The organism is Saccharococcus sp. Marseille-Q5394 (assembly GCF_946901335.1).
Classification (GTDB): domain Bacteria; phylum Bacillota; class Bacilli; order Bacillales_A; family Planococcaceae; genus Sporosarcina; species Sporosarcina luteola_C.
The window spans coordinates 1383472-1441142 of the sequence record NZ_CAMPPQ010000001.1 but is presented as its reverse complement, the minus strand read 5'-3'; the positions used below and the strand labels follow the sequence as shown (position 1 = coordinate 1441142).

The 57671-nt window shown below is 46.9% G+C and carries 54 protein-coding genes (1 of these 54 running past the window's edge); 40 read left to right on the top strand and 14 right to left on the bottom strand.

Features of this window, described 5'->3' with window-relative positions:
* The 6 genes from OC538_RS07150 to OC538_RS07125 form a co-directional block, all read left to right on the top strand.
* Positions 1-2: a 2-nt sliver of an endonuclease gene (locus OC538_RS07150; protein ID WP_262173952.1), read on the top strand. 4531 nt of this gene lie to the left of the window's left edge; just 2 of its 4533 coding nucleotides fall inside the window; the start codon falls outside the window, past its left edge; only part of the stop codon is in view: it crosses the left edge, with 2 bases visible at positions 1-2.
* A 473-nt stretch (positions 3-475) separates the two neighbouring features.
* Positions 476-1888 carry a vWA domain-containing protein gene (locus OC538_RS07145; protein ID WP_262173949.1) on the top strand — a complete coding sequence of 471 codons (1413 nt, stop codon included), beginning with the start codon at positions 476-478 and terminating at the stop codon, positions 1886-1888.
* A 181-nt stretch (positions 1889-2069) separates the two neighbouring features.
* A complete protein-coding gene (locus OC538_RS07140; protein WP_262173948.1) occupies positions 2070-2351 on the top strand; it encodes a hypothetical protein in 282 nt (93 codons plus the stop codon).
* 63 nt (positions 2352-2414) lie between these two features.
* Positions 2415-2660, top strand: a complete 246-nt coding sequence (locus tag OC538_RS07135; protein WP_262173947.1) for a hypothetical protein — start codon at positions 2415-2417, stop codon at positions 2658-2660.
* Between the two features lie 318 nt (positions 2661-2978).
* Entirely contained in the window at positions 2979-3398 is a 420-nt protein-coding gene (locus OC538_RS07130) for a hypothetical protein (RefSeq protein WP_251693790.1), read from the top strand.
* Positions 3399-3482: 84 nt separating this feature from the next.
* The gene (locus OC538_RS07125; protein ID WP_262173944.1) at positions 3483-4067 is read left to right on the top strand and encodes a hypothetical protein; all 585 of its coding nucleotides are present in this window, start codon (positions 3483-3485) and stop codon (positions 4065-4067) included.
* A gap of 146 nt (positions 4068-4213) precedes the next feature.
* Here OC538_RS07125 and OC538_RS07120 read toward each other — a convergent pair whose 3' ends face one another.
* Entirely contained in the window at positions 4214-5446 is a 1233-nt protein-coding gene (locus OC538_RS07120; RefSeq protein ID WP_262173942.1) for a cytochrome P450, read from the bottom strand.
* Between the two features lie 84 nt (positions 5447-5530).
* Complete coding sequence (locus OC538_RS07115) at positions 5531-6463, bottom strand: LCP family protein (RefSeq protein WP_262173941.1); 933 nt, start codon at positions 6461-6463, stop codon at positions 5531-5533.
* 175 nt (positions 6464-6638) lie between these two features.
* On the opposite strand from OC538_RS07115, the gene OC538_RS07110 reads away from it, so the two are divergent.
* Complete coding sequence (locus OC538_RS07110) at positions 6639-8135, top strand: class I adenylate-forming enzyme family protein (RefSeq protein ID WP_262173939.1); 1497 nt, start codon at positions 6639-6641, stop codon at positions 8133-8135.
* 155 nt (positions 8136-8290) lie between these two features.
* On the top strand, positions 8291-9679 hold the full coding sequence (locus tag OC538_RS07105; protein ID WP_262173938.1) for a S41 family peptidase: 1389 nt from the start codon (positions 8291-8293) through the stop codon (positions 9677-9679).
* Between the two features lie 21 nt (positions 9680-9700).
* Here OC538_RS07105 and sda read toward each other — a convergent pair whose 3' ends face one another.
* On the bottom strand, positions 9701-9898 hold the full coding sequence (gene sda / locus OC538_RS07100; RefSeq protein WP_316044280.1) for a sporulation histidine kinase inhibitor Sda: 198 nt from the start codon (positions 9896-9898) through the stop codon (positions 9701-9703).
* Between the two features lie 301 nt (positions 9899-10199).
* On the opposite strand from sda, the gene OC538_RS07095 reads away from it, so the two are divergent.
* The 21 genes from OC538_RS07095 (at position 10200) to leuD (ending at position 34117) form a co-directional block, all read left to right on the top strand.
* Positions 10200-11303, top strand: a complete 1104-nt coding sequence (locus tag OC538_RS07095; RefSeq protein WP_251693797.1) for a CdaR family transcriptional regulator — start codon at positions 10200-10202, stop codon at positions 11301-11303.
* Between the two features lie 196 nt (positions 11304-11499).
* The gene (locus OC538_RS07090) at positions 11500-12912 is read left to right on the top strand and encodes an FAD-linked oxidase C-terminal domain-containing protein (protein WP_262173937.1); all 1413 of its coding nucleotides are present in this window, start codon (positions 11500-11502) and stop codon (positions 12910-12912) included.
* Entirely contained in the window at positions 12905-14233 is a 1329-nt protein-coding gene (locus tag OC538_RS07085; RefSeq protein WP_262173935.1) for a (Fe-S)-binding protein, read from the top strand. The genes OC538_RS07090 and OC538_RS07085 overlap by 8 nt, the downstream gene beginning before the upstream one ends.
* Position 14234: 1 nt before the next feature.
* On the top strand, positions 14235-15254 hold the full coding sequence (locus tag OC538_RS07080; protein ID WP_262173933.1) for a DctP family TRAP transporter solute-binding subunit: 1020 nt from the start codon (positions 14235-14237) through the stop codon (positions 15252-15254).
* Positions 15255-15269: 15 nt separating this feature from the next.
* Positions 15270-15755, top strand: a complete 486-nt coding sequence (locus OC538_RS07075) for a TRAP transporter small permease (RefSeq protein WP_262173931.1) — start codon at positions 15270-15272, stop codon at positions 15753-15755.
* Complete coding sequence (locus OC538_RS07070; protein ID WP_262173928.1) at positions 15752-17071, top strand: TRAP transporter large permease; 1320 nt, start codon at positions 15752-15754, stop codon at positions 17069-17071. Before OC538_RS07075 ends, OC538_RS07070 begins: the two co-directional genes overlap by 4 nt.
* Positions 17072-17083: 12 nt before the next feature.
* Complete coding sequence (locus OC538_RS07065; protein ID WP_251693803.1) at positions 17084-17842, top strand: SDR family NAD(P)-dependent oxidoreductase; 759 nt, start codon at positions 17084-17086, stop codon at positions 17840-17842.
* Entirely contained in the window at positions 17835-18308 is a 474-nt protein-coding gene (locus OC538_RS07060) for a PPC domain-containing DNA-binding protein (RefSeq protein ID WP_262173924.1), read from the top strand. The genes OC538_RS07065 and OC538_RS07060 overlap by 8 nt, the downstream gene beginning before the upstream one ends.
* 5 nt (positions 18309-18313) lie before the next feature.
* Positions 18314-19795, top strand: a complete 1482-nt coding sequence (locus OC538_RS07055) for a class I adenylate-forming enzyme family protein (RefSeq protein WP_262173921.1) — start codon at positions 18314-18316, stop codon at positions 19793-19795.
* Positions 19792-20925: a thiolase C-terminal domain-containing protein gene (locus OC538_RS07050; RefSeq protein WP_262173919.1), complete on the top strand. Its 1134-nt coding sequence runs from the start codon at positions 19792-19794 to the stop codon at positions 20923-20925. The genes OC538_RS07055 and OC538_RS07050 overlap by 4 nt, the downstream gene beginning before the upstream one ends.
* A gap of 4 nt (positions 20926-20929) precedes the next feature.
* A complete protein-coding gene (locus OC538_RS07045; protein ID WP_262173917.1) occupies positions 20930-21235 on the top strand; it encodes a Zn-ribbon domain-containing OB-fold protein in 306 nt (101 codons plus the stop codon).
* A gap of 65 nt (positions 21236-21300) precedes the next feature.
* Positions 21301-22272: a bile acid:sodium symporter family protein gene (locus OC538_RS07040; RefSeq protein WP_262173915.1), complete on the top strand. Its 972-nt coding sequence runs from the start codon at positions 21301-21303 to the stop codon at positions 22270-22272.
* Between the two features lie 83 nt (positions 22273-22355).
* On the top strand, positions 22356-22898 hold the full coding sequence (locus OC538_RS07035; RefSeq protein WP_262173913.1) for an IseA DL-endopeptidase inhibitor family protein: 543 nt from the start codon (positions 22356-22358) through the stop codon (positions 22896-22898).
* Positions 22899-23437: 539 nt separating this feature from the next.
* Complete coding sequence (gene ilvD, locus OC538_RS07030) at positions 23438-25105, top strand: dihydroxy-acid dehydratase (protein ID WP_262173912.1); 1668 nt, start codon at positions 23438-23440, stop codon at positions 25103-25105.
* A gap of 345 nt (positions 25106-25450) precedes the next feature.
* On the top strand, positions 25451-27211 hold the full coding sequence (ilvB, locus tag OC538_RS07025) for an acetolactate synthase large subunit (RefSeq protein ID WP_410055852.1): 1761 nt from the start codon (positions 25451-25453) through the stop codon (positions 27209-27211).
* Positions 27208-27723: an acetolactate synthase small subunit gene (gene ilvN, locus OC538_RS07020; protein WP_251693811.1), complete on the top strand. Its 516-nt coding sequence runs from the start codon at positions 27208-27210 to the stop codon at positions 27721-27723. Before ilvB ends, ilvN begins: the two co-directional genes overlap by 4 nt.
* 34 nt (positions 27724-27757) lie before the next feature.
* The gene (gene ilvC, locus OC538_RS07015) at positions 27758-28792 is read left to right on the top strand and encodes a ketol-acid reductoisomerase (protein ID WP_262173910.1); all 1035 of its coding nucleotides are present in this window, start codon (positions 27758-27760) and stop codon (positions 28790-28792) included.
* Positions 28779-30323: a 2-isopropylmalate synthase gene (locus tag OC538_RS07010; protein ID WP_251693813.1), complete on the top strand. Its 1545-nt coding sequence runs from the start codon at positions 28779-28781 to the stop codon at positions 30321-30323. The genes ilvC and OC538_RS07010 overlap by 14 nt, the downstream gene beginning before the upstream one ends.
* A 444-nt stretch (positions 30324-30767) precedes the next feature.
* Entirely contained in the window at positions 30768-31868 is a 1101-nt protein-coding gene (leuB, locus tag OC538_RS07005; RefSeq protein ID WP_262173908.1) for a 3-isopropylmalate dehydrogenase, read from the top strand.
* Between the two features lie 19 nt (positions 31869-31887).
* Entirely contained in the window at positions 31888-33297 is a 1410-nt protein-coding gene (leuC, locus tag OC538_RS07000; RefSeq protein ID WP_262173905.1) for a 3-isopropylmalate dehydratase large subunit, read from the top strand.
* A gap of 235 nt (positions 33298-33532) precedes the next feature.
* Positions 33533-34117: a 3-isopropylmalate dehydratase small subunit gene (gene leuD, locus OC538_RS06995; protein ID WP_262173902.1), complete on the top strand. Its 585-nt coding sequence runs from the start codon at positions 33533-33535 to the stop codon at positions 34115-34117.
* A 137-nt stretch (positions 34118-34254) separates the two neighbouring features.
* Here leuD and OC538_RS06990 read toward each other — a convergent pair whose 3' ends face one another.
* On the bottom strand, positions 34255-34716 hold the full coding sequence (locus OC538_RS06990; protein WP_262173900.1) for a LytTR family DNA-binding domain-containing protein: 462 nt from the start codon (positions 34714-34716) through the stop codon (positions 34255-34257).
* 184 nt (positions 34717-34900) lie between these two features.
* Between OC538_RS06990 and aceA the strand changes: the two genes are divergently transcribed.
* From aceA to OC538_RS06970, 4 genes are all read left to right on the top strand, one after another.
* Positions 34901-36175: an isocitrate lyase gene (gene aceA / locus OC538_RS06985; RefSeq protein WP_262173899.1), complete on the top strand. Its 1275-nt coding sequence runs from the start codon at positions 34901-34903 to the stop codon at positions 36173-36175.
* Between the two features lie 31 nt (positions 36176-36206).
* Positions 36207-37817 (top strand): malate synthase A, encoded by a 1611-nt coding sequence (aceB, locus tag OC538_RS06980; RefSeq protein WP_262173897.1) that lies wholly within the window; start codon positions 36207-36209, stop codon positions 37815-37817.
* 19 nt (positions 37818-37836) lie between these two features.
* Positions 37837-37962: a YhfH family protein gene (locus OC538_RS06975; RefSeq protein WP_251693820.1), complete on the top strand. Its 126-nt coding sequence runs from the start codon at positions 37837-37839 to the stop codon at positions 37960-37962.
* A 130-nt stretch (positions 37963-38092) separates the two neighbouring features.
* Positions 38093-39259 (top strand): pyridoxal-phosphate-dependent aminotransferase family protein, encoded by a 1167-nt coding sequence (locus OC538_RS06970; RefSeq protein WP_262173894.1) that lies wholly within the window; start codon positions 38093-38095, stop codon positions 39257-39259.
* Positions 39260-39445: 186 nt separating this feature from the next.
* Here OC538_RS06970 and OC538_RS06965 read toward each other — a convergent pair whose 3' ends face one another.
* Positions 39446-40312, bottom strand: coding sequence for a glycerophosphodiester phosphodiesterase family protein (locus tag OC538_RS06965; protein ID WP_262173892.1), 867 nt, complete (start codon positions 40310-40312; stop codon positions 39446-39448).
* A 249-nt stretch (positions 40313-40561) separates the two neighbouring features.
* Between OC538_RS06965 and OC538_RS06960 the strand changes: the two genes are divergently transcribed.
* Both OC538_RS06960 and OC538_RS06955 read left to right on the top strand, forming a co-directional pair.
* Positions 40562-40738 (top strand): hypothetical protein, encoded by a 177-nt coding sequence (locus OC538_RS06960; RefSeq protein ID WP_251693823.1) that lies wholly within the window; start codon positions 40562-40564, stop codon positions 40736-40738.
* Between the two features lie 123 nt (positions 40739-40861).
* A complete protein-coding gene (locus tag OC538_RS06955) occupies positions 40862-41938 on the top strand; it encodes a CapA family protein (RefSeq protein WP_262173890.1) in 1077 nt (358 codons plus the stop codon).
* A gap of 44 nt (positions 41939-41982) precedes the next feature.
* Here OC538_RS06955 and OC538_RS06950 read toward each other — a convergent pair whose 3' ends face one another.
* Positions 41983-42879: a C40 family peptidase gene (locus tag OC538_RS06950; protein ID WP_262173889.1), complete on the bottom strand. Its 897-nt coding sequence runs from the start codon at positions 42877-42879 to the stop codon at positions 41983-41985.
* 252 nt (positions 42880-43131) lie between these two features.
* On the opposite strand from OC538_RS06950, the gene OC538_RS06945 reads away from it, so the two are divergent.
* Entirely contained in the window at positions 43132-44226 is a 1095-nt protein-coding gene (locus tag OC538_RS06945) for a glycosyltransferase (protein ID WP_251693826.1), read from the top strand.
* Positions 44227-44278: 52 nt separating this feature from the next.
* Complete coding sequence (locus tag OC538_RS06940; protein WP_262173888.1) at positions 44279-45382, top strand: amidohydrolase; 1104 nt, start codon at positions 44279-44281, stop codon at positions 45380-45382.
* A 65-nt stretch (positions 45383-45447) separates the two neighbouring features.
* Here OC538_RS06940 and OC538_RS06935 read toward each other — a convergent pair whose 3' ends face one another.
* The 5 genes from OC538_RS06935 to OC538_RS06915 all read right to left on the bottom strand — a co-directional run bounded on the left by OC538_RS06935 (position 45448) and on the right by OC538_RS06915 (position 50906).
* The gene (locus OC538_RS06935; protein WP_262173887.1) at positions 45448-47022 is read right to left on the bottom strand and encodes a SulP family inorganic anion transporter; all 1575 of its coding nucleotides are present in this window, start codon (positions 47020-47022) and stop codon (positions 45448-45450) included.
* A 207-nt stretch (positions 47023-47229) separates the two neighbouring features.
* Positions 47230-48888: an ABC transporter ATP-binding protein gene (locus OC538_RS06930; protein ID WP_262173885.1), complete on the bottom strand. Its 1659-nt coding sequence runs from the start codon at positions 48886-48888 to the stop codon at positions 47230-47232.
* Positions 48885-49652, bottom strand: coding sequence for an energy-coupling factor transporter transmembrane component T family protein (locus OC538_RS06925; protein ID WP_262173883.1), 768 nt, complete (start codon positions 49650-49652; stop codon positions 48885-48887). Before OC538_RS06925 ends, OC538_RS06930 begins: the two co-directional genes overlap by 4 nt.
* A gap of 24 nt (positions 49653-49676) precedes the next feature.
* Positions 49677-50279 carry an ECF transporter S component gene (locus tag OC538_RS06920; RefSeq protein ID WP_262173881.1) on the bottom strand — a complete coding sequence of 201 codons (603 nt, stop codon included), beginning with the start codon at positions 50277-50279 and terminating at the stop codon, positions 49677-49679.
* 279 nt (positions 50280-50558) lie between these two features.
* A complete protein-coding gene (locus tag OC538_RS06915; RefSeq protein ID WP_251693832.1) occupies positions 50559-50906 on the bottom strand; it encodes an SCP2 sterol-binding domain-containing protein in 348 nt (115 codons plus the stop codon).
* A 162-nt stretch (positions 50907-51068) separates the two neighbouring features.
* On the opposite strand from OC538_RS06915, the gene OC538_RS06910 reads away from it, so the two are divergent.
* Positions 51069-52961 (top strand): putative bifunctional diguanylate cyclase/phosphodiesterase, encoded by a 1893-nt coding sequence (locus OC538_RS06910; protein WP_262173879.1) that lies wholly within the window; start codon positions 51069-51071, stop codon positions 52959-52961.
* Between the two features lie 181 nt (positions 52962-53142).
* On the opposite strand, the gene OC538_RS06905 is transcribed toward OC538_RS06910, so the two are convergent.
* Genes OC538_RS06905 through OC538_RS06895 form a run of 3 tightly spaced genes read right to left on the bottom strand, consistent with a single transcriptional unit; the run spans position 53143 to position 55478 of the window.
* Complete coding sequence (locus OC538_RS06905) at positions 53143-54795, bottom strand: b(o/a)3-type cytochrome-c oxidase subunit 1 (protein WP_262173877.1); 1653 nt, start codon at positions 54793-54795, stop codon at positions 53143-53145.
* Entirely contained in the window at positions 54795-55298 is a 504-nt protein-coding gene (locus OC538_RS06900) for a cytochrome c oxidase subunit II (RefSeq protein WP_262173876.1), read from the bottom strand. Before OC538_RS06900 ends, OC538_RS06905 begins: the two co-directional genes overlap by 1 nt.
* A 24-nt stretch (positions 55299-55322) precedes the next feature.
* The gene (locus OC538_RS06895; protein ID WP_251693836.1) at positions 55323-55478 is read right to left on the bottom strand and encodes a cytochrome c oxidase subunit 2A; all 156 of its coding nucleotides are present in this window, start codon (positions 55476-55478) and stop codon (positions 55323-55325) included.
* Between the two features lie 304 nt (positions 55479-55782).
* Between OC538_RS06895 and OC538_RS06890 the strand changes: the two genes are divergently transcribed.
* Positions 55783-56487: a glucosamine-6-phosphate deaminase gene (locus OC538_RS06890; RefSeq protein WP_410055851.1), complete on the top strand. Its 705-nt coding sequence runs from the start codon at positions 55783-55785 to the stop codon at positions 56485-56487.
* A gap of 205 nt (positions 56488-56692) precedes the next feature.
* Complete coding sequence (locus OC538_RS06885) at positions 56693-57184, top strand: C40 family peptidase (RefSeq protein WP_251693838.1); 492 nt, start codon at positions 56693-56695, stop codon at positions 57182-57184.
* The last annotated feature ends 487 nt before the right edge of the window (positions 57185-57671 follow it).

Below are 57671 nucleotides of genomic sequence, written 5' to 3'. Positions count from 1 at the left end.
AATCAAAACGTGAGACCAGAGGATCAACTTTCCTTTGGTCTTTTATTATCGTCTTCAAATACTTTGCATCTTACAAAATCTACCCTAAAAGCAATTCATCCTTCCTACAAACAAACATGAACATCCATCCTCCATTCATACGAAAAAAGCAACCTAGCTAGCATTACCTTAGTCTTGAATTCAATTATCTTTAATTCTAGACTTTCAAAAAATGGAAAATGGTTCATAAGTTGTGAACAACAAAGGAAAACATGATTTTATGCCTTGATTTCCGCCCTAGGACTTCAACGGAAACATTATTGGAAAAACTTTTATCCCTGTCCTTTACCTTTGGTCCGGTGACTAATGACTCAGCATCATTCGAGCTCATCTGTAACGGTTTTGACATACTATCGACACAATGATATTAATTTAATAACATAGAATCTGCCAATGGTAGGGGAATAACACTAATTGAAATTGAAAAGGAGTAACTATGAATAGAAAAAGATATGTTGCATTCATCCTCACGCTCATGATCCTTTTACTGGCAGCTGCATGCAGTGACAAGAAGAATGAAAACGAAAAGGTGGTAGCAGATGAGCCGACAACATCAGATGCAAGTGCAGACGATGGAGAAGGCGAAGAAAATTCAGCAGATGAGGAAGCCAAGGAGAACACAGTTGAAGAAGTGGTTGCGGCCCCGCTTCCCCAATCATTGGCGGAACTTGAAGAGTTGCCTGCCGGATATACAGAGTTTATTTCCATCCTTGATGAAGATGGACAGAAGAAAATCGATGAGTTGACGGCACATTTACCTGACATTTCAGGTGAACGTTCCGAGAACGAATTGGATCATTATTACAATGGATTATTAGCAGTCTTCCAGCAAGATTTCAAAGGGCCGGATGAGTTGATTGCCAAATTGAAATTCCAATCGATCGGCAGCCCGGATATTGATAATCCAAGAATGCAATTCAAGGAAAATATGAATGTCCTAGTCATTTTAGACGGCTCAGGCAGCATGGGGAAAAATATTGGCGGACAAACGCAAATGGAAGCGGCGAAAAAGGCAATTGTCCAGTTCGTCGGAAATTTGCCGAAGGAAGCGAATGTTGGTCTACGCGTCTACGGACATAAAGGGACTGGTAGTTCTGCCGACAAGGCGATGTCTTGCTCTAGCAGTGACTTGCTCTATCCACTGCAGCCATATGAAAAAAATGAATTCAAACAATCCCTTGATCAAGTGAAGCCAGCAGGTTGGACACCGACTGAACTTGCTATATCGGAAGCACAGAAAGACTTGGCTGGTTTTGATGGGGAAAATAACACAAATATCGTTTATCTCGTCAGTGACGGCATATCGACATGCGATGATGATCCGGTTGCGGCTGCGAAAGCTCTATATGATTCCGAAATAACACCAATTATTAACGTCATCGGATTTAATGTCGATAATGAAGGGCAGCGCCAATTGAAAGAAGTGGCGAAGGCGGTTGAAGGGACTTATCAAGACGTTCAGGATGCTGCTTCCCTCCAAAAAGAATTGGATCAGGCGAATGAAGTTGCAAAGCAATGGGCTGAATGGAAAAAACGCGAGTCACAAAGTCTTAGCCATGAAAGAATAAAAAAGGATCTGGAAATATTTGTTTTTGATAGTCAGCAATTCTCGAAGATTGTAGACGAGCGACAACAAGTCGGCTTCACTTTACAATATCTGTATCAGACGAAAAAAATCATGTCGTCTGAAAGCTATGATTATCTCGTAGAGAAAAATACAGAATATCATAGATGGGTGCAAACCCAATATGATGAACTCAAAGCTGATCTAGAGAACATGAATGAAATGCAATACAGCGAAGCAATCCAAGCTCTTGAAGAAAAATATTTACAAAACTCTCCTGACTAAGAACGGTTGATGTGAAGGAATTTATTACCCGTAGTGAAGCCATCAATCATCTTTTTCTTTCTGAATACTGTACTACTTTTACGTTCTCTTCGTCGGCCAATTGTATGTATATCCAAAATAAAGACAACCGGGAAGTTATAGCAGAGGCTTGAGTATCGTGAAAAAAGGAGATTGACGAATCATGTCACAAACCAATGTAACCAATCCGATAGCAGAGAAACGTCTCGGATTTACGATTGCCTTGCATCTGTTTTTACTAGTGGGAGCAAGTTCCTTCCCGGAAGGCAGTTTTTTCTTTTGGCTCGCAATTACTCTTGGAGTAGAGGCTTTAATCGTTTTCCGTGTCCTTACGATGTGGAATCGATACAAATACGATACAAAGCGCTACTATTCTATCCAAGCGTATTGGATGCTGATCGGATTTTCAATTTACACGACACTGCCCCTTGTGAGAATAAGCTAGGGAACAATCGTTTTCTGGCCACTTCTTATTGGCACTGTACTACTCTTCTCATTAGGACATCTATTGAAGGAGAGAATTGGAGAAGTCTTTGTAAATCCGCGTAAACTAAAGGAACTTGTCATGTGGCCCACGGCGCTTGCGGGGATTGTCCTTATAGGCATCCTGGTCATGGCGGTTTTACGGTTTCAATCAGTGCATCCGAATGTAGGGATCGCTGTTTTCTTATACATGCTCGGCGGGTTTTCAATATTTTTAGCAAATCCATTTTCATTGCCGGAAGAACGGATAGAGAAGCTGAAGGGTGACTGAAGAAGATTAACTTGTATGAGTAGCGTCAGCTGAGAATTACTGGAAAACAATATTATGAAAAGTTGGTTGAGGGTCTAAGTAGTAAGGAATGCCATTTAATCAAGTGGAGACGAAGTGAGAGCGTGAAATAGCGGGGAGTGAACAATAATACTAGAACAAAATGTATCCGAACCAATTGCAGAAACACGTCTTGGTTTTACTATTGGTTTGCATCTCTTTTTTTTAATAGCGGCAAGTGCCGTTCCAGAAGGTAGTTTTTTCTTTTGGCTCCCTATTAATCTAGGGATGGAGGCTTTAATTGTTTTCCGTGTACTTACGATGTGGAATCGATACAAGCACGACACAAAGCGTTACTATTCCATCCAACTGTATTGGATGCTTATTGGGTTCTCGATTTTTACGACAATGCCTTTTGTAAGAATGAGTTACGGAACAGTGATTTTCTGGCCACTATTCATTGGTACTTTACTACTCTTCCTATTGGGACACCTTTTGAAAGAGAGGATAGGTGAAGTCTTTGTTAATCCGCGTAAGATAAAGCAACTAGTAATGTGGCCAACAGCACTTGCGGGAATTGTCCTCATTGGTATTGCGATCATGGCAATTCTACGATTTCAATCAGTGGATGAGAATGTTGGATTGGTTGTCTTTGCATACATGCTCGGCGGATTTGCATTATTCATTGCAACCCCATTTTCACTAACGGAAGAACAGTTCGAGGAGCTGAAGAAGAAATGAAAGAGAAATAAATTGAACGAGTAATTTCCCTTTGTGGAAATACAGGTAAATGATACGTGAAAAGTTGGTTGGGAGTCGTGGTCAATGGGAAATCCATTTAAAGTAATGATAATGGGGTATCTACTGCCTTTATTTACAGCAGTGGTAGCGCTGCTCATCCCTGAATATGATCAGCAATACATCAAATGGATAGTGGCCGTGTTTGTCTTATTGTTGTTGCTGCCGATTGTATTTTCACTCCGATTCACAGCTAATAAGAAGATAGCGTATAGGTTGACGATCGCGTATCAACTATACGCTTTCACCTTCTTTGCAGCATTTCCATTGCTGAAAGTGTTGAAGGGAAGTATCGTTATTCAATTGCTGTTAGTCGGTTTGTTCATCGGCATTTATTTTTTGGCGAGATTCGATCAGCGGACGGAAGTGCCAATTGTTTTTCCTGATTCAGATAAGAGAAAATGGCTTGCGATTCCTTTTTATGCGATACCCGTATTTCTTGCGGTTTTCGGCTTTGGAGGAGATCACAGAGTTGCAAGAAGATTTTTCGAGACGCATGGGTATGATTTCGCGATGACTTATACTTCAATAATTTTATATTTATTTGCTTGTTGGCTACTGTTCTTGTTCACCTCGCTGGCGTATAAATCCCTTGTGAAGAAAGTGGAGTAGTCTGGTGAATAGCAAAAGATGAAGGGAAGTATTACATTCTCCTTCATCTTTTTTATTTTTCGTACTATAGGCGGTTTCAATGGTATATCAGGCGGTCACCTACTATTTACAACTTCAACTTATTGGACTCTGACAACTCCACATTATTATGTGATTTTGATGACCATCCGACTTGCCGGCAAGGTGGGCATACGTGTCATGTTAATCGACAAATCCTGGTCCTGGACGACTGTATAGTCAAGTTCATTCACAAGGAAGGAAAGACTTGCCTTTATAGTCCCGACGGTTATGTCCTCCCCTGGACAACGGTGTCCCCGCGAAGGATCTCCACCGCCTTGTGGCACAAAATTATAGGGGGTCACTGTCTCTTCTAAAAAACGTTTAGGATTGAACAGTTCTGGATCATTCCAACTGTTCGGATCGTGATTCGTACCATATATGTCAACGAGTACCGTATCGCCTTTGCTGAATTGATAACCTTTCCATTCAAAATCATGCCGGACCATCGCGCCTAGGAATGGTGTGAATGGGTAATAACGGCGGACTTCCTGGGCGAACGCCTCCAAAAACTTATCATCAGCACGCAATGCTAAGCGATGCTGTGGATATTCGTGAAGAGCAAGTGCGCTAAAAACGATAAACCGGGCAACTGCTACAATCGGGCGAATAACGCTGATCAATTCGACCGCTGCGATTTGTGCATCCAACAACTGCCCATTGTCATCGCGGTGAGTTGCGATGACTTCAAGTGCATGATCGACACCTTCGACAGCCCCCGAACGGTATCTTTCAATCAATAAGCGGATCCATTCCTCTGTCCGTTTCCGCGCATTCCTGCCTTCCCGATATCTCGGCCCAACTCCTCCAAATGCATCGATCAGCGCTCCAAAATCATAAGCCCGTTGTGCAACTTCCGAGTCCTTTAACGGCACACCTGCCCACAAGCAAGCAACTCGGCATAAGACTTCCTCAGCCTGGTCGAATAAAATGACTTCCTGACCGCTCTTCCATTGATTTGACTGTAATCTCCATTGCTCCAATGTCAGTTGGTGAACTCGTCTAATACCAGCCTCTGTCATTAGTGATAAAAACATCAGTTTCCGGACTTGGTGAGCGTTCCCATCAAGCGTCTGCACGCCGCCTTCCCCAAACAGTGACTTTTGAATCCGCTTCGGAACAGCTCCAGATCGTTGGAAACGAGATGTATCATAGAAAAGCCTCACTGCCTCAGGACCTTTCATACACGTCATCTTTTTCCCCATAAGTCTCGTCTGAAAAATATCGGTTCCAAGTTCGTCAAACCGATTTCGCATAAAATGATAACCTTCCGTTAATAAATCAAAAGTATGATCAATACCTTTGTCCACAGGTATTTGCATTCGTTTTCCAACTCCTATTCACAGTGTGCTACTGTGAATATTCCCTGTTTGAGAATCAATTAACATGAGAAAGCGGATTGTAAATTATTCCATCCCCAAATGCGCTTTCAGCTCCACCTTCACTTCCTCTAGCTCTCCAGAATCCATCATATAATACCAGACCCCATTCATCCGTTGTCCTTTACCTTCTTCAAACCTTATCTGCTCAACGGACTTGGCGGCATCACGATAATTTTTTTGCACTTCCACCATTTCATCGAATGTCATATTCGTCTTTACATTGTTGCCGATAGCCTCAAAAATGCCTTTGAATTTCAGCAAACTGGAGAGCTTGGCACCTTTTTGCAAAACCCCTTGAATGATTTGCTTCTGCCTGTCTTGCCGACCGAAATCACCGCGCGGATCATCCATGCGCATCCGGACAAAGACAAGCGCTTCCTCGCCGTCCAGTGTCAGTTCGCCTATCGGAAATGAATATTCATCCACGGCAAAATCGAGCGTGTTTGTAACGGAGACACCACCGACTGCATCAATGATCTCCTTGAAGCTTTCCATATTCACTTGGACGACATAGTCAATCGGAATATCGAGAAAATGCTCCACAGTGGCAAGAGACATTTCGATTCCGCCGTATGCATAAGCATGATTCAGTTTATCTTCGAATCCCATTCCGACAATTTCGCTGTACGTGTCTCGAGGGATGCTCAGCATTTTTGTTGTGTGAAGTGTCGGATTGACTGTCAGGACGATCATCGTATCAGAACGGCCCTTGTCACCTTCCCTTTCATCCACACCTAATATAAGCACGGAGAAGGGTTCTTTCTTATGAAACACGACAGGGTCATCCCTTTTCTCCGAGAAGACGCGCTCCATCGGCTCATGGATCTCTTTCGCCGTTTCTGTCAATTCTTTTACAAAGAAAAGCGCATAGCAAATGACGCCTACCACCAGGAAGCAAGCAATCCCGCCAGCCCATAACAACAGTTTCTTATACGACTTCTTCTCGACTTCCGCCATTTTGCTCTCCCGCCAGTCATTCAGAATAAAAAATAATATACCTTAGCAGTTTACGCGAAGAATAAAAGAAATAGACACATCTGTTGTTATCTGAATATTAATTATATGGCTTGTAATCTGAAAAATCGGTTGCTAGAATATAAGTAAATAACGCAATGCAAAGGAGAGAGTATCCATGTTCATGACAAATGTGCTGGGGGATTATGCAAAACAGCAGCCGGACAAAGTTTTCACATCATATAACGGCAGGGAGTGGACCTATGGCGAGTTTTATGAAAAAGCCATGAAGGTGGCGGGGCATTTTCAAGCGGAAGGCTATGAAAAAGGGGATATCATCGCGCTTTATTCGCTGAACTCCGATCTCTTTCTTGTCTATTATTTCGGCATTCAAATGGGTGGCTTCACCGTCATGCCGGTCAATACGAAACTGGCGCCGCCGGAAGTGGAGTTCATCTTCAATCATTCAGAAGCTAAAGCGCTAATTTACGATGAAAGATTGGGAGACATTGTCCAACAGTCTAAGCATTCATTCCAAGAGAAACTGTCGATACAAGAAAATATGGAGAACTTGTTTGCAGGAGGAGCGGATGAGTTTGAGCCTATGGAGCCCACTGGTGAAGACACGGCGGTCGTCATGTATACATCCGGAACGACAGGCAAGCCGAAAGGGGTTATGCTGACCCATCAGAATATCATTTCGACTGCGGCTATCTGGTCTGAGGCGATGGCAATTACAGGTGAGGATAGGATGCTTATTTCAACACCATTATTCCATTGCGCCGCCTGCCATGTTTTCATGATTCCCGTCACGTATAAAGGAGGGACGGTCATCATCGAAGAGGCGTTTTCTCCAAAAGGTACACTGGATTTATTGCAAAAAACCGCCCCGACCATGTTTTTCGGCGTGCCGGCCATGTATACAATCATCTTGAACTTGCCGGAAATAAAGAAGCTCGAACTGCCATCCCTTCGCCTGTTCGGGTACGGAGCTGCGCCGATGCCGTATGAAATATTGAAGAAGCTGAAAGAGACGTTCCCGAATGTGAAGGTGCAGAACCTATACGGGCAGACGGAAAACTCGCCAGCTGCCTCCACACTGAAAGATCATCTCGCCCTCAAAAAAATCGGCTCGGTTGGTGAAGCGCTGCCACAGACAGAAGTTCGGATCGTCGATGAATTCGGAGAACCGCTTCCGACCGGGCAAGTCGGGGAAATCGTCATGCGCGGTCCGCAAGTGATGAAAGGCTATTTGAAAGACGAAGAGGAGACAAGACGGGCAATCAAAAACGGCTGGCTCTACACAGGCGACCTTGGTCGAATGGATAATGACGGTCTGCTCTATATCGTCGACCGGAAGAAAGATATGATCATCCGCGGCGGCGAAAACGTCTATCCGGTGGAAGTGGAAGAAGTGCTCTATCAAATTCCAGAACTCTTTGAAGCGGCAGTTGTCGGTGTCCCACACGAAGTGTTAGGCGAAGTTCCGAAAGCATACGTAGTCGTGAAGGAAGGGGAGACCCTCACCGAGGCCGACGTAATTAGCCATTGCTCAGGCAATCTTGCTAACTATAAAATACCCGTTGAAATCGAATTCCTCGATGAACTTCCGCGGAATGCGTCAGGTAAGGTGTTGAAACATACACTAAGATCCGGCATGCACTCGACAATATGAACAACTAGTCATTCCTCAACGAAATGAATAAGTAGTTAGAAAACACACCTCATCAGCCATGATAGGGGTGTTTTTTACATTCGAAACACTACTTACGAATTAAGTCAGAAGGTAGTATAATAGTAGGAACTCAATTCAGAAAAGGGGAAACCGACATGTTAAGAAACCACATACAACGATTTATCATGCTGTTTGTCATTCTGCTCGTAATGTTGCCGCTTACGACATCCGCTGCAACAGAACCCATCGATGAAATTCGGCAGCTAATCAAAGACTATTATGTTGATGATGTTCCCGCCTCGGTTTTATCAAGAAGCACCGGAAAAGAGATTACAAATGGTCTTGATCCGCATTCCGCTTATATGTCCAAGCAGGAATACGAAGCCTTCATTAACGGGATCGAGCAACGCATCGTCGGTATCGGCGTCGTACTAGAGGAAAGCGTGAACGGTATAAAAGTAATTTCCGTCATTAAAGATGGTCCTGCTTTCAAAGCCGGCATAGTACCCGGCGATGTCATCACGCATGTCGGCGGGAATTCTTTAAAAGGACAGTCCGTACAAGCGGCAGTCCCTTTGATCAGCGGTAAAGAGAACACTGACGTCTCCCTTACAATAGAACGGGAAAAGACAGAAAAACCGGTAAAAATGACAATACGTCGGGCGGAAATCCATTTGCCGACAGTCGAGTCGGAAATGCTCGGCGGCAATATCGGTTACATCCGATTGAATAGTTTCGCGACCGATTCCGCACGTGACATGGAGGATGCGATTCGTTCACTTAAAGGTGCTGAAGGTTTCATTGTTGATATCCGAAACAATGGAGGCGGCTATATTACTGCAGCACAGGAAATTGCTGGCTTTTTCCCTGGAGTCGAACAGGCCTTCCAACTTCGCGAGAAAAATAAGAAGCCGGCAATTTATCCTTCCGTCAATCAGAAACAGAAAATTACCGGTCCCGTCTCACTGCTCATCAATGAATACAGTGCTAGTGCATCCGAAATGCTGGCCGTCAACTTGAAGGAGCAGAAAGCTGCTACGCTGTATGGAGAAAGCACATATGGAAAAGGGACCATGCAATCGATGTACGCCTTTAACGATGGCAGTGTATTAAAAATGACGACTGCCCGTTTTTATTCGCCGAAAGGCATTGCTGTGGATAAAGTCGGTGTAACACCCGACATAAAGACGCGGGAAAACGAAGAATTGATAACTGCGCATTACGAGCAGCTACTTACGCAATATAAAGACTATGCCAGATACCCTAAATTGGAAAATGTAAAGACGACGAAGAGGTTCACGGTCAACATGACGAAGGAAATGGATTGGCGGCAACTTGGAAACAAATCGGCCCAATTGATTGAAATTGGTGGAAAAGAGAGCAATGTCCGCTTTGAAGTGAAAGATGGCAAGACAATCGAAGTGATTCCTGAAGCACCATTGCTTTCAGGAAAAAAGTATGTGCTGATCATCCATCCTGTTTGGATGGATAAGAAGGGAAAGGCATTGAAGAAAGGGATCTATCTGGATGTGACAGTAAAATAGAAGGGAATGAGAGCTTGTCCGTCAATGAATGGATGGGCTCTCATTTTCTATATAAGCGGATTCCTTCCCACACTTTGGGGAATGCTTTGAGCGTCTTCGGATTTCATTTTCCAAAAGCTTGATGAAATGGGGGCAAAGGTTCAGCGCAATCGCTTTTTTATACGAATCCATTAGAAAATCATCCGGTATACTTAACAATTTGTGTCTCCTCCTTGTCATCAAATCGTTTCCGGTTGCATATCTTGAAGTTTGGCTGTATTTACCTTACCAAATTTCAATTGTGAGAACAATCGTTCCGATATCCACAGTTGAACGTGGATAAGTTGTGGTTAACTTGTTTGTAAGCCGCCCAAGTCAATGGGCGACCGGTGGATGAAGTGGACAAGGTTATCCACAGAATGGGGAAACGCGAAATTTGTCGAAAGATTTTTCCGGAAAGTTAATTTTCGCACTATTTTACATTGAAGTTTCGACTGAATTCCCATACGATTAGATGAAAAACAATTGGGGGAGAGGAAAAGTGTTTCAATTCGATACGCTTGGCCAGGAAATTGTGGAAGAACTCTCCAATTTGATACAGGAACAAGTGATTCTTACAGACCGACGTGGTTTCATTCAAGCAAGCACCGACCCTGAGAGGATCAACCAATTCCATGAAGGCGCGCTGCTCAGCTTGCGGGAGAAAAAGATCCTCCATATGACGGAGAAGGAGATGGACCTTTTGCGTGGCGTCCGAAAAGGGGTCGTCCTGCCGATCGTAATTGAAGGGGAGCCGATTGCCGTGCTCGGAATAACGGGCGATCCTATGCATATCCATCCGCAGGCGCAACTCATCCTGCGAGTTGCTGAGCTTTTCATCCAAGATGCGATGAAAAGGAAGCAGAAAGAGGAAAAAGTGCGCGACATTGAATTTTTCGTGTTCGATTGGCTCACCTCGACAAAGAAAGATGGCCGCTTTCGTGAAAGAGGGGCGGTGCTCGGCATCGAAGTGAGCCTATATAGGCAAGTCGTCGTCATTGAAGTGATGAACACGGAGGACCAATTCACAATTGAAGAAGTGGATAGCTTCATGTCCAATCAAAACATCCACCCCGATCTAAAAATGATCCGGTGGGGGCAAGATAAGATCCTCCTGCTGTTGCCAGACATGAATCAGGACATATTAAAGAGCGAACTGGACTATTTCCTTTTATCCATCAAAAGAAGGAAAAAGATTATCGTCGCGGCCGGCATTGGCGGAAAGATGGAGTACTCCGATTTGTCCAAGTCGTTCATACAAGCGGAGCGGGCGGCGAATGCTTCGAAAAAGCTGAAGCGGGTCCTGTTTGAACACGAGCTTCGTTTCGAGCTAATCCTGCAAAGCATCGGAGAATCGACCCGCAAGGAATTCGTCGAGCGGACGATTGCACCGCTGCTTGGGGACCCTGACCTCCTGCACAATCTCCAAGTTTGGTTCAATGAAAATCAATCGATGCAGAACACAGCGAAAAAACTGCATATCCATAAAAACACTCTTTCCTATCGTCTGCAGAAGGTCGAGCAGCTCACCGGACTTTCCGTTTCGAAAGTTCATGATGTTCTCCTCCTTTACCTTGGCATCCGGCTGCTAGACGAGATGAAGTGAGGGGGTCCCTTTTGAATAATAAATTCAAAAGGGGCCTTTTTATATGCCATACTATTCAATATAATTAGTGTTTTTTGTTTGCATAGACAAAAATATGTCGAAATATAACCCGAATGTTGTGTATGCACCTATATCATCCCAATCGTTGCACTATTAGAATTAAACAAAGAATTAGAATTCGGGAGGAGGCTGCTGCATGGATGTGCAAGTGAAAGAACGATTGATTGCCATCACGGGTAGTGCTCATGCGAGGACATCGACAGCGCAGAAGCTCGCGTATTCCTATGATGCGACCGCCAATTTTCAGGCACTGCCGGATATAGTCCTTTCTCCTGCTTCCATCGAGGAAATTCAAGAGATTGTGAAAGTGTGTGCGGAGTACGGGGTTCCTATTGTCTCCCGGGGATCCGGGACGAATCTTGCGGCGGGAACGACACCGACATCCGGCGGCGTGGTCGTTTTATTCAACCGGATGAACCGGATTTTGGAGTTGGATGTAGAGAATTTAACGTTGACGGTCCAACCTGGTGTCATCACACAGGCTATTAATGAAATGGTTGCAGAAAAAGGGTTGTTTTATCCGCCCGATCCGAGTTCGATGAGCATTTCGACGATCGGCGGAAATGTGAGCGAGAATTCCGGAGGCTTGCGCGGTTTGAAATATGGCGTCACCCGTGATTACGTGAAGGCATTGAAGATCGTCCTGCCGAGCGGGGAGCTGCTGACAACAGGCGGAAAGCTTGCGAAGGATGTAGCGGGATATGATCTGACAAGCTTGTTCGTCGGTTCGGAAGGGACGCTCGGAATCATCGTAGAGATTACATTAGGTCTGATCCCTGCACCCGAGACGAAAAAGACACTGTTAGTATTCTACGACACACTTGAAAAGGCGGCACAGACGGTTTCATCAATCATTGCGGCAAAAATCGTGCCTGCGACACTTGAGTTCATGGATAAAGGAACGATCGAAGCGGTCGAGGAGTTCATGAAAATCGGCTTGCCGACGAATTGTGAAGCGATGCTGCTCATCGAACAGGATGGTGATCCGGCGGTTGTCGACAAGGATATGGAGCACGTCCACAAACTATGCATGGAACATGGCGCCACGTCGACGCAGCTGGCGCAGACTGTTGAAGAGGCTGCGCAGTTGAGCATCGCACGCCGGGTCGCTTTGTCGGCGCTCGCAAGGAAGCGGCCGACGACAATTCTTGAGGATGCAACCGTCCCGCGCTCCGAAATTGCGAAGATGGTGAAGGCTGTCCAGGAAATCGCGTTGAAATACGATCTGCTCATCTGCACATTCGGACATGCGGGAGATGGCAACTTGCATCCGACCATATTGACAGATGTGCGGGATGATGCAGAAATGGCTAGGGTTGAAATGGCGTTCGCAGAAATCTTCGAACAAGCGATCAAACTTGGCGGAACCATTACAGGTGAACATGGAGTCGGGGAGATGAAAGCGCCCTATTTGGAATGGAAGATTGGCAAGGCGGGGATGGACACGATGAGAAGCATTAAATTGGCAATCGATCCGCTCAATATTATGAACCCAGGGAAAATATTCGCCAAGTCGACTAAGAAAAGGGTAGTGGTGCAGCATGAGTAATGCACAAGCGGAGCTGATCCGACACTCATTCGTCACCCATGTCGATGAAAACAGGCTGATGGATTGCATGCGCTGCGGATTCTGTCTGCCGGCCTGTCCTACATATATCCATTCCGACTATGACGAAACCCAGTCGCCTCGAGGAAGAATCGCCTTGATGAAAGCGGTGCGCGACGGCAATGTCGAATGGGATGGGTCCATCGAGGAGGCTTTCGACTTATGCCTTGGCTGCAGAGCGTGCGAACCCGCTTGTCCCGCAGGTGTCCAATACGGAACGCTCATCGAAGAGACGCGCGAGGCGGTTCTTTCCGTCAAATCGCAGTCATTTAAGGAGAAGGCGATCCGGAAAGGTGCGTTCGACCATCTTTTCGCTGACCAGCGGAAAATGAAGACCGCTGTGAAGCTAGTGACATTCTATCAGAAAACGGGATTGCAGAAAATCGTGCGGAAAGTCGGATTCCTCGAGCTCTTCCCGCCATTCATGAAAGAGATGGAAATGTCGCTGCCCGACCCGCCGAAGAAGCGGAGGGCACGAGAGACGCCAACCGAAAAGAAAACAAAGGTCGCCTTCTTCGCGGGCTGCCTCATGGATACGATGTTTCAGGAGACGAACCGGAATACGATCGAACTGTTGAACATGCTCGGCTGTGAAGTGGTCATTCCGAAAAATCAGCAATGCTGCGGAGCTTTGCAAGGGCATAGCGGTGAAATGGAACGGGCGAGAAGGAACGCGAAAGCGAATCTGGAAGCATTCGCCCTCAAAGGTATCGATTATATCGTCAACAATGCCGGTGGTTGCGGGGCATTCTTGTCCGAGTATGACAGGCTGTTTGAAGAGAATCCGACGTTGCATACATTGGCACGTCAATTCGTTGAAAAACAGATTGATATTTCCTCGCTACTCGTGAAGCTTGGCATTGTGGATGAGCTGGTGAAACAACCGCCGACCGAAGCAACTGAAATCGTCACTTACCAGGATTCGTGCCATTTACGAAATGTGAACGGTGTGAAGGATGAGCCGAGGGAGATTTTGAGAGCAGCCAAAGGCAGTTTATTTGTGGAAATGCCCGGTGCGCATTTATGCTGCGGTTCCGCAGGTATCTATAATTTACTTCAACCAGAAATGGCATCACGGATTCTCGGTTCGAAAATGGAAGAGGTGAAACGGGTTCAGGCAACGACAATCATTACTACGAATCCAGGGTGTCTGCTTCAAATGAAAGTCGGCGTAGAAAGGGAAGGTTTGTCCGGAACTGCCCGCGCGCTGCATGTAGTCGATTTTATTCACGAAAAAATAATAGGAACTAATGGAGGGAAATGAAATGAAGATGAAAAAGGGAAGAATTTTAGGTGCAATCGGGTTAACCGCAATGCTTATGCTTGGTGCATGTTCAAAAGATGATTCAGGCAGCGCATCGAGCGACAAAAAATACAATTTGAAAATGTCCGTAACGGTGAATGACTCATCCACTTGGTACAAAGCAGCGGAGAAACTCGCCAATGACATGAAGGATGAAACAGACGGCAGGGTCAATATCGAAGTGTTCCCGAATGAACAGTTATCGGGCGGGGACCAAGGGAAAGGTGTCGAGCTACTGGCGAAAGGGCAGACCGATTTAAGCTTGCACTCCACAATTATTTACTCCATCCTTGATGACCGATTCGGGGTTCCGAGTGCTCCATTCCTGTTCAGTGAACATGCGGAAGCGGATAAAGTGTTCAGTGGCAAGGGCGGTGAAATGATCGGTGAAATCCTTAATGAAAAAGGCGTAGAATTGCTTGGATTTGGCGAAAACGGCTTCCGTCAAGTGACGAACAGCAAGCATGAAATCAAATCGCCTGCAGATATGAAAGGCATGAAAATCCGTATACCAGGCATTAACATGTACACGGATTTGTATCGTGCATTAGGTGCGGACCCAACGACAATGGCATTCTCTGAAGTGTTCACATCACTGCAGCAAGGCACAATCCACGGGCAGGAAAATCCGATTGACGTCATCCATTCTTCCAAGCTGAATGAAGTCCAAGATTATTTGACGCAATGGAACTATTCATATGACCCGCTAGTGCTTGGCATTAACAAGAAGCTATTTGACTCGATGAGCAAGGAAGACCAAGAGCTGTTCAAGAAACTCGGAAAAGAAGCCGCGGCTTACCAAATCGAGCTTGCACGCGAAAAAGAGTCGAAGCAAATTGAAGAGTTGAAAGCTGCCGGCATGCAATTTTATGAGCCGACTGAAGCGGAAATGGAAGAATTCAAAGCTGCTGTTCAACCGCTATACGAAAAATACAAAGACATCTGGGGCGAAGATTTGCTGAAAGCGTTCCAAGATCAATAAGTGGAGGGAACATGAATGGAGAGAGTGATTAGCAGATTAGAAGAGTGGATTGTTGTAATCGTTTTGTCCATCATGTCCACAATCGCTTTTGTCAACATAGTTTCAAGGGGATTCTTAAGCTATTCGTTTTCCTTTGCCGAGGAAATCACAGTGAACTTGTTCGTAGCACTTACGTTTGTCGGGACAGCCATAGGTGTGCGCCAATACGCACACCTAGGCTTTACATTGATTTATGATTTAGCGAATGTAGTTGTGAAAAACATCATTACGATTCTCGTTGGCGTCTTGATGTCGCTTTTATTTGTCATTCTTGTCTATTTCGGGATTCAAATGCTTTTATTCCAAGTGCAAATGGGCCAGAAAACACCTGCACTCGGATGGCCGCAATGGATATTCTCCATGGCAATGCCGATTGGAGCGGCTTTGTGCCTGTTCAGGACTGTGCAAGCGACGATCAAAGAGTACCGTGAGCAAAATGGGAAAGGGGAGCAGGCGCTATGATGGCTTTAATATTATTTGGTCTGTTTTTCTTGCTCGTCATGCTTCGGCTGCCGATCGCGGTGGCGCTTGCCATTTCATCCATTGCTGTACTGTTCACGGGCAGCGGGATGTTCGGCCTTGAATTGGTCGCTGATATCATGTATTCAAGCGTGTCGAAGTTCACGTTGCTTGCGATTCCGTTTTTCATTTTGGCGGGAGTCATCATGGAACAGGCTGGCATTTCGAAAAGGCTGATTGAGTTTGCACAAACGTTGGTCGGCCATCGGAAGAGTGGAATCGTTTTCGTCACTGTCATGACGGCGATATTCTTTGCCGCGATTTCAGGATCGGGCCCAGCGACAGTTGCTGCAATCGGTGGAATTCTCATTCCGGCAATGGTGAAGAACGGTTATAAGAAAGAGACGGCTGGAGGACTAGTGGCAAGTTCAGGCGCGATTGGTATCATCATTCCTCCAAGTATCGCTTTCATCGTGTTTGCCGTAGTTGCTGGCGACCAGATACCGGTATCGATTGGACGATTATTCATTGCGGGCATCATCCCGGGATTATTGCTTGGCGGCGGATTCATTCTTGCTGCAATGTATGTCAGGTGGAAACAGGAACGGACGGAAGGCCCTATTGAAGGGTTTGTTCGAGAGAAGGCAACAGGTAAAGAGCGTTTGAGAGCGTTTGTGAGTGCGTTTTGGGGATTAATGATACCTATTATCATTTTAGGTGGTATCTATGGCGGATATTTCACACCGACAGAAGCCGCGGTAGTCGCAGTGTTTTACGGTCTATTCGTCGGCTTCGTCATCTATCGTGAACTGAACTTGAAGAAACTATACGATATTTTAGTCGCAGCATCGGTACAGACAGCGACCGTCATGTTCATCGTAAGTGCGGCATCCGTCTATGCGTATATCATTACGACGGAGCAGATTGCGAGACAGATTTCCGGTGCGATGCTTGGTATTTCGGAAAACCCGATCATCATCCTATTGCTTGTCAACGTATTACTGTTGATTGCAGGAATGTTCATCGATGCAATTTCCGCGTACTATATTTTCATTCCTATTCTATTGCCGATCATGCTCTTCATGGATGTCGATCCGACCGTTTTCGGTGTCTTCATGACAGTCAACTTGGCAATCGGACTCTTCACACCGCCTGTAGGCTTGAACTTATTTGTCGCAGCGGGCATTTCGGGGACATCGATCGGCAGGTTATCGATAGGGGTTATGCCGTTCATCGTTTCTTCGATCATCATCCTGCTGCTAATTACTTTCGTACCGCAAATATCTACATTTTTGCCGGATTTATTAAACGTCAAATAGGGGGAGTTTGGGATGAAACTTAAGGGGCAAACAGCAATCATTACGGGAGCGGCAAGCGGCATAGGAGCCGAGTCCGCCGTCCGTCTTGCTAGAGAAGGTGCGAATCTCGTCCTGATCGATTTGAATCCTTGCAGTAAAACAATCGAATCCATCCAATCGGAATATCCGGACTCGAAATTGTTGGAATGTCTAGGAGACATCCGAGATCCCGAATTCGTCAAAGCCGCTGTCGCACGTGCCTCAGATTCATTCGGGGAACTGCATATTTTAGTGAACAATGCAGGGACTTGCGGAAGGCTCGGAATCGACAATACTCCGCTCGATATTTGGGACCGTGATATGGACACGAATGTGAAAGCTGCATTCCTGTTCATGCAGGCGGTCATTTACCCGCATATGATCGATCAGAAGTATGGACGGATCATCAATATCAGTTCCATCTCAGGAATTAATGGCGGTGTCACTTCGGGAGATGACGCTAATGGACGATCCGGTCCGGCATACGCAGCATCGAAAGGGGCGGTCATCGCCTTGACGAAATGGGCGGCAAAGGAATTGGGTTCCCTCAGCATTACTTGCAATTCAGTGGCACCGGGGGCAACCGAGACGGGAATCACTTCTGGCGTTCCATATGACGTCAGCCAGCAAGCCGTCAAACGGATGGGGACTCCTGCCGATATTGCGGAAGCCGTCCTCTATTTCGCATTGCCGGAATCGGGATATACGACCGGCCAAGTGTTGAAGGTCGATGGAGGTTATAGCTTTGGATAAGCGGATACAAGCCGTGCATGACAGGAAGTCAGATCGGATTGCCGGGCGATTCATGAAAGGCATCGATCTGTTTGAAGGGGTCAAAGGCGTCTGCCAGGAGTTCGGGGTGGAGGCAGCGCAATTTCAATGTCTGGGGTCGCTTGAGTACGCAACATATGTCCAATTGGATCGAAAAGAAGATAACACGCTGTACTATTCATCGGAAACCGTAACAGATACGCCGGTTGAATTGCTGTCGGGGACCGGCTTTGTCGGTCTCGACACGGAAGGTAAGCTTGAAGTCCATTTCCACGGGATGTTCGTCGACTGTAATAAGAATTTGAACGGTGGGCATTTCATCGACGGCAAGAATCCGGTCGCCGTCACGATTGAGTTTGCCCTCTTACCATTGAACGGCATCCGTATGCAACGGGGGCTGGATGAGATTTACGGCATTCCTGTATTTCAATTTAGGGAGAAGGAGTGAGGGGCATGGAAACATTGGGGAAGTTAGCAATGAAATCGGCCACCGCTTATCCGGACAAGGTGGCTGTGAAGGATAAGGACCGGTTACTTACATATCGGGAAATGATGGAACGGGTTTTCGCCCTGACAGCCTATTTCCATGGAACAGGGCTGAAGAAAGGTGACCGTGTCGGTATCCTTATGGCAAATCGACTTGAGCATATCGAACTTGACGTCGCTACAGCGCTCACGGGCGTCATCAAAGTCCCATTAAATTATCGGCTACATCCGAAAGAGCATAACTATATGCTGAAAGATGCCGATGTGAGCCTTGTCATCGGGGATGCGGATTTGATTGAACCAATCGGAACGGATGTCGCCGTACTGAAAATTGGGGAGGACTATGAGCAAGCCGTAAAAGCACACCTCGGAAAACAATATATAGAAGAAATCGGGGAAGACGATCTGTTCGCGATCATGTATACATCAGGAACGACGGGCAATCCGAAAGGCGTCATGCTGTCACACCGCAATATGATATCGGGTGCTTTGTCGCTTGCCGTCGCTTGTGGTACGGACTATGACGACATCATCGGGCATGTCGCGCCATTGACACACGGCAGTAACTTCCTTTCGCATGTCGCCTGGCTGTATGGATTGACGCAAGTCGTATTCGATAAATTCGAACCGGAAGAATTCGTCAATGACTTGGCGAGGGAGCGAGTATCGACGATTTTCCTCGTGCCGACGATGGTGAACTTGATGATCCAACACCCTAATTTTAACCCTGCGAAACTGTCTACACTGAAAACGATCAATATGGCGGGTTCTGCGATTGCAGCTAGCAAGCTCGCACAGGCATTGTCGCTCGCGGGACCGATTTTCGCTCAAACATACGGACAAGTTGAAGCACCGATGTGCATAACGATGATGCCGAAGAATGAAATGAGCAACAGGCTGGAATCATGTGGACGCACAGGACTTTTTGTCGATATGAAGATCGTCGATGACGAAGGGAATGTAGTCGCTGACGGAGAAGTGGGCGAAATCATCTGCAAAGGATCCCTCGTCATGCAAGGCTATTGGAATAATAAGCAGGCAACGGAAGAGACGTTAAAGGACGGCTGGCTCCATACAGGAGATCTCGGTTGGAAGAGCGCCGAAGGGTATCTTCATATCGTCGACCGCAAAAAGGACGTCATCATTTCAGGGGGCGTCAATATTTATCCGCGTGAAGTGGAGGAAGTGCTCAATTTGCATACGGGCGTGAAGGAGACTTGCGTCATCGGCGTTCCGGACGAGAAGTGGGGAGAGAATGTCATCGCATATGTCGTCTTGAATAGTACGGCAGAAGTGACGAAAGAGGAACTCATCAATTTATGCATCGAAAACATGGCCAGCTTCAAAAAACCGAAAGAGATTCATATCGTGGATGAACTGCCGAAGAGCTCGTACGGAAAAATCCTAAAACGGGAACTCAGGAGCAAGTATGAGGAGGTCAAGGCATGACGAATGTATATGTCCACGGAATCGGAATGACGCAATTCGGTACGTTCGTCGACAAGTCAATGAAGGAATTATTGTTGGAGGCATGCATCCAGGCATTGGAGGATGCAGGCAATCCGAAAGTCGATGCTGTCTATGTAGGGAATTTCATGGGAGGCGCCATCTATAATCAGGAGATTCTTGGTGCGATTGTCGCCAATGAGTTGGGTCTTGGGTTCATTCCGACAGCGAAGGTCGAAGGGGCTTGCGCTTCGGGTGGAATTGCATTGCGGCAAGGCATCATGGGCATCTTGAGCGGTGAATATGAAACGGTGCTTGTTGCGGGTGTGGAAAAGATGAAGCATGCGTCCACTTCCGACGTGACACAGGCAATCAATGCAGCGATGGACAACGACTCGAATGAAAAGCAGGCAGGATTGACGTTCCCAGGGTTCTTTGGAGTATTAGCAAACCGTTATTTCTATGAAACAGGCGCGTCGAAAAAACATTTGGCGATGGTAGCCTTGAAGAACCGCGAGCATGCACTCAATAATCCGCTCGCGCAATTCCAGAAACCTGCGACGCTCGATGAAATTATGAATGCGCGCATCATTACGAATCCGTTAGGCCTGTTCGACTGCTCGCCGATGACGGACGGTGCAGCTGCGCTCGTCATTTCGAAGAAGAAATCGGGCGTGCATATCCGTTCATCCGCCCAAAGCTCGGGTCCTACGCAAATGCAGGACGCCGATGATCTGTTGTCGATTCCGGCCATCCGGGAATCTGGCCGCCTCGCTTATGAAAAAGCGGGTGTTGGGCCAGAAGATATCGATGTCGTAGAAATCCATGACTGCTTTTCGATGACGGAAGTGCTCGCCATCGAGGAATTGAGCTTCTTCAACAAACGGGAAGGATGGAAAGCGGTCGAAGAGGGACGGACGAAATCGACTGGAGACAAGCCGGTCAATACGAGTGGTGGCTTGCTGTCACGTGGCCATCCGATTGGTGCGACAGGAATCGCGCAGATATATCACCTTGTCCGGCAACTTCGTGGTACTGCACCGAACCAAGTGGATGGGGCAAGGCTTGCATTGGCTCAAAATTTGGGCGGCACAGGTTCGTATTCAACGGTGCATATTTTGGAGAGGGTGTGAAGACATGAAAATTTTCAAATGCAATTCATGCGATTACGTAAGTGTCTCATCAAAATACACATGCCCACAATGCAGAACCGGCAAGCTTGAAGCACAGGAAGTGTCTCCGATAGGAACGGTCTTCAGCTTTACGGATATCCACATCGCACCCGCCGAGTTCGCGGACATCGCCCCTTATACGATCGCGCTCATCCAGCTTGACGAGGCGAATGTGAAAGTAACCGCGAGGATGGATGACCCTGTACAAATCGGTGACAAGGCAGATTTGGACAAAATGGAGAACGGCGCTTATTTATATAAGAAATTATGACGACTTGTGCTTGGAATCGGTTAGTCGATTCTAGGCGCAGGTCTTTTTGTAAAGGAGGAAATCCGTTGAAAGCATTGCAAGTGGCGACAGGAGTCGTATCGAGATATTTGCCAATATGGATTGTCCTTCTATCCTTGATCGCGTACTTGGCACCTGATTTTTTCATTCCGATACGCAGTTTGACAGGCGCCGGGCTCGGAACAATCTTCCTTCTCATGGGGCTATCTTTGTCGACTGATAAACTGATGGCAGTAATCAAAAAACCGAAATTCGCATTTCTCGGCGTCTTCCTCAAGTGGACAATGACAGTCGGCGTTTCGATAGCAATCGCGTACCTGTTCTTCAAGGACGAAGCGGAAATTGCGACAGGCGTCATCTTGGCGGGGACGGTACCGAGCGGCACATCCGCCAATATCTACACATTCATCGCAGGTGGCGAAGTGGCGTTAAGCATCACGATGGCAACGATGGATACGTTCATCTCACCGGTATTGACGCCTACGCTTGTGCAAGTGTTTGCTGGAAAATTGATACCAATCGCATTTTGGCCGCTGTTCCTTAATATCATTTATATCGTGTTCATTCCGTTGTTGGCGGGATTGTTCATTCAATGGAAGTGGACAAAAAAGGTGGAAGTCATCAAACCGTACACATCCGTCCTCTCCCAGCTCGCGTTGTTCGTCGTCATCCTGTCGGTCATTTCGAGTGCCCAGCAATCATTGGAGCAAAATCTTTCGGTGCTGCCTCTCGTATTCGCAGCAGTCATTCTCCAAGTATGCATCCCGATGGCTGGCGGCTATTTCATCGCAAAGCTGCTGAAGGTGCCCGAACAGAACGCCCGCGCAATCCTCTTTCATACAGGTATCTGCAACACTGCCCTTGCCGCGACTCTTGCGATGGAGCACGTCAGCTCACTCGCGGCTGTTCCCGCCGTCGCTAATATGGTCGTCAACCTGACAGTCGGCGCACTTGTGGCAAGTCTGTTTGAGAATAAATTCAAATTGCAAAAGAACGATTCCGTTGCAGTGAGTGAATGAAAAACGCTGAAATCACCATCTCGGCGTATGCGGCCTCCTACTAGTTCATACGTTTAAGTATTAGCCAGTCAGGGGGTTGCACAATGAAAAAGAGGACAATGAACATAGTCGCGGTCATTTTACTATTGCTCACGACATCGGCTTGCGGCGGGAAACGATCAATCGGCCAAGCCGACCTAACGCCGAAGGGTGCCGTGGAACTTGCAACCGCATGGACCGGATCGGCCGCAATCATCCAGGCCGGCGGATTGTATAAGGAAGGCGAGTACAAGACATTCGCCCATAAAGGATTGGAGTACCGCTATTTAGCCGCCCACTTGGATTCTAAAAAGAAGATGAAGGCTGAACTTCAAAAGTTCGTGACGAAGAAGAAAGCGAAACGATTCATGAAAAATAATGGCATCTTAAAGCACAAAGGAAAGTTGGCATCACCCGAAGTGGAAGAAGCACCGGGCTCTCTGCACCAATGGGAGATTGCGACAGCTAGAGAGGTAAAATCGAAAAAAGGCAGGAAGACGTTCGAACTCACTGTCCCGATTGGCGACACCCGAACCGCCGAGACGATCATCGTAAGCTACGACTACGTGAAAAAATCCGGATGGCGGATCGATAAATTCAATGAGTAACGGAGAATGGCACCATTATCTCAACATGGGCGAAGCAAAAAGCGCATAACTTCCTGCAAGCACGCATAAATACAAATACTGACGCATAAATCGCTCCAAATGCGCATAAAAGATATTTATGCGTGTTTGTGGCGATTTATGCGTTCCTGGAAAGACTTATGCACCTATTTTCAAGTTTATGCGCTTTTGCCATTCAGCAAAAGCGCTTTCGAATTTTCTCTCGAAATCTTACTAAAAGTCTTCATGCCACCGAACCCATTTCGCCCACTAGCCAAATTTCCACTCATCAATCATCAACGTCAACAATAAAATAAAAAATATTTTCAGATAGTCATAATTCCTATAATATGCAATATATCGCACATGTAAGCGGATACAATATAAACCATAATTCATAATTGAACAATAATTATAAAAAGACGGTTGACGTAGGTGAAAATACGATATATGATAGCAACAATCTATTTAGATATGTGATTCATTTCACGCAATTCATTTAGTTTGACAGCTTTTGGATGATTTGATTAGGAGAGATAGCAATGAGAAGTGACATGATTAAAAAAGGGATTGACCGTGCGCCTCATAGGAGTCTCCTTTACGCAACGGGTGTTAAAACGAAAGATTTAGAGAAACCTTTCATCGGTGTATGTAATTCATATATTGATATTATTCCGGGCCACAAACATTTAAATAAATTTGCTGAAATTGTAAAAGAGGCAATTTGGGAAGCCGGCGGGGTTCCATTCGAATTCAACACGATCGGTGTAGATGATGGAATCGCGATGGGGCATATTGGAATGCGTTATTCACTGCCGAGCCGCGAACTGATTGCGGATTCTGCTGAAACGGTCATCAATGCTCACTGGTTCGACGGAGTGTTCTACATTCCGAACTGTGACAAGATCACGCCTGGCATGCTCATGGCAGCGGTTCGGACGAATGTCCCTTCCGTCTTCGTCTCAGGCGGACCGATGGAAGCGGGCGTCTCCTCATCAGGTTCACCGCTTTCCCTCACATCCGTATTTGAAGGGGTCGGAGCATACAAATCGGGCAAGATGACGGCGGAAGAGCTTCTCGACATTGAAGCTAATGCATGTCCGACATGCGGCTCGTGCTCAGGAATGTTCACCGCGAACTCAATGAACTGCCTGATGGAAATGCTAGGAATGGCGTTGCCAGGCAATGGAACAATCGTCGCAACATCCGATGAACGCCACAGGCTGATCAAGGAAGCGGCTAAGAACTTGATCCGCATGGTGAAAGAAGATGTCAAACCGCGAGACATCATTACGAAGGAAGCCATCGATGATGCATTCGCACTAGATATGGCGATGGGCGGATCGACCAATACGGTCTTACATACATTGGCGATTGCGCACGAGGCGGAAATCGAATATAGCGTCCAGGATATTAACACAGTTGCCGAACGGGTTCCGTATTTAGCGAAAATCATGCCGGCATCTGATATCTCGATGGATGACATTTTCAAAGCAGGCGGCGTCAGTGCCATTATCAATGAACTTACAAAAATACCTGGAGCCATCCACCCGGATCGTATTACCATCACAGGAAAAACGATGAGGGAGGACGTCCAGGACTATCATATTACAAACGACCAAGTGATTCGGACGAAAGATAATCCGTACAGCCCGGTAGGCGGCTTGTCCGTCCTGTTCGGCAATATTGCACCGGATGGAGGAGTCATCAAAGTCGGAGCAGTTGATCCTTCCATCAAGCAGTTCACTGGTGAAGCGATCGTCTTCGAATCCCAAGAAGCTGCGCAGGAGAATATCGACAATGGCACAGTCCGTGAAGGGCATGTCGTTGTCATCCGCTACGAAGGTCCGAAAGGCGGGCCGGGCATGCCGGAAATGCTTGCTCCGACATCTTCCATCCAAGGAAGAGGCCTAGGAACGACAGTGGCGCTCATTACTGATGGCCGGTTCTCTGGGGCATCCCGAGGCATTTCCATCGGCCACATCTCACCGGAAGCGGCTGAAGGCGGGCCGATAGCATTAGTCGAAGATGGAGATATTATCGATATCGATTTGACGAACCGAACAATCGAGCTGAAAGTGTCAGACGAAATATTGGCAGCGCGCAAATCGAAGCTGCAGCCATTTGAACCGAAAATCAAAAAAGGCTATTTGGCCAGATATTCAAAACTTGTCACGTCTGCAAGTACAGGCGGAGTAATGAAAATATAACAATTCGATGATGGGGCAAAAGGGGATAGATCATTGCATTCACAGAGAGCCGGTCGTGCTGGAAGCCGGCAATGCAACTATCCGCGATATCACCCCGGAGTGGACTGCTGAAAGGGAAACCGAGTAGGCAATCCCGGGCTCGTGCAAAACTACGGGCTCGTTATCAGCGAATGGACCTTAACGTAATGGGTCCATTCACGAGGCGGCAAATGTCGCGAACAAGGGTGGTACCATGAAAAGCTTTTTCATCCCTTATACGAAGAACGAGGTTTCTTTGTGTGGGGAGAAAAGGCTTTTCTTTTTTTATAAAAATTATCCAATAGAAAAGTAAGGAGGAGTTCGTATATGAGTGCGGAAGTTCAAACGAAGCAGGCAGTTATGGAAATGACGCCGAAATCTCAAGATGAAAAACAGAATAATCAACCGATGGATGGTTCTGCAGTCTTGATTCAAGGGTTGAAAGACCAAGGTGTCGAAGTCATTTTCGGTTACCCTGGAGGTGCCGTCCTACCAATTTATGACGCATTATACAAGGATCCGATTCCCCATGTGCTTGCCCGTCATGAACAGGGAGCCATCCATGCAGCGGAAGGCTATGCGCGAGTATCCGGCAAACCGGGCGTTGTCATCGCGACATCTGGTCCGGGTGCGACGAATCTGGTGACGGGGATTACGGATGCAATGATGGATTCATTGCCGCTCGTCGTCTTCACTGGACAGGTGGCAAGCACCGTCATTGGGACGGATGCATTCCAGGAGGCCGATATCATCGGAATTACGCAGCCGATCACAAAGCATAACTACCAGGTGCGAGACGTCGCGGACCTTCCGAGGATCATCAAAGAAGCATTCCATATCGCTTCAACAGGAAGACGCGGTCCGGTTGTCGTTGATATTCCAAAAAACGTGGCTACTGAAATCTTCGTCACGAAAGAGGAACGCACTTCTGAGGTGAATCTGCCGGGCTACCAGCCGACGACCACTCCGAATTACTTGCAAATACAGAAGGCGGCCGAAGCGATCCGATTTGCACGAAAGCCGCTCATCCTTGCCGGCGCGGGCGTATTGCACGGCCAGGCGATGGAAGAACTGAAAACATTGGTGGAAACAAAACGGATTCCAATCACGAACACATTGCTCGGACTCGGCAGCATCGCCGGTAACCATGAGCTGTTCCTAGGCATGGCAGGCATGCACGGAACATACACGGCGAACATGGCAATTAGCGAATGCGACTTATTAATCAACGTCGGTGCCCGTTTCGACGACAGGCTGACAGGAAATCTGGAATCTTTCGCACCGCATGCAAAAGTCATCCATATCGACATCGACCCTGCGGAAATCGGAAAGAACGTCCCGACTGAAATCCCGATCGTGGCGGACTCGAAGGAAGCATTGCAAGCATTGCTTAACCAGGAATTCAATGTGCCGGACACCGAAGAATGGCTCGCATACTTGAGAGGTATGCAGGAAGAAGCACCGTTATGGTACAACATCGACGAGCACGAATTCCTGCCTCAGGAAGCGATTCAAATGATTCACCGCATTACCGAGGGGGATGCAATCGTTACGACGGACGTCGGACAGCATCAGATGTGGGCTGCACAATACTATTCATTGAACAATCCCGACTTTTGGGTCACGTCGGGTGGGCTCGGAACGATGGGCTTCGGATTCCCCGCTGCAATCGGCGCGCAAATCGCGAAGCCGGATGAAAGGGTAGTCGCGATCGTCGGCGATGGTGGTTTCCAAATGACAGCGCAGGAGCTATCTCTTCTCCAAGAGATGAGAATCCCGGTAAAAGTCATCATCTTGAATAACGGAGCTCTCGGAATGGTGCGCCAATGGCAGGAGACGTTCTACGATGAACGCTACTCACAATCATTGATTCCAGTCCAGCCGGATTTCGTCAAGCTTGCGGAAGCGTATGACCTGAAAGGGTACCGCATCACGAAAAAAGAGGACGCTGAACAAATTTTCCGGGAAGCCCTTCTGTCGGATGAACCAGTACTCATCGATTGCCGGGTGAAAATGCTGGAAAACGTCTATCCGATGGTTGCCCCAGGAAAAGGACTACAGGAAATGATCGGGGTGAAGAGCAAATGAGAAGAGTCATTACAGTGACGGTCATCAATCAAAGCGGGGTGCTGAACCGAGTGACTGGATTGCTCATGAAACGGCAATTCAACATCGAAAGCATCACAGTCGGGCATTCCGAACAGCCGGGCATGTCAAAAATGACATTCATCGTCCATGTGGAGGATGAACGGAAAATCGAACAGCTACTTAAGCAGCTGCAAAAGCAGATTGACGTTATCAAAGTGAATGACATCACTGATAAAGCAATCGTCATGCGGGAGTTGGCGCTAGTGAAAGTCGTCTCCCCGCCGCATGCGCGCAGTGAAATCAACAGCATCATCGAACCGTTCCGCGCAACGGTCATCGACTCAGGGAAGAACGTCGTCACGTACCAAGTGACCGGCGCCCCCGAGAAAATCGAGGCATTCATCGATCTCGTAAAGCCGTATGGCATCAAAGAATTGTCAAGGACCGGAGCAACAGCATTCACCCGTGAAATCCAAAAGGTCAATTCACCACAGTTATCCATTTTAAAATAAATAGATAAAACCCAAATACGAGGAGGAACTAACAATGGCTAAAATGTATTATAACCAGGATATCAATGAAGGACTTCTACAAGGAAAGACTGTCGCAATCGTCGGTTACGGCTCACAAGGTCACGCACATGCACAGAACTTGAAAGACTCTGGATTCAACGTAGTCGTCGGCGTACGCCCAGGAAAATCATATGATCAGGCTAAAGAAGACGGCCTAGCTGTGAAAACAGTAGCTGAAGCAGCTGAACAAGCGGATCTTATCATGATCCTACTTCCAGACGAAAGACAGAAGCAAGTGTATGACGAAGAGATCCAACCGGCACTGAAAGCGGGCAAATCACTCGTATTTGCACACGGATTCAACGTCCACTTCGGACAGATCGTACCTCCCGCAGACGTCGACGTATTCCTCGTCGCACCGAAAGGCCCGGGACATCTAGTTCGCAGAACATTTGAAGCAGGCGCTGGCGTACCGGCATTGTTCGCGGTATACCAAGACGTTTCCGGCCAAGCGAAAGATGTCGCTCTCGCTTATGCGAAAGGGATCGGCTCAGCCCGTGCAGGCGTACTTGAAACTTCATTCAAGGAAGAGACGGAAACGGACCTATTCGGTGAGCAGGCAGTACTGTGCGGCGGATTGACTTCCCTCGTCAAAGCCGGCTTTGAAACATTAGTAGAAGCGGGTTATCAGCCTGAACTTGCATATTTCGAAACGATGCATGAATTGAAACTGATCGTCGACCTCATGTACGAAGGCGGAATGTCCGGAATGCGCTATTCGATTTCCGACACAGCTGAATGGGGCGATTACGTATCAGGGCCGCGTGTAGTTGATGCGGACACGAAAGCACGTATGAAAGATATTCTAACTGACATCCAAGAAGGTAAATTTGCAGAAGGCTGGATTGCAGAAAACGAAAACGGCCGCCCGAAATACAATGCATATGAAGAGTCGGAAGCAAAGCACCAAATTGAAGTCGTCGGCGAAAAGCTTCGTGCGATGATGCCATTCGTAAATGAAGGCAAGAAATCAAAACAGGAGGAAGTGGTGGGTAGTGCGAAAAATTGACATCTTTGATACGACACTTCGTGATGGTGAACAATCGGCCGGCATCAATCTGAACACAGCTGAAAAGATGGAAATTGCCCGCCAACTAGAACGTTTTGGCGCTACGGTGATCGAAGCAGGGTTTCCTGCTTCCTCACCTGGTGATTTCGAAGCGGTGCAACGCATTGCGAATACAGTGAAGAACTCGACAGTGACCGGGCTTGCCCGCGCAATGAAAAGTGATATCGATACATCATGGGAAGCGCTTAAAGGCGGACAGCAACCTCATCTCCATGTGTTTTTGGCCACGTCTCCAATCCATATGGAACATAAATTGATGAAGACGCCTGACCAAGTCGTGGATATTGCAGTTGAAGCCGTAAAATATGCAAAAAAATTCTTTCCTCTCGTTCAATGGTCAGCAGAAGACGCATTCCGTTCCGACCCTGCATTCCTCGTCCGGATCATCAATCAAGTGATCAAAGCCGGTGCGACGACAATCAATATCCCAGACACGGTCGGTTATGCAACGCCGCAAGAATATGGGGCTTTATTCAAATTCTTGAAGGAGAATGTGACGGGCATTGAGCGTGTGAAACTTTCTGCGCATTGCCATAACGATTTAGGTATGGCTGTCGCAAACTCCATCGCAGCGATTGAAAATGGTGCCGATCAAGTCGAAGGCACGATTAACGGGATCGGTGAACGGGCTGGAAATGCAGCGCTCGAAGAAATCGCGGTTGCCCTCCATATCCGTAAGGACGTTTACGGGTTTGAAACGGACATTAACTTGCAAGAGATCAAGCGCACAAGCCAATTGGTCAGCCAGTTGACAGGTGTCGTCATTCAGCCCAACAAGGCGGTCGTCGGGAAAAACGCATTCGCGCATGAATCCGGAATCCATCAGGACGGCATGCTGAAAAATCGGGAAACGTATGAAATCATCACACCGGAACTGATCGGCGAAACGACGGCTCCGTTAGCACTCGGCAAGCATTCAGGCCGCCATGCATTCAAGGACCGTGCTATTTCAATGGGCTTTGAACTAAGCGACGCGCAAATGAATGAAGCGTTTGTCGAGTTCAAGAAGCTCGCCGACCGCAAGAAGGAAATAACGGAAGACGATCTGTTCGTCCTCTTCACAGGAAAGCAGATTGCGTACGCAGATGCGGAAATCTATGAATTGACGAATGTGCAAGTCCAATACGGCACGTCGAACGTTCCGACCGCAACGATCGCAGCGAATGTCCCTTCAGGAGAAAACGTCGTCGTTGCCACAACCGGCGCAGGTTCAGTCGAGGCAATCTTCAACGCACTCGAATTGCTCGTCAAAGGCCAAGTCAATATTCTGGATTACCGCGTCACATCTATCGGCAAAGGCCGCGATGCTTTAGGGGAAGCAGTCGTCAACTTGCGCTTCAACGGTGAAACCTTCACAGGACGCGACGTTTCACAAGACGTATTGGAAGCATCCGCAAAAGCCTACTTGAACGCTATTAATCGAAAGTTAGTGAAAGATCAAGTGAAAGTGGCGGAAACAGTTAGTCAATAATAGCTGGCATGAACATGCGTTATGCGTGATTGTGGGGAATTTATGCGTGAATTTCGCGATTTATGCGTGAGTTTAGCAGTTTATGAGTAAATTTTGCAGTTTATGAGCTTTTACAAGGATTTATGCGTAATTCTTGCTGTTTATGCGTTTCTAGATTAATTATATTCTAAAATTAGGAGTAAATCATTAGGATTGGAGCGGAAGCGGCGACTCCTGCGAACGCCGTTACGAAGAACGGCGTTTGCGACTCTAAGGGAGCAGGAAGTGGAAGTAGCTGCCTTAATTTCTGCGAAAACTGCAGAAATACGGCAAATCGAACTCTTCGTTGTTCGATTGGAAAGCGTCCGCCTGGAGCGCAAATCCGTTTATATCTGCATATATTTATACGCTATTGAGTCTGAAGATTAAGTGAACGGTAAGACGACAACAAGGAGGAGAAGTTCAATGGAAAAAAGAGTAGCTGTATTACAGGGCGATGGAATCGGACCGGAAGTAACGTCGGCGGCTGTGCGAGTTCTTGAAGTGGTTGCAAGACGATTCAACCACACATTCCATTTCAATTACGGTTCAATCGGAGGAGCGGCGATCGATTCGTTCAATAACCCACTCCCGAAGCAAACAATTGAACTCTGTGAATCAAGTGATGCAGTGCTCTTAGGGGCTGTCGGCGGTCCAAAATGGGATCGGAATCCTTCAGAATTGCGACCTGAAAAAGGGTTGCTTGCCATCAGAAAGCACTTTGATTTATTCGCGAACCTGCGTCCGGTCAAGGCAGTCCCTTCCTTGCTTCAAGCTTCTCCTCTCAAGGAGGAAATTGTTCGGGAAGTTGATATGATGATCGTCCGGGAACTGACGGGCGGCATCTACTTCGGGCAGCCGAGCCGCAAAACCAAAACTTCCGCAGTCGATACGCTCGTCTACACACGTGAAGAAATCGAACGCATCGTTGAAAAAGCGTTTGAGCTTGCGCGGATGAGACGGGGAAAAGTGACATCCGTCGATAAGGCGAACGTATTGGAGTCGAGCAAGCTTTGGCGGGAAGTCGTCGAAGAGAAACGCAAAGGCTATCCGGATGTCGAAGTCGAGCATCAGCTCGTCGACTCTGCGGCAATGAAGTTGATTACAAATCCGAAATCCTTTGACGTTGTCGTCACTGAAAACATGTTTGGCGACATTTTAAGCGACGAAGCGTCCGTCATCACCGGTTCGCTCGGCCTTATGCCATCCGCAAGCGTTCGTTCCGATGGATTCGGCCTTTACGAACCAGTGCATGGCTCAGCGCCCGATGTTGCAGGGATGGGCATCGCGAATCCGGCAGCAGCCATTTTGTCGGCGGCGATGATGCTCCGTTATTCATTTGAAATGGAGACGGAAGCGGCAGCAATCGAAAAAGCCGTTGATACCGTATTTGAGGATGGACATTTTACAGCGGACCTAGCGGGTGGATCAGATCGCGCCCTTTCGACAACGGAATGGACGGATAAAGTGATTGGTGAGCTGGATTTGCAGTTCGTTTCGAATAGCATCATGTTTTCATATGTCTGAAATGGAAGGAGAATTTGATATGCCTAAAACGATCATCGAAAAAATCTGGGAGCAGCATATTGTATACGAAGAACAGGGGAAGCCTGACCTATTATATATCGACCTACATTTATTGCACGAAGTGACTTCACCTCAAGCGTTTGAAGGCTTGCGGCTAGCGGGGCGGAAAGTGCGGCGCCCCGATCTCTGCTTCGCGACGATGGATCATAACGTTCCGACCCGGAATTTGCCGATCATCAACGATCCGATTGCTAAAAAGCAGATTACGACATTGGAGAAAAACTGTGAGGAGTTCGGCATTGAGCTTGCCGATATGGAGCATCCGGACCAGGGGATCGTCCATATTATCGGTCCTGAACTCGGGTTGACGCAGCCTGGCAAGACGATTGTCTGCGGTGATAGCCATACATCTACGCATGGTGCATTTGGCGCCATCGCGTTCGGAATCGGTACGAGCGAGGTCGAACATGTCCTATCGACACAGACGCTTTGGCAATCAAAACCGAAAACGATGGAAATTCGGATCAATGGAAAGCTCGGCTTCGGCGTCACTGCGAAAGATGTCATCCTTGCCATCATTGCAAAATTCGGCATTGACGTCGGAACGGGGCATATCGCTGAGTATACAGGCGAAGCAATCCGCTCCATGACGATGGAGGAACGGATGACGATTTGCAATATGTCCATTGAAGCAGGGGCGAAAGCCGGTTTGATCAGCCCAGATGAGACGACGATCGAGTATTTGAGAGGACGTCGTCATGTCCCTGATGGCGAAGCGTTTGAGGAGGCTACGGAAGAATGGCTCTCCTTGGCAACCGACGAAGGGGCGGTATACGATACAGTTCTTGAAATCGATGCTAATGAAATCGAGCCGTTTATCACTTGGGGCACAAATCCTTCGATGGGATCCGGCATTAGTGCAAATGTGCCGTCCTCGGAAGACTTTGCAGATGAATCCGATAAGGAAGCGTTGAAAAAAGCGCTCACCTATATGGGGCTTGAAGAAGGGACGCCACTTACTTCAATTGGAATCCAGCACGTCTTCATCGGGTCATGCACGAATGCCCGCTTGAGCGATCTACGAGCAGCAGCAGAAGTGATCGCAGGTCAAAAAGTGCATCCGAATGTAACGGCAATCGTCGTTCCAGGTTCACGCACTGTGAAACGCCAGGCAGAAGAGGAAGGCTTGGATAAAGTGTTCCTCGAAGCCGGTTTTGAATGGCGCGAATCGGGTTGCAGCATGTGCCTCGCGATGAACGATGACGTCGTACCGGCTGGCGAAAGATGTGCATCGACATCGAACCGGAACTTCGAAGGCAGGCAAGGGGCGGGTTCCCGCACCCATCTGATGAGTCCAGCAATGGCCGCGGCCGCAGCGATTTCCGGACATTTCACAGACGTTCGTAAAATGAAATTGGCTCACGTCTAGTAAACAAAAGCGGAGGGCGCCTGCACAGCAGAGGTTCGCAGTCTAAGTATGCCGCGTCCTGCGGCAACGACTGCATGACCGGCTTCCTGCCGGCCTCAGGCATAAGGCGAAGCTGCGGCGCTGCTCGTAACGCTTACGCTTTTACTCGCAAAAGCCGTTCTTCGTGACGGCTTTAGCTTTGACTTATGACCCTGAGCCACTGGCGCCCATAGCTGGATGAAGAAAGGATGATTCCATGAAACCGATTAATGAAGTGCGCAGTGTCATGACACCTTTGAATCGAAAAAATGTAGATACAGACCAGATCATATCGAAGGAATTCCTGAAGCGAATCGAACGGACCGGCTTCGGAAAATACCTTTTCCACCATTGGCGTTTCCAGGCGGACGGTACGGAAAACAAAGAATTTGTCCTGAACGACGACCGGTTCAAAGACTCCAAGATCCTCGTCGCCCATGACAACTTCGGTTGCGGCTCCTCTAGGGAGCATGCGCCGTGGGCAATCCTTGACTATGGGTTCGAAGTTGTCATCGCCCCGTCGTTTGCGGATATTTTCCATAATAACTGCTTCAAGAATGGCATCCTGCCAATCCGTCTCCGTGTCGAGGAAATAGTAGAGCTTTTATCCAAAGGCGAGACCGCTCCTTATACATTGGAAATCGATCTTGAACAACAGACGGTAAAAGGCGAAGACGGGAAAACATACACATTCGACATCGACCCGTATAATAAGCAGATGTTATTGAATGGATGGGACGAAATTGCGTTGACGTTCCAATATGAAGAGCAAATTGCCGCATATGAAAAACAGCATGCTTAATGAATAAAAACTGCAGATGGTATCAGGATAGTTCCTATCTGCAGTATTTTTTTGCCCATAATTCTCCAGATTAATTCCTCGTTTACGCCTTAAATCGATGAAACATGAGACCGAAATATCAACCATTTCCTTTCTCTTCAAAACCCCAGCACACATTTCACATCATTCACATACGACTGGCTTACCGGCAGTTCGGTCCCGTCCACTAATGTCACAACAAGATTCGAAGAAAAGTCGCGCGAAATCCTCGAAATTTTAGCTGTATTCACGATGTAAGAACGATGAATGCGCAAGAAGACTTCAGGCAGCCGCTTATCCAACTCCTTTAAGGTGCTAGCAATGCTGAATTGCCCTTCCTCCGTATAGAAGAATGTTTTCTTCTGATAGCTTTCGATATGAGTGATCTGTTCAAGCGGCACCGGGTACCATTCGTCGTCAAGCTTTCCGGTGAGCAACCGAAGAGGACTTATTTTAACCAATTCATAATCATGTGCAAGGTTGACGACAAGTGCAGCAGGCTCGCCGTTTATTTTGACTGGAATCCAATCTAGATTTGAAAGCTGCTGAAGGTATTCTTCACGCGACCTCTTTTTCTCCATTGATTTATCTTCCCCTTTTCGAATTCATCGAGCTATTTCCGCTTTCATCCTCTTAAACTATCCTTTTGTCGAAATGCACAGACAGTTTTAATATTCTGTTATATAGTAATGTATAACAACTTATCCTGTTGTGGAACAGTAGGAAAGTATCAATTACTCTATTAAATGAAAGGTGTGGAATGAAATGAAGGAACAAGTGGAGCAGTTGGAGAGAAGCTGGCAGGAGGACGGACGTTGGGCGGGTATCGAACGGGGATACAGTGCGGAGGACGTCATCAAGTTACGGGGCTCAGTTCAAATTGAACATACATTGGCGAAAAGAGGGGCGGAGCGGCTTTGGAAATCGCTTCATGAAGAGGATTTCATCGCTGCTCTCGGCGCACTGACGGGCAATCAAGCAGTCCAGCAAGTGAAAGCGGGACTCCAGGCGATCTATCTGAGCGGTTGGCAAGTGGCGGCGGATGCGAATATGGCGGGGCAGATGTATCCGGATCAAAGCTTATATCCGGTGAACAGCGTGCCGAATGTCGTGAAGCGGATCAATCAGGCGCTGCAGCGTGCGGATCAAATCGACTGTGCAGAAGGCAGGCTTGACGAGTTCGATTGGTTCGCACCAATTGTCGCTGACGCGGAAGCAGGATTCGGAGGTCCTTTGAATGTGTTCGAATTGATGAAAGCGATGATTGAAGCAGGCGCTGCCGGCGTCCATTTCGAAGATCAGCTCGCCTCAGAAAAGAAATGCGGTCATCTTGGCGGGAAAGTGCTTCTTCCGACGCAGAATGCAGTCAGGAATTTGATTTCGGCAAGACTTGCGGCTGACGTATCGGGTGTCCCAACGATCATCATTGCGAGGACGGATGCAGACGCAGCAGATCTGATCACGAGTGACGTCGACCCACGCGACCATGCATTCATTACCGGAGAACGCACACCGGAAGGATTTTACCGGACGAAAGCTGGCATCGAGCAGGCGATTGCCCGCGGTCTCGCATACGCACCATATGCTGATCTCATCTGGTGTGAAACATCCACGCCGGATCTCGAAGAAGCGAAACGCTTTGCGGACGCCATCCACGAGAAATTCCCGGACAAAATGCTCGCCTATAACTGTTCGCCTTCATTCAATTGGAAATCGAACCTAGATGACGAGACTATCGGCAAATTCCAGCGCGAACTCGGCAAGATGGGCTATAAATTCCAATTCGTCACATTAGCGGGCTTCCATTCATTGAACCACAGCATGTTCGAATTGGCGTACGGCTATAAAACGGACGGGATGGCAGCCTATTCGAAGCTTCAGGAAGCAGAGTTCGCGAATGAATCGAAAGGGTACACAGCGACCCGCCACCAACGCGAAGTTGGAACGGGCTATTTCGACGAAGTGGCACAAGTCATTTCAGGAGGTACTTCCTCAACAACGGCTATGAAGGGGTCGACGGAAGAGGCGCAATTCGTTTAAGTACCTAACGATTCCACGAATAAATGAAAGGATGATTCAACTGACAACTCAACAGACGCGTTTCAATATGGATGTAATCGGTGAAATGACGGCGGGGACGGAGGAAATCCTTACGCCGGAAGCGCTCGAATTCCTTTATAGCCTGCACGAAACATTCAATGGCCGGCGAAAGGAATTGCTGGCAGCGAGGGAAACAAGGCAACGCCTATTCGATGCTGGCGAAAAGCCGGGCTTTCTTGAAGAAACGAAGCATATTCGGGAAGGGGATTGGACGGTCGCATCGATTCCACCCGATTTGCAGGATCGGCGTGTTGAAATTACCGGTCCCGTCGACAGGAAAATGATTATTAACGCACTTAATTCCGGAGCGAAAGCGTTCATGGCTGATTTTGAAGATGCAACTTCGCCGACATGGTCGAATATGATCGACGGTCAGTTGAATCTCAAAGATGCCATAAGAGGGACAATTTCGTTCGAGCAGGCTTCCAATGGAAAGAAGTACTCTTTGAATGAAGAGACAGCCGTTTTAATGGTGAGGGCAAGAGGTCTTCATTTGGATGAAAAGCATATCCTAATCGACGGCGAGCCGATGGCAGGAGGCTTCTTCGATTTCGGGCTTTATTTCTTCCATAATGCGAAGGAATTATTGGAACGGGGAACGGGTCCGTATTTCTACTTGCCGAAGCTTGAAAGCCATTTGGAAGCAAGACTATGGAATGAAGTATTCGTCTTCGCGCAGGAAAAACTGGGCATTCCGACTGGTGTGATCCGGGCGACAGTGTTGATTGAAACGATTCCCGCTGCATTCGAGATGGATGAAATTCTCTATGAACTGCGCGACCATATTGCGGGGCTGAACTGCGGACGCTGGGATTATATTTTCAGCTTCATCAAAAGGCTTCGCAGCCAACCGGATGTCATCTTGCCGGACCGAGGGCAAGTGACGATGACATCGCCTTTCATGAGAGCCTATACACAGCTATGCATCCAGACATGCCACAAGCGGAATGCGTTTGCGATGGGGGGGATGGCGGCTCAGATTCCGATCCGTAACAACCCCGAAGCGAATGAGGAAGCATTCAGGAAGGTCGCCGAGGATAAACGCCGGGAAGTGACGGACGGACACGATGGAACGTGGGTCGCTCATCCGGGGCTTGTCGCGGTTGCGATGGCTGAATTTGATGCACATATGGAAACGCCCAATCAAGTTCACAGGAAACGGGAAGACGTGCAAGTGACGGCGGCTGAGTTGCTGGAAGTGCCGACCGGGACGATTACGGAGGTAGGGCTGCGGATGAATTGCAGCGTCGGCGTCCAGTACATCGCTTCGTGGTTGAAAGGGAATGGAGCGGCGCCGATCAATCATCTGATGGAAGATGCAGCTACCGCGGAAATTTCCCGCTCACAAGTATGGCAATGGATCCGCCATCCTGAAGGCAGGCTTGATGATGGCAGGGACATTACTGTTGATTTATTCATGAATCTATTTGCCGAAGAGATGAAAAAATTGAGGGAAACCTACGGCGAAAAGGAATACCGTTTCGGCAAATTCAATGAGGCGGCTGAGCTGTTCGTCGAGTTGACGCTTCAAGATGAGTTCGAGGAATTCCTGACATTGCCGGGATATAGAAAACTATCATAGGAAAAGGAGGAGGTTCATTATGCAAAAGACAAATGAAGTGCAAAAGTCGAAAAAGATCTGCCGGGAATGCGGTTGTGAAATCGTTGAGAAAGTTGAATCCCTGCTCTATGAATGCGAACGCTGCATCGGCAAGCATAAGGATTGAAGAAATTGGCCCGTCTCCTCAAATGGGGAACGGGTTTTCTCTATTTTCAGTTAGAATAAAGAGGGTTTCATTCATAATTCGGAGAATAGGGTATAATAGAAGAGAAATCTAACGTAAAGGGGATATCGTTTTGCGAAATGAAGAGATGTTATTGATACCTGGACCGACGCCAGTTGTCGATTCGATTTACGATGCTATGGCAGCCGAGACAAGAGGGCATACAGATCTGCGCTTCGTCGAGATATACAAGCGATCAATCGAGAGGACGCGCGAGATGTTCAAAACCGATGGAGAGGTATTTGTCATCGCGGGATCGGGTACGATCGGCATGGAAATGGCTCTTGTCAATACGGTCGGTGCGGGAGAGCGTCTATTGGTCATCAGCCACGGGTATTTCGGGGACCGTTTCATCCAATTGGGGAAAGCGTTTGGTATTGAAATCGATGTCCTTCAAGCCGAATGGGGACAGCAGGTTGCACCGGAAGACGTGGAGCGTAAATTATCGGAGCGTACATACAAGGCGGTGACGATCACGCACGCCGATACGTCCACAGGTGTGGCGGCCGACTTGGAAGTGCTCGTTCCTATTGTGAAAAAACACGGCGCACTCGTCATACTGGATGGAGTTTGTGCAACTGCCGCAATGGAAGAGGATATGAGCAAGGAATATGGCGGCGCGGGTTATAAAATCGACGTCGTTCTGACGGGCTCCCAAAAGGCGATCGGAGTTCCACCGGGGCTTGCCATTGTCGCGTTCAATCAAACCGCATTGGATGCACGCAAGCAACTCGGACATATTCCGGCTTACTATTGCGATATTGAAAACTGGATTCCGATCATGCATGATCCGTCGAAATACTTTGCGACGCCTCCGGTTAACTTGATTTATGCATATGATGAAGGAATGAAACTTGTTCTGGAGGAAGGCTTGGAAAAACGATATGCAAGGCATACGGCATTTGGACGAGGCGTGCGCGCTGCACTCCGGGAATACGGCATGAAGCCATTGGCGGAAGAAGCGGTTGCGGCCTCGACATTGAGCTGTTTCCTGTATCCGGAAGGTTTGGATGACGCTGAATTCAGGGCAGCTTTGGCGAAAGAAGGACTTATCGTCGCGGGTGCATTGGCGCATTTGGTCGGTAAAGCATTCCGCCTCGGCCATATGGGCAACACGACGGAACAAATGCTTATTTCTGCAATCGACAAGATTGGTGAAGCATTGAAGGAAGCCGGCCACGAAGCTCCGATCGAGAAAGCCGTAAACCGATTCAAGGAAGAAGTAAAATCACTCGTTTGAAGACAGAACCTCCCTTTTCTATCGAATAGGGAGGTTTTTTCTATGCTGGATAAGTTATGCGCGAATTGGGTGAAGTTATGCTCAACTTTAGGCTGGTTATGCTCGAGTTTAGCCGAGTTATGCGCGACTTTAACACAGTTATGCTCATTCCGGGACTTTAGACACACCCAACCAGTCGGAAAAACCTTACTCACCCAGCATCTCCTCAACCACCTCGACCGCGACATCCGGCACATCCGTAAAAATCCCATCTACGCCGATTTCAATCATGCGTCTGATTTCCTTCTCTTCATTCACAGTGAACGGATGTACATGCAAATCTGCGTCATGTGCAAGCTCAACCAACTCCTCTGTTACAACCGACTTATCGACGCCTATGCCCGACGCATACTCCGCGACTTTTTCCAATCGCTTTTTCGTTAGCATCGTTTCATTTTTCGCCGAATACAGTTGAATTAGCGGAATGTCCGGCTCCTGCACATGGATTTTCTTTAGAGATCTGGCATCGAATGATTGCAGGATCACTTTCGGCAGTTCCGTGTCTTCTAACGGTAACAGCCCGAATGCCCTCAGCTGTCCGAGTAAAGCATCCTCGATTCCCGCGTAGGAGGCGGGTGTCTTCAGTTCAATATAGTAATTGACATCATCTTGGAAGTACGAAAAAATCTCCTCCGTACTGACGATTCGCAGCGGATCGATCCCTTCAGGCAATGAAACCGAAAGCTTCCCGTCATAGTCAGACTCACGGCGAATTTCTTTTAACTCCTGGAAATCCACTTCTGCGATCTGTTTTCTGCCATCCGGCAAATGAACGAAAGGGTCATGCATCGAAACGAGTTCCCCGTCTTTCGTCATATGCACATCCAATTCGATATAATCCGCCTTCATCTGCACTGCCAATCCATAGGACAGCAAAGAGTGCTCCGGTGCATAGGCGGAAGCCCCTCGATGCGCGATGATCAGAAACTTGTCGGCAGGCAAAGATGCCGCCATAGATGCCGTCGAACATGCCGATAGAAGGATAAGCAAGCTTAGCAGAAACCCTTTTTTCACGGATATTTCCTCCTAGAACGTAAAGTAATTGTAAAGAATGAAAAGAGAAGAAGGCATGACATACGTCTCCAAATTATACGATAAACAAGTGTACGTTATATCCAATTTAAACGTAACAATTGAGCCAGGCGAGTTTCTCTCATTATCATCACTTATTAATTGCTGATCGGCTTTTTGGAATGACAACCCGATTAAAAGACAGGATTGTGGGTATCGTAAGGATAAGACATGAAAATGGAGGAGCTGTTTGTGATGAAAGACAACCGTTTTCAAACAAATCCCAATGAGGAAGAAGGCAAGGCATTCACTGGAATGCCGAACGCCAAGCCCTTCCCGGATTTTGAGCCTGAACAAGACTCGGAAAAGCAAGTTGCTCAATTCCTGAATTCAACCGAATGCAGAGAAAAGCCGTCGGATAATAAATAAGTGGAACTACACCGAGACCTATGCATTCGTTCAAACGGAGCATAGGTTTTTTGCATCTTCCATATATTAGAACCTTGAAGTATAGTGGAAAGATACTACTACTTTACGACTGGGGATAGTTGCTTGAAATATTTTGCTATATTGACGATAGCATGTAGTTTTTTATTAAACGGATGTATAAGCGATAAAGAAAGAGTTGTCCGTCCTGATGAATTTTCCATGCTTCAAAGCAATCCGGCAGAATTAATCCTGGATGGAAAATCATCCGATATTACAATTGGAATGATCGGGGATATCCTGTTGCATTACCCGCTATATACATACGATAACTACGACCTCTCATTCAGTGCCGTGAAAGCGGAGATGACCGGCACCGACTTTCTCCTTGCAAACCAAGAATCATTGCCCGGAGGAGTGGAGCTAGGATTGTCCGGCTATCCCCAGTTCAACAGCCCGAAGCAGATTATTAGGGATTTGAAAGCGAATGGAGTCGATCTACTGTCCATTGCAAATAACCATACGCTCGATCAACAGGAAAGCGGTTTACTGAAGGCTATTGGGCATATGAACGAATATGGAATGCCTTATATCGGTGCATATGAGTCTGCGGAAGATCGTGGGACGAAGCGTATAATTGACGTGAAAGGCGTGCGTATCGGCGTTTTAGCTTATACATACGGTCTGAACGGAGCGGCAATTCCAAAAGGGAAGGGCTACTTGGTTTCATTGATTGCTAAAGACCGAATGGAAGTGGAAATTCGGGAATTGAAAGCCGAAGCGGATTTAACTGTCGTTTCCATCCATTGGGGCGATGAGTATATGTTGCAGCCTTCCGAAAAGCAGGTGGAGCTCGCCGAGTGGCTTGCGTCACAAGGTGTTGACATCGTCTTCGGCCACCATCCGCATGTCTTGCAGCGCTATGCAAAAATCGGCCAAACGGAAATTTTCTATTCGCTCGGAAACTTCTATTCCGCACAAGCATTTGATTCTACGAATGTTGGCGGCATTGCGAAAGTACATCTTTCAATCATTGAATTGGCGGGAAGACGTTTTATGGAAGTGGAAAAATCTACATTTCATCCTACGGCTGTCATCCGTGACGAGAATGAAAAATTTATTGTCGTGCCATTACGAGACGCAGTTGGCAGGACAGGTTTTGATGAAAAGTGGGTTGCCGAACAAGTCGGCTTGCCTGAATGAAAAAATGCCCTCCACACCGGATATGTGCAGAGGGCATTTGTGTATTATTTTTTTGAAAGTCTTTCAATGAATAGTAGAAGTTCACTTGAAGTGACCTTGTTTGTTGTTCCGAATGTTCCATCGGCATAGCCCGTTGTCAATTTGTTTGTGTAAAGCGTATTAATATAGTCATTCGCCCAGTTGGATGTTGATACATCCGTGAAAGGGGTTGTCCCAGGAGTTAACGGGAGATCGAATGCGCCAACCAAGACTTTTGCCAGCTCACTTCTCGTCAAATAATTATTCGGCATGAATTCTCCTGCTGTATTTCCAGTGAAAATCCCTGCCTCTCCGACTGCAGCAATAGCTTCATGCTGGGGATGAGACGTCGAGATATCGGTGAACTCCTGATTGCTTGCCTTACTTGAAAGGTTTAATTCCTGAGCCAGGATTTCTGCGACTTCGCCTCTCGTTGCATAATTGACTTGAGGAGTTGAAGCAATTGTTGTTTCTGCAGAGAAGTCTGATACACGCCGAGCTCCTATGTATCGTTTACCCCAATAAGCCGGATCATTGATTGATGAAATCATGACACCTCTACTTGTTGAGGCATGAATGAAATTACTTGATCCGATATAGATTCCCACATGTGAAACGCCGTTTCCGCTAGTATTGAAAAATACGAGATCACCCGACTGCAAATTGCTTTTTGCAACGGACTTTCCAGTAGAGTATTGTTGGGTAGTAGTTCTAGGAATTGAAACTCCTTCTCTTTTGAAGACGAATTGTGTATAACCAGAGCAGTCAAAACCTGAAGTAGTAGTTCCCGCGTATTTATATGGTGTTCCCATGTACGCTTTAGCCGTACTGACTAGGGAAGTCGATGTGCTTGCTGAAGCCGTGTCATGAGTGGACGTTGAGATCAATAGGCATGCAAAAACTAAGAAGATGATTCTTTTCATATTTTTTCCCAAATTCCCCTTTCGCACATAATAGAAGCTGTGCTTTATCTGTGAATCAATCCTAACATGGATAAACATCAAATTTTGTTACATTCATATTACGATATGGTTACAACAGGAATAGGCTCTTGTAGAGTGCGAGAACCGAGGGATATTGCGTAGATTGTTCAAGGTTTTTTGCATATGGTATAATCGCTCAATGAATAATCAATTGAAATGACTATGGAATTTGAATAGATAGGATGAACTCTGATGCGTCAAATTACAGTATTCAGCAATATGTACCCTTCACAAAAACACCCGACATTCGGTATTTTTGTAAAGAACCAAGTAGAACACCTCCGTTCAAAAGGTCTGAAAGTGAATGTCGTTGCAATCGAAGATCCTTCAAAAGGAAAAGCTGCTTTAAAAAAGTATTTTACCTGGTTCGTAAAATCAATGACCCATATGCTTACGAAGAAGTCTGAAATTTCTTTAACTCATTCGCATTACACATTTCCGACGGGGTTGCTATCGTTAATTGGAAAAAGAATGTTTGGATTGCCTTATGTCATCACAGTCCATGGCGGAGATATCGACAAAATGGCTGCTAAAAATAAGATGATTGAGTCGATGACTAGAATCACTTTACAGAATGCCGATGCCGTCATTGTTGTAGGGCAACGATTGAAATTGGATGTCGTTGAACATTTTGGTGTTAAGGAGAAGCATGTCCATGTAATGAGCATGGGGGTCAATACGGAAGTATTCAAACCGATTCCAAAAGTGGATGCCCGTAATGAATTAGGCCTTCCTCTACATGAGAAGATTGTGTTGTTTGTTGGAAATATGATAGAAGCAAAAGGGATTCTCGATCTTATCGAAGCATTTAAGGAGGTAGAAGAAAACTATCCGGACGCCATGCTTCATATGATTGGGTCAAGTAAAGATGAAGGTTTTATGCACAAATTAGAAGAGCATTTGTCGGAAATGAAAATTAGTACTTCCCATCAGGAACCGCTGCCGCAAATAGAAGTGGCGAAATGGATAGCAGCCGCAGATGTCTTTGTTTTGCCATCACATCATGAAGGGTTTGGACTAGTTGCTCTTGAAGCGATGGCTGTGGGAACTACAGTAGTCGGTACTGACGTCGGGGGGCTTTCATTCCTTTTGGGCAATGAAGCAGGAATTCTCGTAGAGCCGCACAATCCGACATCCCTTGCGAACGGATTGAAGCAAGCTTTGGAACAACCTTCGGAAACAAGAAGACAAATCGCAGAAGGAAGAGTCCGCGAACATACATATGATGTCATTACTGAGAGATTACTGGCAATCTATGAGGCGGTATCAAAAGAAGTGAAAATGTAATGCATTTCTTCGTAAATCGATTCAGGATTCGGAATGAAGAGGAGAGATTGTGATGTCGATTGAAAAACAAATAGGGGAATGGTTCGGTCATTTTCATGCTCACCCTGAAATCAGCTGGAAAGAAGTCGAAACGACAAAAAAGATTTCCGAAATCCTTACGGAAATGAACGTACCGCATCATACATTCGATGATGTGACCGGTGTCGTGGCAGAAATCGGGGAAGGGGATCGGATCATCGCAGTCCGTGCCGACATTGACGCGCTTTGGCAAGAGGTGGACGGCGTTTATCGCGCGAACCATTCATGCGGGCACGACGCCAATATGTCGATAGTGCTCGGGGCGCTTTCCTACTTGCAGGAACAAACGCTCGGAAGCCGCATCCGGTTCATTTTCCAGCCAGCGGAGGAAAAAGGGAATGGCGCGAAATCAATGATTGAAAGGGGAGCCATCGATGGTGTTTCCCATTTATTCGGTGTCCATCTAAGACCACAGGAAGAGATCCCATTTGGCAAGGTATCTCCTGCCATTCATCACGGCGCGGCGATTTTCCTCGAAGGGAAAGTGAAAGGGGCTGATGCTCATGGCGCGAGACCGCAGCAAGGGAAAAATGCACTCGACCCGATTTTCGCGATTGCCCAATTCCTGAAAACGATTTACTTTTCTCCATATGAAGCGTATTCCGCGAAACTGACGAAAGTCCAGGCGGGTGGCGATAGTCTGAACATTATCCCTGGAAATGCCCTGTTTGCAATCGATGCACGGGCACAGTCGAATTCGGTGCTGAATGAACTGAAGGAACGAATCGATGCGGGAATCCATTCAATTGCCGAGCTTCACGGCGTAGACATCGAATTGAACTGGTCTGATTATACGCCTGCAGCGGAAGTGTCCGAGGAAGCCGCTTCGATTGCAAAAGAAGCGATCTTCGAATCAGTCGGTGAAGAGGCATTCGCGCCAGCAATCATCACATCCGGAAGCGATGACTTCCATTTCTATACGATCCACAACCCTGATCTGAAAGCCGCTATGATTGGCGTAGGTGCAGATTTAGGACCTGGCCTTCACCATCCTAATATGACTTTTAACCAGGATGCGCTTGATATGGGGGCGAAAGTGCTTGCGGCGACATTGGCGACAGCTTCATTTTTCAGATAAACACTCCATCTACGGGACAGTCCCTGTAGATGGAGTGTTTTATAATAGTGAACGGATAGTAAAAATTACATAAAGAAATTCTCTTCCCCAATCCGATCATATAGTCCGCTTTTCTTGAACATGGAAAGTTTCTGCTTGGGCAATTTCTTCACAATGATTCTTACATTCTGTTTGCTGGCACCATCCAACAACGCGGATAGCGCAGCCTCACCAGTCGCGTCAATCATCGATAGATGCTCCAAATCCAAAATGATCTTAGCTGTTCCACTTGAAAGGATATCGGGCATCTTGTCTTCGAACACCTTTGCCGTACCGAAAAACAACGGTCCTTCAATGATGAATTTGGAGACTTCCTCTCCGAACTTGTGAATCTCTACTTCCGAAAGTTTTTCCGTCGCAATATACAGCTTGCCGCTCATCTTACGTAAGAAGGAAAGTGCAGCCAACAGGATGCCGACTTGGACGGCAACTGTCAAATTGATAAAGATGGTAAGCAGGAATGTCGTCAGCAGCACGATTGAATCGCCTGACCTGACGGACAAAATATGAACAAATGCCTTTCTCGCACTCATATTCCAAGCAACAAACATTAGAATGGGCGCCATCGCCGCCAAAGGAATATATGAGGCGAACGGGGCAAAAACCAAAATGAACAATAATACGAAGATGCTTTGCACCATGCCGGAAACCGGGCTGACAGCGCCTGACCGGATATTGGTCGCAGTTCTTGCAATCGCGCCTGTTGCTGGGATGCCCCCGAATAAAGGCGAAATGATATTCGCGATTCCTTGCCCGAACAATTCCCGCTTTGAATCATGCTTCGGACCTTCTTTCATACCATCCGCAACGACTGCAGACAACAGCGATTCAATCGCGCCGAGTGCAGCAATGATTAATGCAGGCTGCCAAAGACTGACGAGCTTGGATAACGTGATTTCGGGAAATTGAAAGCCGGGCAATGATTGTGGAATTCCTCCGAACGCTGTACCGATCGTTTCTACTTTTCCTGGGTAGAACAAGACAGATAATACAGTTGGAATCAAAAGAGCGAAGAGCAGCAACGGAACACGAGGGGCAACTTTCGGCAAGATGAAGATCAACGCCAGCCCAATTATTGCGGTGAGCACACTGAAGATATTCACAGTATGAAGATGCTTGGCGACATCAATCATATTTTCATGAAAGAACTCCTTGCTCTCGAGTCCCGACAGGCCAAGGAAGTTCCCGAACTGCCCCGTGAAAATGATAATGGCAATCCCCGAGGTGAACCCGATTGTTACGGAACGAGGGACGAAATGAATAAGATTGCTAATGCCTGCAAAGCTCATGATCACTAGGAAAATACCGGCCAGAAACCCTGCTATTAAGAGATCTTCATAGCCGTATTGAAGGACAATTGCGAGAAGGATAGGGATAAAAGCACCTGTTGGACCGGCAATTTGAAACCGCGATCCACCGAGTAGGGCTACTAAAAAACCTGCAATGATCGTTGTGTATAATCCATACTCTGGTTTCACACCTGAGGCAATTGCAAAAGCCATCCCAAGTGGAATGGCTACGATACCGACAGTGATCCCCGAAAGCATATCCTTCCGAAACCCTGACGCATTATAATCAATAAAACGCTGATCTTTGAACAAGGCGGTCACACTTCTTCCACAGAATTTGTAAAAATATTTCCTATCTTCATTATAAGCGACAAACACAGTGCTGGCAAGGCCTCGCGCGTGAAAAAGGCGGTCGCGCGTCCAAAGTCGGCGTTCCAGCATCCAAAGAAGGGAGTGCCGCGCTCAAATCAGAAAGGTGCCGCAGAAAGTCAGCTTTCACTGATTTTCCGGACACCCCCTCTAGATCAGCTCGATTTCCTTCAATACGACACGATCATATCCCAATCGCTGTACTAGTTTTGTAATATGCGGCTGCTCGACCCGCGCGAGCCGCAAATCTTCCTCCTTTGCAAATGCTTGACGTGTCGGGCCATCAAACAGCATTCCGCCATTGCTGAAAATGATCGTCCGTCCGAATGTATCCGCAACGAAATCCATATCATGCAAAATACAGATGACGAGCTTGCCCTTTTCATGGAGTGAATGGATGATCTCCTTCACCTTCGACTTCCCGCGGATATCCTGCCCCATAGTTGGTTCGTCGAAAATGACGATATCGGTATCCATGGCGAGAATTGAGGCAATCGCAACCATCTTCCGCTCAGCTAGACTAAGATCATATGGATTCTCATCCGCCTTATCCGCAAGTCCGACGAGCGCAAGCATCTCTTTTGCATTAGCGAGCGCTTCCTCACCAGATTGGCCGATGTTCAGAGGACCGAACATCACTTCATCGATCACCTTATGTTTGAAAATCTGGTCATTCGGATTTTGGAAGATGAGCCCGATCCGGCTTGCCAGTTTAGCTGCCGTCGTTTCGGATATTGGCGATCCATTCAGGAAAACTTCACCGGAGTCCGGCTTCAATAGAGCCTTCAACAATTTCACAAACGTCGTTTTCCCGGAACCGTTCTGCCCGATGATTGCGATAGGCTCGCCGCTCAACGAGACATTAAGCCCGAGGATGACGTCCTGTCCTTTTTCATAGCTGAAATGCAGATTTCGGACGATGAGTTCGGAAGTAGTTGTGCCGTTCGCCTCGATTGATTCAATATGATGAAATCGAATCTCCCTCGCCCTCGGCATTTCCTCTAAAGAAATTGGATATAGTCCGGTCTCATCATTCCGAATGTCGAGAGTCCGTGCGATTTTCACGTAGATAGGAGGTTCCACACCGAAATCAATCAAATCGTCCCTAGAAAAGACCTCTTCCGGCTTCCCATCCACGATTAATTTGCCGTCATGCAGTAAGAGGATCCTGTCCGCATACGCCGCAAGCTTCTCCATTTTCTGCTCCACCATGATGATCGTCATACCCTCATCCGCCAATTTTTCAACGACGCGGAACACTTCCTCCGCGCCCTCGGGATCGAGCTGCGAAGTCGGTTCGTCGAGTATGAGGATATCTGGCTTCATGGCAATGACGCTTGCAATGGCGACCCGTTGCATTTGACCTCCGGATAATGAAAATGGATTCTTTCCTTGCAATCCTTCAATATCGAGCAGCTTCATGCTTTCGCGGATCCGTTCATGCATGACATCACGCGGCACGCCTTGATTCTCCAACCCGAACGCAATTTCATCATAGACAGTGAACTTGGCACCGGTCATCTGCGAGAAAGGATTTTCAAAGACGAGACCGCCCCTTGCCGTAATTTCACTTATTTCATGCGACAACACATCCATGTCGCCAATGTACACATCCCCGCCGTACGCACCTTTGAAAAAGTGGGGGATGAGTCCGCTCAATGCATAACATAACGACGTCTTCCCGGCTGTATTCATGCCGACAATCCCGACGAATTCTCCCTTTTCCACCGTGAATGAAATATCATCGAGCGCAAAACGGGGGCTATCGGGATATTTATATTTCAAATTTACAACACGTAATAAACTCATGACATCACCCTCCAAACGATGACAGCCAAAAAGAAGACGATCAATGCAATTCTGAGAGGCATGCTATATCGGTAGTTTTCCCGTTCATACAAAAACGTCCGATTCCCCTTTGCGTTGAATCCGCGGATTTCAAGTGCGATGGATCGCTCCCGTGTTTCTGTGAGCGAATTGAGGACGACGGGACCGAGAAGGGGGAGGAATGATTTGAATCTCTTCCAAATTCCACCTTCCGTTTCCAGCCCGCGAGCCCGCTGCGCATCCGTTATTTTCCCAGTTAAGGCGACCATTTGCGGGATGATCTGCAGCACCGACAGCAGCACATAACCGAATTTCGGAGACAACCCTTTTTGCAGCAATGCTTCCACGAGATCATCCGGCTTTGTCGTCAAAATGAGGACGCCGAACGCGGCCACCATATTGACGACCCGGAGCGTTATTAGAAACGCGATTAAAAACCCCTCTTTGTAAATGGCGATCGGCCCGATTTCGAACAGAACCGTTACCCGGTCGGGATGAAAAAATCCTTGGACGATGATGATCGATGCGATTAACAGAAAGCTGACCCCGATGACCGGCAAAATGAATTTGAACACATTGCCGATCATGAGGATGAAGAATGTGAACAGGAGGATGCCGAACACAGCCAGATGATTCGCTACTATATATGTCGATGTGATGGAAATGAAGAGGAATAGGAGTTTATTCAAAGGGTCCACCCGATGGACAGGCGAATCCCGATTTACGTACAATGTCATGTTGTTCATTCGAATCCCTCCTGCGGGCAATGCTTATAACCTTTCTATTTCCCCTTGGTTGTCATACATGAGTTTCACATTTTTCGGCAACCCTTTGAAAATCAAGAAGCTGAGCAGTACAGTGACGACTTTATCAGGTACATCGACGACGATGCTGTCCGCAAACGAAGCGAGCCATAACGGCATATCTTTTGCGAGCATCGTTGCAAACAATGCATCCCCCCAAACATTGCCGGTCGTCCCTTCCCAAAACATAATATTAAGCGGAGTCGAAACAATCGCTGCAATGAATCCGACGACAATTCCTAGGACAACCGCTTTGCCGACATTTGAAATCCATCCTTTATATGCCATGATTCCGACCACTAAGCCGATGACGGCCTGGGTGATTGCGTACACGAAGGAGACGGGATCAGTCGTGAACCCGTAGACAACATTATTTACGACACCGACTATGGCGCCAACAATGGGACCTGCAAGCATACTCGCAAGCACCGTCCCGATGGCGTCAACCCATAAAGGCAGTTTCAACAAGTTTGCAAACAATTTCCCCAAGAAGTTGATGCCGACCGCCGCGGGGATCAGCACAAACGCAGCAGTTGAAAACTGCAATGACCACATACGCTTCTTTTTCATTTGTATTCTCCTTTTTTATAATCAAGATAGATGTCAAGACACATGACTATACTAATCTATTATGAAGAAATAGGGAAGCCTTTATTGAAAAAGAATTACTACTTTAGACTACTTATTCTCATCTTATGCCCAATAAAAATTTTAGACATGATTTTTCATTGTGCCGGTGAGGAAATTGTCGTAACCATACTAATTCAAAGAACACGAACCTCTGGAATTGGCTAGTTATATAAAAAAACACCGTTTGCACATGGCGAACGGCGGGTTGGATAATAATAATCAAAAGGTGTACTGCTTCAATAAATTTTCTAGCTTTAAAGCTAAACCGATATTGCCCTTCACTTTAAGTTTTCCCATCATGAAAGCAGCAGTGGAGTTCAAGTTGCCACCAAGCATTTTTTTGAAGTCCGTGACACTCAACTTCAATGCACAATCGACTTCGCCTGGGTCGCCACGGTACGTTTCCGCCTCGCCGTCCGCAAACTTCAATCCATACATACCGCCGTCCTCACCGGCCAAATCGAATGAATACGATGCGTTCATCCCTGCGATAGGCCCTTTATTGGTGCTCAACTGCGCATCAATTTCTGTCCAAATCTGTTCCATCGTCATCTCTTCCAATTTCATCTGGAGACACCTTCTTTATTAGTTATGAGTGATTATTCATTCATTGTAACATAGGCTCTAATAGAATAATGAAAAAATACGCTTTAGCCTCAAAAAACATATAATATTACCGATACAAAGGGGTAGGAGAAGTAGTTAGCAGGAAGGGGTTGAATAAGTCCAATGAACCGTTCTCATGAAAAACTAGATATAATTTTAGAAGAACTTCAAAAAATACAGGAATTCATATTTACGCAGGCGAAACGGTCTGACCTTTCGCGTCAATCGATTGCCCCTGTTATAGAAGAATTGTGCATTCGCATATCAAGAATTATGGCGTGCGATCGAGTGAGCATTTGGTTATTCAATGAAGAGCGAACGTCTTTGACCGCACAAAGCATTTTACATACAAATGGATCTTCCCATACAGCTGGAGAAGTGATCTTTGCTGAAGAGCTGCCATCCTATTTTGAAGCGGTCCAACAAGTACGGATTTTGGCCATTGCAGACGTTTCAACAGATCCCGCCACCCGGGAATTGTATCAACATGCTTATTATGATGGTGGGGAAGTGAAATCGATCATCGATGCCTCGATCATCCTAAGCAAGGGGATTGGCGGTGTAGTCTGCTGTGAATCAACGCGTCCGAGAAATTGGTCATATCTTGATAGAGTCCTTGCAGCGTCCATTGCGGATATGCTTTCCTTCGTTTTCGATCGGTTGGAGCGCATTGAAGTGGAAGAACATGTCCATCGGCTTGCCTATACAGATTTGTTGACCGGAATCGACAATCAATATTCATTCACTGAAAAGGTGACGAAGCAGATTGGCGAATTTGAAAAAGGTCAGTGGGGCGCCTTCGTATATCTTGTGATGGATCAATTCACGGAAGTGCAAGGTGTGCTCGGACCTGATGGAGCGGATAAACTGCTCCAGATTACAGCGAACCGGCTGAAAATGCAGTTTCCGCATCCCGCACAGACCGCAAGATTGGCATTCGATCATTTTGTCATTTTCATCCCATTTGATGGCGAAATGGAATGCGAGATGGCAAGGATAGAACGGGTCGTCAATCGATTAAAGCGTCCGATGCATGTAAGTGGACAGGAAGTGTATATGACGTTCAGCTACGGGGCTTCCATCTATCCTGAGCATGCGACGAACGTGAAGTATGGAATTCAGGCGGCTTATATGGCGTTGCAATCGGGAAAAGAGGCATCAAACCGGAAAGGCGGGAACCTCTACGACCCTGAAATGCACACGTTCTTGAAAGAGACAATGCTGTCTGAAATGAACTTGCGGAGGGGCCTGGATCTGAATGAATTCAAGTTGCATTACCAGCCGCAAGTGAATTGCCGGACGGGAGAAGTGATCGGTTTTGAAGCTTTGATTCGGTGGCAACATCCAGAGCGTGGCCTCATTTTCCCGGGAGAGTTCATAGAGCTTGCCGAGTCAACGGGACTCATTACACCGATAGGGGAATGGGTCATCAAGCAGGCGGCCGGCCAAATCCGGGATTGGATAGAGCAAGGATTGAGGAATGCAACGGTGTCCGTGAATTTATCGCCAAGACATTTCCTGCACCATAACCTGCCTTTCTATCTCGAAAAATGCGTCACTGAGGCAAACATCAAGCCGAAAAGCATTGTGCTGGAAATAACGGAGAACGTCGCTTTGGAAGATACCGAAGCCGTCGCCAACCGGATCAATCTCTTAAGGGAAATGGGTTATTCCGTTTCGATCGACGATTTTGGAAAAGGGTATTCCGCATTTATTTATTTGCAGCACTTCCCAATCCAGCAAATCAAGATTGACCGCCAATTCATTAATGGACTCGGAAACGACCCGAAAAGCTCCGGAATCGTCCAGACAATCATTCATCTTGCAGAAATGCTCGGTTTGCAAACAATCGGTGAAGGCGTCGAAACGAAACAACAATGGGATCTTTTGAAACAGTTCGGATGCTCCGAGCTGCAAGGGTATTACTTCAGCAGACCCGTTCCGGTGGAAGAAATCAACGCACTGATCCGCAATCATGGAAGAGCAGGTAAACTGCTTCTTCCTTCCATATACTAATAGCAAAAGCCTTACACAATGGGAATTCCCGTTGTGTAAGGCTTTTGCTTGTTATCTATCGTCTAGACTTCGGGTGGCAACTGCTCGGGTCATAAGTCAGCTCCGCTGCACGGCAAAATACGCCGTTTCGCAGATCCGCCTTATGCCTGTCGCAGTTAACCGCCACCCTCCGCTTTAGTTTTTATCTTCCAATCGGCCAGTCAAACGGCAATGACCCTGGTGGGGAGTGTTTGATAATGTCGATGACCGGAATTGTATAGGCGAAAAGGATGAGAGCGATCGTAATCCCGATCCATAGATACCAGTTCTCCAAAATTTTCGGAGTCGGATCGGCATCCACCTCTTCTTCTGCAATCGGAAACTCCTGTACGCCGCGTGGTGCGAAGAACGCGAGTTGAATGAAGATATAAATCATCAGGATAATCCCGATGAACAGGATTGTCCCTCCAACTGCCTGCGCCACCTGATAGCTGATCCATGTGCTTACCTGCTCGCCGCCTGCATAATTCGAGAAGTCGGAGCGTCTCGGACCGCCAAGAAGACCTTGGATATGCATTGATGTCGACATGATCGTCATTCCGACGGTCCAAATGATCGTTTGAATGATGCCGAGCTTATTCAACTTCGGAGTCAATCGTCTGCCTGTCAAATGGGGCACGAGCCAATAAGCGATACCGAAGAAGGTCAAGATGACTGTCGTGGCAACCGTCAAATGGAAGTGGCCTGTCACCCAGATCGTATTATGGATGAGTGTATTCATCTGGTGGGATGCGTTGACGATACCGCCCGCGCCACCAGGAATGAAAGCGACCATACCGATGAATGGTGCAAGGAAACGGACGTCCTTCCAAGGCAAGTGCTTGAACCAGCCGAAGAGCCCTTTATGTCCTTTTCGACGGCCTGTCGTTTCGAATGTCGCAAAGATCGAGAACGCCGTCATTAACGTCGGGATGACGACCATAAACGTTAATACGACTTGGATGAATTTCCATGTCGGATCGATTCCCGGCTCTGTCAATTGGTGATGGAAGCCGACCGGAATTGAAAACATAAGCAATAGAATGAATGACATCCTTGCAAGGGAGTCGCTGAATAATTTGCCGCCGATGATCTTTGGAATGATTGCATACCATGCCATATATGCCGGCAGGAGCCAGAAATAGACGAGCGGATGGCCGAAATACCAGAACAGCGTACGGCTGAGCAATACGTTGATCGTAGCTGCGTACCCTAAAGACCAAGGGATGAATTGGATTAAGACGGATGTTGCAACACCAAGGGACGCAATGAACCACATCGCCATATTGATCGTAACCATGAAAGCGAGCAATGGAGATTTCTGTCCCGGATTCGCTTTCTTCCAGACGTACAGTTGACGGAAATTGACGAACACAGCAATCCAGCTGCCTACGATGACCAATGCCAAACCGATATAAAATGCAGCATGGGCACGCAATGGAGCATAGAATGTATACAGTACGTTCGCCTGACCGACCAGAATCGTAGCCGCAGCGATGATTGTACCGATAAGCATCGTCCAAAATGCAACCCAACCCCATTTACGTTGTTTGTCAGATATTCCGACCGTTTTCCCCATCAGGGCAAACTGGAATCCGACGATGAAGAACGTAGTCAACACCAATCCTAAAATGACGCCGTGCACTGTTAAAATCGTATAGTAATTAATTCCGAACGGCAATTTGAATTGGCCTGAACGGGATAGTGTCTGTAGAAGCCCCATTAGTCCGCCGATCAGCAGTGACGCGAATGTCACATGCATGAACGCCATATATAGCCGGGCTTCACCCTTCGAAAACAGCGTATTTTTCAACATCACTCATACACCTCCACAGTTGCAAACATTTGATGATGCCCGATTCCGCAATATTCATTGCAGACGACAGTGAATTCACCAGCATTTTTCATCACCGTCTCAAGCCTGCTCACATGCCCCGGCTCAACCATCATATTGACATTCGTGCCTGCAACTTGAAAGCCATGCACGACGTCCTTAGTAGTGATCTGGAATAAAACAGTGGAACCTTTTGGTACACGGATCTTCTTGACAGGCTTGCCGTCAGCGTCCGTGCCGATATCATAGTTGAACGCAGAAGCAACGATATTGACAGTGTATTTCCCTTCGGCTACTTCACGCAGGCCAAGGTTTTCAGGTTTAAAAGATTCGTGTGCTTCAACGTTCTGTGGATCGATCGTTTCAATATGGCTCATCGGATGCGTTCCTTTCCAGAATGCTGCGAAGCCGATGATCACTAGGAAAAGTGCGAGTGATCCCAATCCGAACGTAAGCCAGATCTTTTCGTATTTATGCAAATGCATTGTTCTTCCTCCTAACGAGTCTCATTATCTTGATAAAAAAAGTGCGTAAAGTCCGAACCATGTCACTAGGATGAAGACACCTAACAGCATGACTGAGATGAAGGTCCCTTTCAGATTGATTCCGGTTTGTGGATTTCCGGATTCTTGCACCGGGCGCTTCTTTGAATTGCCTGTAGCCATACGTTCCACCTCCTGCATTGATTGAATAGCTAACTCATACTTTTATCATAGTCGCGGAGGGGAATTAGAGAATTAGGGAAATCCCTATGAATCTTTAATTTGGGAAAGAGTCCACATTTTGTTCACATCGCCTTCAAGATTTAGACATATACTTTTCGGCAAGGAAATGTGTTTTAGATGAGATGAAAAGGGAATAGAAGTGTGGTTAGCCTTTTTGTGTAAATACTTCTTTTATTTGACCATACTGTTTTTGGAAATTACAATTAGACAGTAAAACTAAATCTATAATGAAAGTCGGTTGAGAATGATGGAGAAATGTAAACTTATTCATGTGGAAAGCCCTGAAAAAGGAGCAGAGCGTTTTTATCAGCTGATAAAAGAAGAGCTTGAGCATAATCGACTTCATGTGCTTGGATTGGCAACAGGAAGTACGATGATCCCAGTCTACAAAAAATTGACGGAATCGGAGTTGGACTTTTCGGAAGTGACAACTTTCAATTTAGATGAATATGTCGGCCTGCCGGCATCCAGCCCGAACAGTTATGCATATTTCATGAACGATCACCTATTCAATAAGAAGACATTTAAAGATACGAATATCCCGAATGGAATGGCAGAGGACTTAGAAGAAGAGTGCAAACGCTATGAGCAAGCGTTGCAAGAAGCCAAACTCGACATTCAACTACTTGGTGTCGGTGAAAACGGCCATATCGCTTTCAATGAACCGGGCACGCCTCCAGACTCCGTTACCCACGTTGCAACATTGACGGATTCAACGCTTGGCGTAAACAGTCAATACTTCGAAAACGATGAGAAGATCCCTAACACTGCATTGACGATGGGAATCGCCTCCATCATGAGCGCCAAAAAATTGGTCCTTCTAGCATTCGGAGAGAAAAAGCGCCCGGCCATCACAAAATTGCTTGAAGGTAAAACTGACCCTGACTGGACCATTACGTATCTCCTAGAGCATGACGATGTTACAATTATTACAGACTTGAAATTTTGAATGTAAGTTATAAGACCACGTTCCTCAGAAGTGAGAGCGTGGTCTTTTTGCGTGTTTATTGATATGTGGACAATCAAATTAACTATGTAACTTTGCGACACTTTGTAATGACTTTGTTACTGAACTGTAATGTTGGACGAGCATACTTCATGGTAAAGTGAATTTAGAAGATTTTTCAGATAAATATAAAAACCTGGGGGAACATATGAGAAACTTAACATACTTGCAAAAGCCTATTGCTGTTTTTGCGTTGTCATTTTTACTATTTATGTCGCCGTTCATTGGTCAAGCAGAAGCTTCCTCATCTGATTCAGCTAAAATTTCCGAAACTGCAACTAGCCTTAAAGGGATAAAATATGTATACGGGGGAACATCAAAAGCGGGTTTTGACTGCTCAGGATTTGTTCAATTCGTATTCAAACAACACGGAATCAACCTATCACGTACGTCTTCAGGAATGTATGCGACAGGCACGAAGGTTGCAAAGAGCGACTTGACTGTTGGCGATTTGGTATTTTTTAATACTACTGGTAAAGGTGTGTCACATGTCGGCATTTATATCGGCGACGGAAAGTTTGCTCATGCCTCATCATCTAAAGGCGTGAAAGTCGACAAGCTTAATGACCCAGCCTATTGGGGCAAACGATACGTTGGCGCTAAACGAATCACAGGCGTTACCGAAGTTGCGTCTAAATAGTTGATAATTCCCATGCTTACTTAATAGAAGAGGGCTGTTCCGGAAAATCAGTTGTATCGATTTTCCGGAACAGCCCTTTTCGTTTTTGTTAATGTGCAGGCTTTTGAATTATCTTATTTCGGATTAGTTTGGTTCTATAATATTTGGAACCGTGATGCCTATGGTTTTAGGCATTTTAATCACTTAAAGCAAAGATATTATTGAACATTCGTTATGAAGAAATGGGGTTTCATTTAGGTTGATGATTTAGTTTACTGCACAATTAATTTAAAAGAGATTCGTTGATTGGAGCGAAAGCCGTTACGAAGAACGGCTTTTGCGAGTAAAAGCGAAGCGTTACGAGCAGTAGATGGCTGCCTTAATTTCTGCAAAGAACGCAGAAATATGACAAATCGAACCCTTCGTTGTTCGATTGGCTGAAGCCGTGCCCGCGGAAAGCGTCCGCCTGTAGCGCAAATCAACTTATTCATAGCAAAACAAAAATTGG

Coding starts and splice junctions, on each gene's coding strand:
- OC538_RS07145 (WP_262173949.1), top strand. CDS start 476: ATGAATAGAAAAAGATATGTTGCATTCATCCTCACGCTCATGATCCTT.
- OC538_RS07140 (WP_262173948.1), top strand. CDS start 2,070: ATGTCACAAACCAATGTAACCAATCCGATAGCAGAGAAACGTCTCGGA.
- OC538_RS07130 (WP_251693790.1), top strand. CDS start 2,979: ATGTGGAATCGATACAAGCACGACACAAAGCGTTACTATTCCATCCAA.
- OC538_RS07125 (WP_262173944.1), top strand. CDS start 3,483: ATGGGAAATCCATTTAAAGTAATGATAATGGGGTATCTACTGCCTTTA.
- OC538_RS07120 (WP_262173942.1), bottom strand. CDS start 5,446: ATGCAAATACCTGTGGACAAAGGTATTGATCATACTTTTGATTTATTA.
- OC538_RS07115 (WP_262173941.1), bottom strand. CDS start 6,463: ATGGCGGAAGTCGAGAAGAAGTCGTATAAGAAACTGTTGTTATGGGCT.
- OC538_RS07110 (WP_262173939.1), top strand. CDS start 6,639: ATGTTCATGACAAATGTGCTGGGGGATTATGCAAAACAGCAGCCGGAC.
- OC538_RS07105 (WP_262173938.1), top strand. CDS start 8,291: ATGTTAAGAAACCACATACAACGATTTATCATGCTGTTTGTCATTCTG.
- sda (WP_316044280.1), bottom strand. CDS start 9,898: ATGACAAGGAGGAGACACAAATTGTTAAGTATACCGGATGATTTTCTA.
- OC538_RS07090 (WP_262173937.1), top strand. CDS start 11,500: ATGGATGTGCAAGTGAAAGAACGATTGATTGCCATCACGGGTAGTGCT.
- OC538_RS07085 (WP_262173935.1), top strand. CDS start 12,905: ATGAGTAATGCACAAGCGGAGCTGATCCGACACTCATTCGTCACCCAT.
- OC538_RS07080 (WP_262173933.1), top strand. CDS start 14,235: ATGAAGATGAAAAAGGGAAGAATTTTAGGTGCAATCGGGTTAACCGCA.
- OC538_RS07075 (WP_262173931.1), top strand. CDS start 15,270: ATGGAGAGAGTGATTAGCAGATTAGAAGAGTGGATTGTTGTAATCGTT.
- OC538_RS07070 (WP_262173928.1), top strand. CDS start 15,752: ATGATGGCTTTAATATTATTTGGTCTGTTTTTCTTGCTCGTCATGCTT.
- OC538_RS07065 (WP_251693803.1), top strand. CDS start 17,084: ATGAAACTTAAGGGGCAAACAGCAATCATTACGGGAGCGGCAAGCGGC.
- OC538_RS07055 (WP_262173921.1), top strand. CDS start 18,314: ATGGAAACATTGGGGAAGTTAGCAATGAAATCGGCCACCGCTTATCCG.
- OC538_RS07050 (WP_262173919.1), top strand. CDS start 19,792: ATGACGAATGTATATGTCCACGGAATCGGAATGACGCAATTCGGTACG.
- OC538_RS07045 (WP_262173917.1), top strand. CDS start 20,930: ATGAAAATTTTCAAATGCAATTCATGCGATTACGTAAGTGTCTCATCA.
- OC538_RS07035 (WP_262173913.1), top strand. CDS start 22,356: ATGAAAAAGAGGACAATGAACATAGTCGCGGTCATTTTACTATTGCTC.
- ilvD (WP_262173912.1), top strand. CDS start 23,438: ATGAGAAGTGACATGATTAAAAAAGGGATTGACCGTGCGCCTCATAGG.
- ilvB (WP_410055852.1), top strand. CDS start 25,451: ATGAGTGCGGAAGTTCAAACGAAGCAGGCAGTTATGGAAATGACGCCG.
- ilvN (WP_251693811.1), top strand. CDS start 27,208: ATGAGAAGAGTCATTACAGTGACGGTCATCAATCAAAGCGGGGTGCTG.
- ilvC (WP_262173910.1), top strand. CDS start 27,758: ATGGCTAAAATGTATTATAACCAGGATATCAATGAAGGACTTCTACAA.
- leuB (WP_262173908.1), top strand. CDS start 30,768: ATGGAAAAAAGAGTAGCTGTATTACAGGGCGATGGAATCGGACCGGAA.
- leuC (WP_262173905.1), top strand. CDS start 31,888: ATGCCTAAAACGATCATCGAAAAAATCTGGGAGCAGCATATTGTATAC.
- leuD (WP_262173902.1), top strand. CDS start 33,533: ATGAAACCGATTAATGAAGTGCGCAGTGTCATGACACCTTTGAATCGA.
- OC538_RS06990 (WP_262173900.1), bottom strand. CDS start 34,716: ATGGAGAAAAAGAGGTCGCGTGAAGAATACCTTCAGCAGCTTTCAAAT.
- aceA (WP_262173899.1), top strand. CDS start 34,901: ATGAAGGAACAAGTGGAGCAGTTGGAGAGAAGCTGGCAGGAGGACGGA.
- aceB (WP_262173897.1), top strand. CDS start 36,207: ATGATTCAACTGACAACTCAACAGACGCGTTTCAATATGGATGTAATC.
- OC538_RS06975 (WP_251693820.1), top strand. CDS start 37,837: ATGCAAAAGACAAATGAAGTGCAAAAGTCGAAAAAGATCTGCCGGGAA.
- OC538_RS06950 (WP_262173889.1), bottom strand. CDS start 42,879: ATGAAAAGAATCATCTTCTTAGTTTTTGCATGCCTATTGATCTCAACG.
- OC538_RS06945 (WP_251693826.1), top strand. CDS start 43,132: ATGCGTCAAATTACAGTATTCAGCAATATGTACCCTTCACAAAAACAC.
- OC538_RS06940 (WP_262173888.1), top strand. CDS start 44,279: ATGTCGATTGAAAAACAAATAGGGGAATGGTTCGGTCATTTTCATGCT.
- OC538_RS06930 (WP_262173885.1), bottom strand. CDS start 48,888: ATGAGTTTATTACGTGTTGTAAATTTGAAATATAAATATCCCGATAGC.
- OC538_RS06925 (WP_262173883.1), bottom strand. CDS start 49,652: ATGAACAACATGACATTGTACGTAAATCGGGATTCGCCTGTCCATCGG.
- OC538_RS06920 (WP_262173881.1), bottom strand. CDS start 50,279: ATGAAAAAGAAGCGTATGTGGTCATTGCAGTTTTCAACTGCTGCGTTT.
- OC538_RS06915 (WP_251693832.1), bottom strand. CDS start 50,906: ATGAAATTGGAAGAGATGACGATGGAACAGATTTGGACAGAAATTGAT.
- OC538_RS06910 (WP_262173879.1), top strand. CDS start 51,069: ATGAACCGTTCTCATGAAAAACTAGATATAATTTTAGAAGAACTTCAA.
- OC538_RS06905 (WP_262173877.1), bottom strand. CDS start 54,795: ATGTTGAAAAATACGCTGTTTTCGAAGGGTGAAGCCCGGCTATATATG.
- OC538_RS06900 (WP_262173876.1), bottom strand. CDS start 55,298: ATGCATTTGCATAAATACGAAAAGATCTGGCTTACGTTCGGATTGGGA.
- OC538_RS06895 (WP_251693836.1), bottom strand. CDS start 55,478: ATGGCTACAGGCAATTCAAAGAAGCGCCCGGTGCAAGAATCCGGAAAT.
- OC538_RS06890 (WP_410055851.1), top strand. CDS start 55,783: ATGATGGAGAAATGTAAACTTATTCATGTGGAAAGCCCTGAAAAAGGA.
- OC538_RS06885 (WP_251693838.1), top strand. CDS start 56,693: ATGAGAAACTTAACATACTTGCAAAAGCCTATTGCTGTTTTTGCGTTG.